The organism is Flavobacterium sp. (assembly GCF_027484945.1).
In the GTDB taxonomy this organism is placed as follows: domain Bacteria; phylum Bacteroidota; class Bacteroidia; order Flavobacteriales; family Flavobacteriaceae; genus Flavobacterium.
The window spans coordinates 1-44,656 of the sequence record NZ_JAIXRZ010000009.1; the positions used below are offsets into that span (position 1 = coordinate 1).

Sequence of the window (44,656 nt, forward strand, 5' to 3'; positions counted from 1 at the left end):
TAAATCAATGTCTTTTAATTGCAAGCCCGCTTGATGAAGGGCTTTTGGAATCGCTTTTACGGGTCCGATTCCCATTATACGCGGCTCTACACCTGCAGCTGCATAACTAACCATACGCGCTATTGGTTGAAGGTTAAGTTCTTTAACCATAGCTTCGCTCATAATCATGACAAACGCAGCGCCATCACTCATTTGTGAAGCATTACCCGCAGTTACACTTCCATCTGCAGCAAAAACCGGACGAAGTTGGGCTAAAGCTTCAAGATTCGTATCTGAGCGCGGACCTTCATCTTGGTTCACGGTATACTTTTTTGTTTCTTTTTTACCTTCGGCATTAACAAAAGTGTGTGCAACGATTATGGGTGCAATTTGATTTGTAAATCGACCTTCTTGTTGCGCTTTAATTGCCTTTTGATGTGAAGCATAAGCGAAGGCATCTTGTTCTTCACGGCTTACCTTGAATTGTTTGGCTACGGCCTCAGCGGTGAGTCCCATTCCCCAATAGTAATCCTCATGACCAGCCGCTGCAACGTTATAATCAGGCGTAGGTTTGTATCCTCCCATCGGAATATAGCTCATACTTTCTGAACCCCCGGCAATAATACAATCGGCCATTCCACATTGAATTTTGGCCACGGCCATACTTATGGTTTCTAAGCCTGATGCACAATAACGGTTTACCGTTACACCGGGAACATCGGTTACTTTCAACCCCATTAGTGAAATTAAACGGGCCATATTGAGCCCTTGTTCTGCTTCGGGCATGGCATTGCCCACCATGACATCATCGATTCGTGAACGGTCAAAATCGGGTAATTGTTCCATTAAATAGGCAATAGTTTCTGCTGCCAATTCATCCGGACGTTTGAAACGGAATAATCCTTTGGGCGCTTTACCCACGGCAGTGCGGTATCCTTTAACGATGTAGGCTGTCTTCATTACTTATATTATATTTTGAATGATAAATTTTAAATGATTTATGAAAGATATTTATGATTTCTCATTCAACATTTAAATTATTAATTACGTAGTGGTTTTCCTTTGGTTAACATATATTGTATGCGTTCCAATGTTTTTCGTTCGGTACACAAACTCAAAAATGCTTCCCTCTCGATATCTAATAAATACTGTTCAGAAACCAAAGATGGTTCCGATAAATCGCCACCGGCCATTACATACGCTAATTTATTGGCAATTTTTCGATCGTGTTCTGAGATATAGTTCCCAGCTACCATTTGATCTGTTCCTACTAAAAACATACCCAATGCTTGTTTTCCTAATACTTTGACATCGTTTCGTTTAATCGGTTGTGTATAGCCCTGTTCCGCCATTTGTAATGCGACTTGTTTAGCGGTAGCTATCTGGCGATTACGATTAACCACAACGATATCTTTTCCTTTTTGAAAAATTCCCAAGTCAAAAGCTTCATAAGCAGAAGTTGCTACTTTTGCCATTCCGATAGTTAAGAAATACTCTTGCAAAACGTTCAATTCTACATCGTTTTTGTGAAATAAATCGGCTGCGCGTAAAGTCATTTCTTTGGATCCTCCACCTCCTGGAATAACCCCAACCCCAAACTCCACTAAACCGATATAGGTTTCGGCGGCTGCCACCACACGATCAGCATGAAGGGTCATTTCGCAACCGCCTCCCAAGGTCATTCCATGAGGGGCCACGACAACGGGTATCGAAGAATAGCGGCAACGCATCATCGTGTTTTGAAAAACCTGAATTGCGCGATTTAATTCTTCATATTCTTGTTCAACCGCCATCATAAAAATCATACCGATATTTGCACCTACCGTAAAATTCGCCCCTTGGTTAGCGATTACTAATCCGTGGTATTCTTTTTCGGCTAAGTCAATGGCTTTATTAATACCTGTTATGACTCCACCTCCTAGGGTATTCATTTTAGAATGGAATTCCAAATTTAAAATGCCATCGCCCAAGTGAAATACCGAACAATCACTATTACCCCATATTTTGTGGGTTTCTCGAATATTATCTAAAATTACAAAACTGTCTTGCCCTGGTTTTTGGGTATACGACTTTGAAACAAGATCATAATAATTCGTTTTTCCAGCGGTCACACTATAGAATGTTGTTTTTCCTGCAGAAAGCATCTCGGTAACCCAAGTTGCTGGAGTGTACCCCTCGTTTTTCATCATCTCGATGGCTGCTGCAACTCCAATGGAATCCCAAATTTCAAACGGGCCATTTTCCCATCCAAAACCGGCTTTCATGGCATCGTCAATTTTGTATATTTCATCAGCAATTTCGGGTATTCGATTGGATACATAGGCAAACATTGCTCCCAAATTCTTTCGATAAAAAGCACCGGCTTTGTCTTCGCCTTTAACCAAAATTTTAAAGCGATCAATGGGTTTGTCAATCGATTTGGTTTTTTCTAAAGTGGCAAAAGAAGCTTTTCTATTGGGTCGGTAGGTTAGCGTCTCAAGATCTAATGACATGATTTCCTTCTCTACTTTTTTGTAAAAGCCTTGTTTGGTTTTGCTACCCAACCAATTATTCTCCATCATTTTTTGAATGAAATCTGGAAGTTGAAACAAATCATGCGCTTCATCAGATTCACAATTGGCATAGATGCCGTTAGCTACATACACTAAAGTATCTAAGCCGACCACATCAACTGTTCGAAACGTAGCCGATTTAGGGCGACCAATTACCGGTCCGGTTAATTTGTCTACTTCTTCAATTGTTAATCCCAATTCTTTTACTTGATGAAACAAGCTCATAATTCCAAAAATCCCAATGCGGTTTCCGATGAAAGCTGGGGTGTCTTTGGCAATAACTGAGGTTTTTCCAAGAAATTTAGAACCGTAATCAAATAAAAAGTCAATGACTTCAGGATGGGTTTTCGGACCCGGAATTATTTCAAACAATTGTAAATAACGTGCAGGATTAAAAAAATGTGTGCCACAAAAATGGGCTTGGAAATCTTCGCTGCGCCCTTCACTCATGAAATGAATGGGAATTCCCGAAGTGTTGGAAGTTACAAGCGTGCCTGGTTTGCGGTAGGTTTCAATTTGTTCAAATACCAATTTTTTAACATCCAAGCGTTCGACGACAACCTCGATAATCCAATCGCACGTAGCAATTTTTGCCATATCGTCTGTTGTATTCCCGGTAGTAATACGCGAAGCAAATTTTTGATTGTAAATTGGTGAGGGATTCGACTTTAATGCGCTAGCTAAATGCTCGTTAACTATACGGTTGCGAACCGACTTGTCAGCTAAATTGAGCCCTTTACGCTCTTCCAACGGTGTCAACGCATGGGGTACAATATCCAATAACAAGACTTCGAGTCCAATGTTTGCAAAATGGCAAGCAATGCCCGATCCCATAATTCCAGAACCAACTACAGCTACTTTTTTTAGGTGTCGTTTCATAGTATATATCGCAATGTATTTTATTTTAAAATATTTTTTTTTCAGCAATCAAATCAAAAATAAGGTCGCTAACTTCCATAAAATGTTTTAACTGTTCTTCAGAGATTTGTCTGCGTATCACTTCATTAAAGCGCAATACGGTATTTTTTGATAATTCTCTTTTTTCACGCCCTTCATCCGTAAGAAAAATCAATACCCCACGTCCGTCATCCGGATTCTTTTCACGGTAGATTAACCCGCGATCTTCCATCGTTTTTAGCGTTCGTGTTAAACTCGTGGGTTCCATCCCCATACGATTACTAATATAAGTTGAAGGCGTGCCTTCTTCTTTGTCTATACTTAATAGTGCAAAGCCTACAGCCATAGAAGCATCATATTTTGAAGCTTCTTCATTATACATTCGGGCTACCGCTTGCCAAGTAGTACGAAGTGCGTAGTCAATTGTTTTGTCTTTCATAGAAAAAACGTTCGTATTGAATTCAAATGTACAAAAAAAATATTATGCACGCATAATAAATTTAAAAAAAATACAGCTTAGGTTCAAAGTTGCTTTTTCCTATTTTGAAAGTAATTATGCAGCAGGATAATAGTCAATTAAATGCCTTTGGGCGTGTCCCTTTGGGCCGCGTTTTTCGCTGTATCTTTAGGCTGTTACACACCACAAAAGGATGCCGCTTCAACCGCTCACGCTCATTTGGAGATGGAAAGGGGTGTGCGTTGTGTTTTCGTTTCCAAAAGAATGAAGTAGTTGAGGGAATTATCCCGGAAAAGCGATTAAGGGTACTTGATAAGGTAAAGCCAATTGCTGTGGTTCAAGGGTATGTTGCAGCCAACGTTTTTCGTCTTCTTGTTTTAAAAGTACGGGCATTCTTTTTTTAGAATTGTGCACATAGGCCATGGTTTCGTTGGCTTCGGTTGTTAAAATCGTAAATGTCGCATGTATTTCACCAGTCTGCGGATGCGTCCAATAGCTATACAAACCTGCAAAAGCAAATAGCTCCGTTGGACCATGTATAAGGTATCGTTGTTTGTTTTTTCCTTTTTCATCTAACCAATGCCAATCGTAAAATGCATTTGCTAGAATAATGCACCGATTTTGAAGTATATCACGATACGTTGGTTTTTCGGCAATAGTTTCTATTCGTGCGTTTAAGGTGTTTTTTCGAATGGTATCGTCTTTTGCCCAATAGGGAAGGAGTCCCCAACTAAAATCGCACTGAATTTCCTCTGGTTTTTCATCGGTGATCAACGCAATTTTTGGATGTTCAAATCCGTTGAAAATATCCGATTGCGGCAGTATTGCCTCATCAGATACCTTGGCTTTGAAACGCTCTTCCAATTTGACCTTGGGGTCTTTCATTTGCATGTAGAAACACATGGATAATGTATATAAAAATTGTGTTATTAAGATATAAAAAACACCCCGAAGGGTGTTTACTAATCGTTATCTCGGTAAATGGAATTGTATAAATGGATATACTTTTCTTTGATCATTTTTCGTTTCAATTTAAGTGTTGGTGTTAATTCACCTCCATCAATACTCCAAATCGTTGGTGTCAGTTCAAATTTTTTAATTTTTTCCCAACTACCAAATCGTTCATTGATTTTGTCTACTTCTTCTTGAATTCGGGCTATTACACGAGGATTGGCAACTATTTCTTCATACGAAGGTCCAAGGGGTTCTTGATGTCTTTTGGCCCATTCTTTAATAAAATCGAAGCTCGGTTGAATTAATGCTGCAGGCATTTTTTCCCCATCGCCAATCACCATAATTTGTTCAATGAAGAAGGATTGTTTCATTGCATTTTCAATAAGCTGTGGTGCAATGTATTTCCCCCCCGAAGTTTTAAACATTTCTTTTTTTCGATCGGTTATTTTTAAAAAGCCCTCTGTATCGATTTCACCGATATCTCCCGTGTGAAAGTAACCGTCTTTTAGGACTTCTTGGGTTAGCGTATCATCTTTATAATACCCCATCATTACGTTGGGACCTTTGCATAAAATCTCACCATCTTCCGCAATTTTAACCGTTACATTGTTGATTACTTTACCTACAGTTCCCACTTTAAAACCTCGATTTTTTTGATCATTTACAGTGATTACAGGTGAAGTTTCGGTTAAACCATAACCTTCCATTACCGGCATGCCAGCTGCTGCAAATACGCGAATGAGTCGCGGTTGTAAAGCGGCACTACCCGAAACCATTACTGTAAGTTCGCCACCTAAAGCTTCCTGCCACTTGCTAAAAATTAATTTTCGTGCAAGTTTCAATTGCATTTCATACCACCATCCATTGGCGCCGTAGGGTTCGTATTTCAATCCTAATTCCAATGCCCAAAAGAAAATTTTTCGTTTGAGTCCGGTAAGTTCGGCTCCTTTTTGATAAATCTTGTCGTACACTTTCTCTAACAAACGCGGTACAACAGAAAAAACGTTGGGTCGAACTTCCTTAATGTTATCCGATAATTGATCAATACTTTCAGCAAAATAAATGGAAACGGAGTAGAATTGGTAGATGTACAAAATTATACGTTCAAAAATATGGCACACGGGTAAAAAACTTAGCGCCTTCGATTTGCCTTCTTCAAATGGAATTCGTGGAGCACTATCCAAAACATTAGAAACAATATTTTGGTGCGATAGCATTACGCCTTTGGGTTTTCCTGTTGTTCCTGAGGTGTATATTATTGTGGCCAAATCGGTTGGTAAAACACCTTGTTTGCGCTCTTCAACGGCATCTTGATTGGAGGTGTCAGCACCCAATTCTAAAAGTGTTTTCCAATGGGTACAATCAGATAATGAATTGAAGCAATATACTTCTTTGAGTGTTGGGATTTGATTGCGAACCGAATTTAGCTTTGCAAAAACTTCTACATCAGATACAAAACAATAGCTCGATTCCGAGTGATTTAAAATATAAGCATAATCATCGGCAGCAATTGTTGGATAAATCGGTACTGTTTGCGCTCCGGTTTGTAAAATTCCAATATCACAGACATTCCATTCGGTTCGGTTTGTCGAAGTGATCAGCGCAATTTTGTCATTTTTTTGAACGCCTAAGCGCAAAAAAGCACGAGAAATGGCGTTAGCTTGGTTAAGATATTCTTGGGTAGACGTTTTCACCCATTCTTTTCCATATTTTGTTACCAAACAATCGGGTTTGTTATTTTTAGAAAGTTGGTAATACGGGAAGTCAAATAGCCTACTTATCGATTGCATAGTCAATTTTTTCTGCCAAATTAAAGAAAACAACGGGCTTTCACAATATTAATTTAAAAATTAGATGCATTAAAATCGTAATTTGTAGTTTTGCGCCTAAATCGAATGAATTAGAAATGCAAGGTTTCCCTCGACTAAATGAATATAAAACGTTAGCTTACAGAGTGTTTTTAGTATTTGTCTTTTACACTGCAGCTCGTTTTTTATTTTATTTTTATAACGCACAACTCATCAAGGTTGATTCGTGGACCGAATTAGTACCGTTGGCTTATCATGGATTAGCGTTTGATGCTACTGCAATTCTATATGTCAATGCGTTGTTTATTCTATTATCGGTATTGCCATTTACCATCAATACGCGCAAAGGATATCAGTTGTTTTTAAAAACCCTCTACTTCGTTACTAATCTTTTTGCATTTTCATTCAATTTTGTAGATTTTATTTATTACCGCTATTCGTTTAATCGAAGCACACGTGCATCAATGGATATTGTGGAGCATGAAACGAATAAAGGAGCCTTGTTGGCTAATTTTTTGGTGAATTATTGGCACGTTTTTGTTTTGTTTTTGGGAATGGCTATTTTATGGATTTATCTGTATGAAAAACAAAAAGTTAAGCATGGTCGGATAGCGCATAATTTAAAGTATTTCTTCAGTTCTACCATGATGCTTTTGTTGATTGCATTCCTCTGTATTGGAGGCATTCGTGGCGATTTTCGAAAAAGTACCCGCCCGATTAACATGGTTGATGCGAGCCGATTCGTGTCGGACGCTTCCCAGTCGGATTTTGTTTTAAATACGCCCTTTGCGGTGATTCGAACCTGGAATACCAATACGTTTCAAAAAGTACAATTGGTCGATAAAAAAGTAGTTGATTCTTTGATTATCCCAATCAAACACTATAAAAACTTTCCGAAGTCAAAACCCAATATCGTCATTTTTATTTTGGAAAGTTTTGCGCGCGAGTATGTAGGTTCGTTTAATCCGAATACAACCATAAAAAACTACCGGGGCTATGCTCCCTTTGTTGATTCGTTGGCCCAGCATAGTTTGATTTTTACCAATGGATATGCTAATGGGTACAAGTCGATTCATGGGATGTCGTCGGTGATTTCGGGCATACCTTCATTTAAAGATGCATTTACCTCTTCTCCTTATCCGAAACAAAAAATTGAATCCTTGGTTTCGGTTTTAAAAAACGAGGGTTACGATACTTCATTTTTTCATGGGGCACCCAACGGATCGATGGGATTTTTAGGGTTTAGTAATATTTTGGGTTACGATCATTATTATGGCAAAAACGAATACAACAATGATGCTGATTTTGATGGCGTTTGGGGAATTTGGGATGAACCATTTTTTCAATATTTCAACAAAACCATTACCGCCAAAAAACAACCCTTTATGGCAACTTTGTTCTCAGTTTCCTCGCATGAACCTTATATTGTTCCCGATCAATACAAAGGAAAGTTTCCCAAAGGGGATAATCCAATGCACCAATGTGTGGGCTATACCGATTTTGCATTAAAACAATTTTTTAAAGTGGCCCAAAAACAAGCATGGTTTCAAAACACAATTTTTGTTTTGGTTTCCGATCACGACAATTTGATTTATTATGACGCATACGGTAAAGATCAACTTCAGCATACCGTACCGATATTATTTTACAGTCCGAATGGGCAATTTAAAGGGGTAAATCACGATTGGGCGCAACAGATTGATATTTATCCAACGATACTGGATATGATGGGGTATGAAAAGCCTTTTCGTAGTTGGGGAAGAAGTTTGCTAAGTGAGAAAAAAGTACCCCCATTTGTAATGCGGTATTCTTCTGATCATTATCAAATGATGAGCGGTTCCTATATTTGTACTTTTGACGGTACAAAAGCGGTCGGATTTTATGCTAAAAACGATAAAGATCTCAAACACAATTTGATCAAAAATCGCAATGCAGAAATGAACTTATTAGAACAACGATGCAAAGCATTTTTACAAGACTATATGGAGCGGATAATTGATAAAAAATTAACTTCAAAACCCTAATGATACTATGAAAAAAAAAATACTAACTGCTGTAATTATTTTAGTTTTAGGAGCTGGAGGTAAGTATGTTTATGATCGACATATCAATCATAACTTTAAGACAATTACCGAAGGTAAAGTATATAAAAGTGGGGTAATACCACCCGATGAAATTGAAGCTTATGTAAAGAAATACCATATCAAATCGATTGTTGATTTGCGCTTTCCTGGAACAGGAGATGACGTGAATAATCCTGAAGTCCCTGCAGAATTGAAAGCCGAAAAATTAGCAGTGGCTAAAATTCCGGGGGTCAATTATTTCAACAACGGTTCAGACCAAGTCCCCAATCAAAAGAATCTGGATTATTTCTATACAATTATGGATAATCCAAAAAATTATCCCGTATTGATTCATTGTTACCACGGTATTGGTCGTGCGCAGTTATATGCAGCCCTTTATCGAATGGAATATGAAGGTTGGTCCAACGAGGAAGCCCGAGCGCAGACAGCTTTCCCAATCAGGTTTAGTTCTTTCGACGACGGTAAACCAAAAGGTGAATTTTTAAAAAATTATAAAACCCGAAAACAAAAAAGAGCTAAATAAGTTTTTTAATGTGACAATGAAACAATGAGTCGATGTGTCAATTAGCCAATTAGCCAATTAGCCAATTAGCCAATAACCCGATGAGTAAACCCGACCACCCAACCACAGGCAGGCCGACGAATCGATTCGAAAATTGGCTGATGTGGCAATGTGATGCTATCGTTTTATTGTGATTTGAAAAGAGATTATTGCCTTGCGATAGCCTCAATCTTTCTAAAAAGTTACTTGACCGATTTCTTCTTTTCTTCTTTGGTAGTAAACAATTTCATGCGTTCTCCGTTAATGAAAATTTTACAGGTATTTAAATGGACAGTCATTTCTACATGGGTCCAGGATTCTTCGGGCTCGTCTGAATTGGGTGTTGTATACTTGTAATACAAAATGTATTTTATATTGTCATACCCTTTGGTTTCTTTTAAAACCCCACTTTCAGAACATTCCAACCCCCAAATTATTGGCCGCTTAACGGCTTCATGTTGTTGGTAATATCCCGTTCCACCAGAGTTTAACTCAATTACGGGTTCGCCGCCTTTGAATTGGTACGTACCATAAATTGGGTATTCACATTTTGTGGTAATAAATAACTTTCGGTCTTCGGTTTCGATTTCACTTACTTTCTGGGCAAAACAAACGGAAGCCGTTAGAAAAAAAACACTATAAAAAAAGGTACGTAGTAGCATAGGGTTTAAATTTAGGGTACAAGTTACTAAAAAAAGGAAGCCTAACCTGAAATAAATTCATGTTAGGCTTTAGGCTATAATTATTTTTTTTCTATCCATTTACGGGCATTTACAAATGCTTCAATCCAGGGACTTACCGTATCTTTTTCACCTCGGTCGGGATAATAAGCCCAGTTCCAAGGAAAAATCGACCGTTCAATATGCGGCATCATTATCAAATGTCGTCCCGTTGCATCACATAGCATAGCCGTATTGTAATCGGAGCCGTTCGGATTGGCAGGGTAATTTTCATAGGCATATTTGGCAACAATGGGGTATTGATTTTCTGCTTCCGGCAAGTTAAATTTACCTTCCCCGTGCGAAATCCATACGCCCAATGTACAGCCTTCTAGGGTAGACAACATTACGGAGTTATTTTTTTGTATGGTAACCAAAGTAAAGCCACTTTCGTGTTTTTTACTGTCGTTATGGTGCATTTTTCCGTGTACAGCATGCTCTGGGTGAATCAATTCCAATTCCATAAACAACTGACAACCGTTGCATATCCCTACCGACAGGGTATCAGGCCGTGCAAAGAATTTTTTTAAAGCTGCATTTGCTTTTTCGTTGTATAGGAACGCACCGGCCCAGCCTTTTGCGCTTCCCAAGACATCCGAATTGGAAAATCCTCCAACTGCACCAATAAATTGTACGTCTTCTAAATTTTCACGACCGCTAATCAAATCGGTCATGTGAATGTCTTTGACGTCAAATCCAGCCAAATACATCGCATGAGCCATTTCGCGTTCCGAATTACTTCCTTTTTCACGAATAATCGCAGCTTTGGGACGAATTGCTGGTCGTGGCTCTACCTTTCCAGTAAAATGGGCAGGAAATTGATACCGAAGGGGTTGTTCAAAAATATGAGTAAAACGCTCTTGCGCTTTGTTGTTTTGGGTTTGTTTTTGATCGAGTAAATAGGATGTTTCAAACCAAATTTTACGCAAATGAGGAATGTCGAGTTCTAAACCATCAATCGTTAATGTTTCATTGGTTGTGATACTACCTAGACGAATGATTTCTACATTTTCTTTCGCAAAAGCAGCTTCAAATTCGGTATCATTTTGTGCTTGCAAAACCCAACCAATATTTTCTGCAAATAAGATTTTAATGGAATCTTTTTCTTTAAATTCCGCTAAAGTCAAAGAGGCGCCCAATTGATTATCGGCAAAGCACATTTCCAAAAGTGTCGTGATCAATCCGCCGCTCCCAATATCATGACCTGCAGCAATTTGACGGTTTTTAATTAAATTTTGAACAGTATTAAATGCTTTTTTGAAGTATAAAGCATCTTGAATCGTAGGAACTTCGTTGCCAATCGTATTTCGAATTTGGCCGAATGAACTTCCGCCCAACTTAAATTCGTCTTGCGAAAGTGAAATATAGTATAACGAGCCGGCATTTCGCTGCGCTACGGGTTCAACCACTTTTGTTATGTTGGAACATTGCCCAATCGCGGATATAATAACGGTACCCGGAGCAATTACTTCACCATTTGGGTATTTTTGTTTCATGGATAAGGAATCCTTTCCTGTAGGTATGTTGATACCCAATGCTATGGCAAATGCCGAACAAGCTTCAACTGCTTCGTAAAGGCGTGCGTCTTCTCCTTCATTTTTACAAGCCCACATCCAATTAGCCGACAAGGATACACTTTGTAAACCCTCTTTTAATGGAGCAAAAACGATATTGGATAAGGCTTCACCAATCGCATTGCGACTACCTGCTTTCGGATCAATTAAAGCTGCAACAGGGGCATGACCAATACTAGTCGCAACACCTTCTTTACCTTCAAAATCCAACGCCATTACCCCAACATTGTTTAAGGGTAATTGCAACGGACCCGCACATTGTTGTTTGGCTACTCGTCCACCTACACAACGGTCTACTTTGTTGGTTAACCAATCTTTACAAGCCACCGCTTCCAAGCGTAATACTTGTTCTAAATAAGATTGGAGTGCATCGCTTGTATAGGTTATTGCTTCATAATTTCGCGCAACGGTACGATCACTCATGATCGTTTTGGGTGAACTACCAAACATATCATTCAAGGCCAAATCCATTGGTTTTGCGCCTGATTTTAATCCTTCAATTGTAAATTTATGATCGTTTGTGATTGCACCCACCGTATACATTGGGGAGCGCTCACGTTCGGCAATACGTTCCAAGGTTTCAAGATCTTTAGAACCTATAACCAATCCCATGCGTTCTTGGGATTCATTGCCAATAATTTCTTTAGCAGAAAGCGTGGGATCACCCACAGGAAGTTGATCTAAGTCAATGGCACCACCGGTTGCTTCAACTAACTCGGAAAGACAATTTAAATGGCCGCCCGCACCGTGATCATGAATGGAAACAATTGGATTTTGATCACTTTCCACCAATCCACGAATCGCATTGGCTGCTCGTTTTTGCATTTCGGGGTTGGAACGTTGAATGGCATTGAGTTCGATACCCGAACCAAAAGCACCCGTATCGGCTGAGGAAACGGCAGCGCCTCCCATTCCGATGCGGTAGTTTTCACCGCCTAAAATTACAATTTGGTCCCCCAATTGCGGTTCATGTTTTTGGGCTTGCTCGGCTTTGCCGTAACCAATACCACCGGCTTGCATGATTACTTTGTCATAACCCAATTTGCGGTTGTTTTCTTCGTGTTCAAAGGTGAGAACCGAACCTGTAATTAAGGGTTGTCCAAACTTGTTTCCAAAATCAGAGGCACCATTGGATGCTTTGATTAAAATATCCATAGGGGTTTGGTAGAGCCAATCCCGTTCTTGCATGGATTTTTCCCAGGGCCGATCTTGGGTAAGCCGCGAATAAGCCGTCATGTAAACCGCTGTACCTGCGAGTGGGAGTGAACCCTGACCACCCGCTAGACGATCACGAATTTCTCCACCCGACCCTGTTGCCGCTCCATTAAAAGGTTCGACGGTAGTTGGAAAATTATGGGTTTCGGCCTTCAAGGAAAGTACCGAAGTAAACGGCTTTTTGGTATAGAAATCGGCTACATCGGCCCGTTGTGGTGCAAACTGTTCGACTACCGGACCTTCAATGAAGGCAACATTATCTTTATATGCCGATACAATTGTATTGGGATGCTCGGCCGCTGTTTTTTTAATTAATTTAAAAAGCGACGTTTCTTTTTCAATCCCGTCAATCACAAAAGTTCCATTGAAAATTTTATGGCGGCAGTGCTCAGAGTTGACTTGCGAAAATCCAAAGACTTCTGAATCGGTCAACTTACGGCCTAATTTTTCAGCCAATTGATTCAAATAGGATACTTCTTCCTCACTTAACGCTAAACCTTCTTGTTGGTTGTAAGCAGCAATGTCTTCTATTTCGAGAATCGGTTCGGGCTGAAGATGAATTGTAAATAATTCTTGATGCAATCGATCAAATTGCTGGGATAGCATGGGGTCAAAATCTATCGTGTCGGCCGCACTTGCATGAAATTCTTCAATACGGACAATGCCCGAAATACCCATGTTTTGTGTAATTTCAACCGCATTAGTACTCCATGGAGTTATCATAGTTGCCCGAGGACCAATAAAGGTGCCGTTGATTTCGAGTTGGTCTATTTTTTGGGTATTTCCAAACAACCAATTGAGTTTTTGGAGGGTTGTTTCAGAAAATGGAGTAGTGGATTGTACTGCATAAACAGTTCCGGTTTCGCATCCGAAAAAATGAATCATTGTTGTGTTGTTGTAATGTTGTGCCACAAAGGTAAGCGAATCTTGAAAGGCTAGCAAACCGATTGGGAATAGTTTTTCACAGGTTTTTGACAATAAAAAAACCTCCAAAAGGAGGCTATTCGCTTAATCTGAAATAAACTGGTAAGCACCAATGTTGGGATTCGGTGCCCGCAATTTGTTCAGTATATCTACCGTAACCGATGTATTTGCTGCAGGCATGGTTGTAAATAAATCAACCGTCGGCCACAGTTTGTTTTCGGTTACTTTTTTCAATTTCGGATTGAATACCTGTCCATTGTTTGCATTATAACAGTTGGTAAAATTGGTTGTATTGGTAGGTAAATACAACGGATTTGAATTGCTATTGTTTAATTTGATCAAACAATTTTGAAATTGGTAGGCAAACGTAACATTGGGTATACTGGAATTGGGCGGTGTGAATTTATCCAATTTTAACGTATTTTGATTACTACCATAAATAATACAATTGGTAAAATTAGCTTGCGTTAAATCACTTATGTAAGTAGCTTCTGAAGTCTCAATATAATTTCCAATAACTACAGCAAACTGTTTCGAACTGTTCCAATTGTTATTAAATGTACAATGGGTAAAATTGTAGGCTCCGCCAAGGGTTGCTGCTAATGAAGCTTGTCCGCAATAGTTGATTGCCATATTGGTAGCTGTAATTTGTGCGTCACGGCCCAATAGTCCCACATTGGCACAGTTGTAAATTTGTACATTCGACAAGTTCAACTTCGGTTGGTTGCTATCGGGTTCAATAAAAGGTAATCGTTTTTGAACCAACAAACCAACTGTTGCATTTTTTATGGTTAAGTGGTTGATCGTATTGGTGTTAAGTTCTGAAAGAATGATCACAGCACCCCATTGTCCGGGTACTTCACTGTAAAGTGGTTCCAATCGATCCCCTTCAAAAACAACTTCATTGGTCAAGTTGGCCGGATCGTTGTTCGGAGGATTACCACCGTTAATTTGAATGGAGGCATTCTGACTCACCAACAGGTTCGAATTGGCATGAAAATGGACGCGCGCTCCCGCATCAACGACTAGATTTTTTCCGTTGGGAACCATGGCGGTGCCATAAATAACATAGGGTTTTTGATTGGTCCAGTGTAACTCATCGCCATTTACAGGGTCATTTTCACTTAAATTACTTCCAATATAGGTTAAAGGATTTCCATCCGGATCCAATCCAAGGGAAATCGTCTCGTATACATTTTGATTATCCCGCTGGGGGTAAATAAAAATCGCATCTTGGATTAACGTAACTAAATCTACATCTTGAATCACATTGTTTGCATGACGGAATTCGATTTTATCGGTGTATAAATAATCGGTAGGATTAGCATCGGCCACGTCAGCGGTGACTTCGATAAAAATAAACATACTGTCTTTGGCTAATAATTCGACATTTCGGAAAATTTTTCCATCACCTGTACCGTTGTTGTCGGCATCTTCACCGGTCATACCATCAACCATAATACGGTAATTTGAGTTTACTCCTTTACCCAATTGTACCGTCGGGATGGCAATATCTTTGTCTGAATCATTGTATACTTTTAAACGGTAAGTGCTTGAACCGATATTAGTGAAAACCGTATCCAAATAGACGGTATCTTTTGAAAATCGAAGTGCGACCGTACTGGGTTCAAACTCAAAATCATCGCGACACGAAGTAAATAGAACACCCGAGAGTAAAGCGATTAAAAAAAGTAGTTTGCGCATGGTTATAAACTGAGAATTTTGGTAAAAATAACGATTTTGATTCATTCATTACCGCATTTATTCGAGTCATAACGTATTTTTTTTCATTTTATTCTCAATCAATTGCATTGTTGGTCTCACGGAAATGGGCTATTTTTGCGCAAAATTGGAACCATGACCTTTGATAAAGAAAAAATGCTTCAATTGTGTAATGCTTGGAGCAAAAATACCTTGATGGAAACCCTTGAAATTGAATATGTTGATGCTGGGGAAGATTTTTTGGTTGCCACAATGCCGGTTAATCCTCGAGTGCATCAACCTATGGGCTTGTTGCATGGTGGTGCTTCGGTTGCGCTTGCAGAAAGTGTAGGCAGTGCAGCATCAATTATGTTTGTCAATCCAGAAAAACAAGAGGTGCGGGGTATTGAGATTTCTGCCAATCACGTAAAAGCCAAGCGCGAGGGTAAGGTAACCGCTACTGCAAAAATCCTTCACAAAGGAGCAAGTATTCATTTGTGGGAAATCCGTATTGTTGACGAAGCCAATAATTTGGTCTCGCTATGCAAACTGACCAACATGATTCTACCGAAACGCTAATGGAGCACATCCGATTAAAAGCGAGTCAAAATTTAGCGCACAACATTCCGTTCGTTTGTTATGCCAAACCCGATTCCAATCAAGTAATCGGACTCTTTCAGCGCACTGCTGAAACGATTGCTTTTGACCCCGAGGCGGCTGGATTTTGTATGGTCTCGTTTGATGGAACCAACCAATATTTAATTCCCGATACGGCTGCTGATTGCTATTTTGAGCAATTTTCACCAACGGATTTCTTGTGGAACCCCGAAGTACCATCAATCGATCCGGAAATACAACAACAATTTGAAAATTTGGTTGCAAAAGCAATTCAGGCAATAGCAACGCATGATTTTCAAAAAGTGGTTCTTTCCCGTAAAGAAATACAATCGGCTACTCCCGAAAATCCCTTTACTGTTTTTGAGCGACTACTCGCATTGTATCCTTCGGCTTTTCGGTATCTATGGTATCATCCACAAACCGGAATTTGGTTGGGTGCTACCCCAGAACAATTGCTCCAAAAAACCGATCAATCCCTTACCACGGTTGCTTTGGCAGGAACCCAAGTAGCTGCTTCCGACGGTCCAGTTGTATGGGGTGAAAAAGAGCAACAAGAGCAACAGTTGGTTACCACTTATATTTGTGATACCCTGCAATCGTTTACCGAAAATTTACAGCTCTCAGCACCTTATACGCATCAAGCGGGTTCGTTGTGGCATATCAAAACCGATATCAAAGCAACCCTTAGTGGCGATTGGAAAGCACTCGTGAACGCATTGCATCCGACCCCTGCTGTTTGTGGTTTGCCTAAAGCGGCAGCGTATCAATTTATTTTGAATAATGAAGGCTACGACCGTAAGTTTTATGCGGGTTATTTGGGCGAATGGAACAAAAACTTTACTACTTTTAAGACCGGCGATTGCGATTTGTATGTTAATTTGCGTTGTATGCAATGGGAAAATGACCGCGTAGCCCTTTTTGTTGGTTGTGGAATCAATAAAGGCAGTAATCCGGAGTTGGAATTTTTGGAAACGGTAAATAAAGCTGCAACGGTCAAACGCGCTTTGTAAATAAGCTATATTTTTAAAAATAAATCATGATGAAATTAGCAATTTTGGCTTTTGGAGCCCATCCCGACGATGTAGAATTAGGATGTAGTGGTACTTTGGCCAAAGAGGTTTCTTTAGGCAAAAAGGTGGGAATAATCGATCTCACCCGTGGCGAACTCGGTACCCGAGGGTCGGTTGCTATTCGCAATAGTGAATCAGCAAATGCATCCCAAATTCTTGGAATTCACATTCGGGAAAATTTGGACATGCGCGACGGTTTTTTTGTTAATGACGAAGCACATCAGTTGAAAATAATTCAAAAAATTCGCCAATACCAGCCCGATATCGTGCTCTGCAATGCGATCGACGACCGGCATATTGACCATGGTAAAGGCAGTAAGTTGGTTTCGGATGCTTGTTTTTTATCGGGATTAAATAAAATAGAAACCGAGTGGGAGGGTCGCGCCCAAACCGCATGGCGTCCCAAAGCGGTATACCATTATATTCAGTGGAAAACCATCGAGCCCGATTTTGTAGTCGATATTACCGATTTTATGGAGTGCAAAATGAAGTCAATTTTGGCCTATAGTTCCCAATTTTACGACCCCAATTCATCAGAACCTGAAACACCTATAGCTTCCAAAAACTTTCTGGAAAGCGTGCACTACCGCGCTCAAGATCTCGGTCGACTCGTGGGCGTTGACTATGCCGAAGGCTTTACCGTAGAACGGTATGTAGCCGTTCGTGCATTGAGTGATTTGGTTTAATATGCCAATGAGTCAATAAGTCAATGAGTCGATTAAGCAATTAGGCAATTGTAGGTATTAACCCATTTAAAAATTTAAAGTTGAATAATTTGCAATACGATTTTTCGATTCGTTTAGCGCGGTTATTTTCTTTTAAAAAAGCTTTGCAAAAAAAAAGTTTTGCGCTATATTTGCCACCGCAAAAGAGGTTGTCCTCGGTTGTATTTTTACACGGTGATTGTAGCTCAGTTGGTTAGAGCGTCGGATTGTGGTTCCGAAGGTCGGGGGTTCGAGACCCCTCATTCACCCCAAAGCCCTGAAATTTCAGGGCTTTTTTATTTTGGTTTACTTTCTTTTTTATTTTTGATAAAAATTTCCACATGAACAACTGCATTTGGGTTCTACTTTTATTACCGGGATTACTGTTGGGGCAGGCCAAAAAGAAAGCACCGACCCAATCCAGTTCACCCACCCAATCTGCTCATGGAGGAATGCATGGGCTGCCTCCCGAGATCGAGCGTACCCTCAAAATCAAATTGGCCGTCATTCAACATTTTGTGTCCCAACCTGGCGATCAAGGCGAAACATTGTTTTGGCAAACCAAAGGCAAACTCACGTTCGGAATTGTGAATTACACCGAAGAACAAAATCCCCAATTTAAAGCGCTGTTTATTGCGCAATACAAAACGATGTATTCGGGCTATATCACTATGATTTCCCAAGGCGATGTTAAAGCTACTAATCAATTTATGCAGTTATTGGTGCGTCAAGAAAATGAATTTCGTGCGCTGCTAAGTCCAACCCAACTTAAAAAATACCGGGAAGCATTTGCAACCATGGAAACCTCCAATCGAGAAGCGTATGACTCCTATACCGGCTTGTTTTTCTCCGACCGCTTGATGGCCGAGTACCAAAAAGGATTTCGATAAAAAAAGAAATTTATTTTTTACTTTCCGGATCGGTTTTGTCTACCACAAGGCGCTGTGCACGATTGGCAATTTCCCAAACAATGTTGAAAGCATATTTCGTGCGCTTGGCGAGTACTTCAAATTCGATTTTATCCACGTCATCCGTAGGCTTGTGGTAATCTGCATGCACCCCACTAAATAAAAATACCGAGGGAATATTGTGTTTTGCAAAATTATAATGATCAGACCGGTAATAAAAACGGTTAGGATCTTTACGGTCATTGTATTTATAATCCAGTTCCAATTGGGTGTATTGGGAATTCACGGTTTCACATACGGTATACAAATCGGTCGATAAATAATCCGATCCAATCACATAAATATAATTGCTATTCCCTGCATGTTTGGCATCGCTTCGGCCAATCATATCGATATTTACATCGGCAACGGTATTTTGCAAAGGGAATAACGGGTTTTCAGTATAATAACGCGATCCGTGTAGGCCATGTTCCTCGGCAGTCACATGCAAAAACAGTATCGAGCGCTTTGGTCCATTGCCTTCTTTTTTTGCTTTTTGAAATGCTTGTGCAATTTCTAAAAGTGCTACAGTACCCGATCCGTCATCGTCGGCACCGTTATAAATTTCGCCATTGCGAATCCCCACATGATCGTAATGTGCAGAGACTACTACAATTTCTTCGGGTTTTTCGGTGCCTTCAATAAACGCCCATAGGTTGGCCGAATCGGGAAGCCCTTCGTTTCTTTTGGCATTTAAAAACGCAGCCGGAACAAATTGCTCATAATTTTGGGCGCCTTTTGGATAAGGTATTCCATTTTTTTTGTACTGCTCGATGAGGTAGTTTGCGGCTTTTTTTTGCCCAGCACTTCCGGTTTCACGTCCTTCCATTTCATCAGCGGCAATTACAGTTAACATCGTTTTTAACTCCCCTGCGGTTATGGTTTCCATGTACTGATTAACGGCAATGGGTTCGGCGATTGGTTTTTTTATGGTGGGTGGAGCTCCGCTACAGGAAAGTAATACAGTAGCAATTATAGCGGATAGAACGATTTTTTTCATAGGTATAGGTAGCCTTAAACGATTAAAATTATGCTTAGACCTAATGCAAAACAAGAGTAAAACACCTCAATTTTTATCATTGTATTCAATAAAATGGAATTGTATTAGGCGCTGTAAAACTAGAAAAAAAATACATTTATATTTGTATCGTAAACGAAAATAAACTTTTATGCAATCAGCAGCCCAATCACCCGAAGACTATATGAAGGAACTCCCCGAAGACCGTGTAGCAGCGATGCAACAACTGCGTTCAACGATCAAGGACAATTTGCCCAAAGGATTCAAAGAGGGGATGAGTTATGGGATGCTTACCTATGTTGTGCCTTTTGAATTGTATCCACCCGGTTACCATTGTGCAAAAGACCAAGAATTGCCCTTTATTTCTATCGCTTCTCAAAAAAATTCGATCAATATATACCATATGGGAATTTATGCTGATGAAAATCTTTTGAATTGGTTTGTCTCCGAATTTCCCAATCATAGTAAAACCAAGTTAGACATGGGTAAAAGCTGCATTCGTTTCAAAAAGCCCGAGTCGATACCATTTGAATTAATAGCCGACTTATGTAAAAAAATGACTCCCGAGCAGTGGATTGCACTTTATGAAAAAAATTACCGTCGATGATCGAACTTTTAAACCAACATTACGGTGCCGTTTTTGAGGAAAAATTACGGCTAGAAATTGCTCAGGTTGCAGTGCTTCGCGATTTTCATGAAGGCGATGTGTTGATCGATTTTGGCGATTCAATTCGAAAAATGCCCTTACTATTAAACGGTGCAATTAAAATCTTGCGCGAAGACTTTGATGAAGGTGAATTATTGCTTTATTTTATTGAAAAAGGAGATACTTGTGCGATGACGATGGCGTGTTGCCTTGGAACTGCCAAAAGTGAAATTCGTGCAGTTGCAGAAACCGACGGTTTGTTAGTTATGATTCCGGTCGAATTTATGGAGGAATGGTTGGGTAAATATAAATCGTGGCGAAACTATGTTTTTACAAGTTACAACAGCCGTCTTAAAGAAATGCTTTCTACCATCGATAGTTTGGCGTTTATGAATATGGACGAACGCATTATGAGTTATTTGATTGACAAGTCGAAAATAGCAAAATCGAAAGAAATATTGGCTACCCATCAAGAAATTGCATACGATTTACATACTTCGCGGGTGGTAGTGTCGCGATTATTAAAAGCAATGGAAAATAAAGGACGCATTCGCTTGCATCGCGCATCAATTGAATTGTTGTAGTGTAACCTAAGTAACCAATCGAAACAAATTTTAATGTCAAATTTGTCGCATGGAAAATGATCATTTAGTTGGATACAGTTTAGCCGTTTTAGTTGGCATCTCCTTAGGATTAATCGGTAGCGGTGGATCCATTTTGTCGGTGCCCATTTTTGTCTATATCATGGGGATGCATCCGGCACTAGCTGCGGCGTATTCATTGTTTGTTGTTGGGATTTCTGCTTTGGTCAGTGGTGTACAAAAAGCCAAAGATGGTTTGGTAGACTTCAAAAAAGTGCTTGCTTTTGGTGTTCCAACCTTAATTGCAGTTTTTATTACCCGAAAAATTATTGTTCCTTCTATCCCCGAAATGCTGGTGATTACCGATCAATTTACACTTTCCAAACGGTTGTTGCTAATGGTCGTTTTTGCTCTAGTGATGCTTGTGGCCTCCTGGAAAATGATTCGTCCCGGTAACGAAACAAAAGGGAATTCAAGTAGCAATCCGTTTACCATTAGTTTGGCCGGACTAGCGATTGGGTTCATTGCAGGTTTTGTAGGAGCAGGTGGTGGATTCTTGATTGTTCCTGCTTTATTGTTTTTAGCCAACACCCCAATAAAAAAAGCGATTGGAACCTCATTGTTTATTGTTGCGGTTCAATCGTTAATTGGATTTTTGGGTGATATTCCCAATCCAAATATCAATTACCCGATGTTGCTCGTATTTACTGGATGCGCATTATTCGGGGTATTGATTGGAAATCGATTGTCAAAAGTAATTGCTGGCGAAAAATTAAAAACGGTATTTGGATACGTTGTCTTAGGAATGGGGATTTATATTTTGGTAAAAGAAATTGGTTTTTCGGCTTCATAACTTAATTTACATCAAGTCTAAATTGGATTGCAATACACTAGAAAAGTTTCTTTTCTTTCCGTACTTTTGTTAGAGTAACTTTAGTTACAATTAATATCCAATATTCGTATTAATTTTACATAAAATTTAGGCGTCACATGAAGATTGAACAAATTTATACCGGATGTTTAGCGCAGGGCGCATATTATATCGAAAGTAATGGTGAAGCTGCCATTATTGATCCCTTACGTGAAGTACAACCCTATATTGATCGCGTTGCTCACGATGGGGCAACCATCAAATTTATTTTTGAAACCCATTTTCATGCCGATTTTGTGAGTGGTCATGTGACTCTTGCTGAAAAAACAGGAGCTACTATAGTATTCGGACCTAATGCTAATCCTACATATAAAGCACATATTGCAACTGACGGTGAAGTTTTTAAAATTGGAAACTGTACCCTAACCGTGTTGCATACACCAGGGCATACCATGGAGAGCAGTTGTTATTTGTTGCAAGACGAAAACGGTAAAGATCATGCCTTGTTTAGCGGCGACACTTTGTTTTTGGGTGATGTAGGTCGTCCCGACTTGGCTCAAAAAGCAGCGCATATGACGCAAGAGCAATTGGCTGGAATTCTTTTTGAAAGTCTTCGTGCAAAAGTAATGACGCTTGCCGACGATGTCATTGTTTATCCCGCTCATGGTGCTGGAAGTGCTTGTGGAAAAAATCTAAGTAAAGAGACAGTTGGTTCGATAGGCGAACAAAAAGCGACTAATTATGCTTTGCGTGCTGATATGACCAAAGAGGAGTTTGTAAAAGAAGTAACGGATGGACTTTTACCGCCGCCAGCCTATTTCCCGATGAATGTCAAATTAAACAAAGAAGGCTATGAAAATGTAGAAAAAATCATTGCAGCAGCTCAAGCTTTGGATGCCGTAGCTTTTGAAGCGGCGGCCAACGAGACAGATGCCTTAATTTTGGATGTACGTCATCAAGATGATTTTTCTGCGGGCCATATTCCGGGTTCGATATTTATCGGAATCGACGGTCAGTTTGCACCATGGGTGGGTGCGTTAATCATCGATTATAAACAGCCGATTTTATTGGTAACTCCTGTAGGTCGAGAACAAGAAACCATTACGCGTTTAGCACGTGTAGGTTATGATCAAACTATAGGTTATTTAAAGGATGGTTTTGCGACATGGAAAAATGCGGGTAAAGAATACGATACCCTCAATGCTGTGACTGCTGTTGCATTGGAAACGCTTTTGCCTGAAGGAGTACAAGTATTTGATGTGCGCAAACCAGGCGAGTATAGCGCTGAACATATCGAAAATGTGCCTTCAACTCCATTGGACTTTTTGAATGATCACTTAGCTGAATTTCCAAAAGATGCTCCATTTTATGTTCATTGTGCGGGAGGCTACCGTTCGGTAATTGCTGCTTCTATTTTAAAAGCGCGCGGGTATCACAATGTGATTGATGTTAAAGGAGGTTTTGCGGCAATTCGTCAAACCGCTATAAAAACAACGGCCTTTGTTTGCCCATCGACTGTAAAGTAATGAAAAAAAATAGTTTAAAGAACTGGTCAATACTCCGCTATGCACGCTTGGCATTAGCATTGGTTTTAATCGTTAATGCGTATGAAACCCGTCAGTGGATTTTTGCCGTATTTGGATTATTTTTCTTGGGGCAAGCCCTATTGAATTGGGGCTGTGGTGCCCAAGGGTGTTCAATTGAATTTAAAAAGAAAGCAGATGAACAGTAATTTTGCCGATATAATCAAGTCAGACAAACCCGTTTTAATTGATTTTTTTGCTACATGGTGCGGGCCTTGTCAGCAGCTTTCACCGATATTAAAAGAAGTGAAAGATGCGCTTGGGGATTCGGTTTCTATCTTAAAAGTAGATGTCGATAAAAACCAAGAGTTGGCAGCCATGCAACAAGTTCGCGGTGTTCCAACGCTGCTCTTGTACCAAAAAGGGCAATTGCTTTGGCGCCAGTCGGGAGTGATTTCAAAAGCACAAATTGTACAAACTATCGAAACGAAACGACTTTAGTAAAAAAAGTAGTATATTTAAAATTATTTATAACCAAAATTAACACACATGAAAAAAATTGTTTCCGTTTTTGCAGTTACTGCATTATTGATTTCTGTAAATAGTTTTGCACAAGAACAAGCTAAAAAAGAAAAGAAAAAAGCTAAAACTGAAAAATCATGTTCTTCAGAAGAGAAAAAATCTTGTGGAACAGGTGAGAAAAAAGGCGGGTGTTGCGCAAGCAAACGATAAGTCAAATAAAACCAATGATTTAATGGTATAAAAGCGTCTCTTCGGAGGCGTTTTTTATTATAAATAAAGCTTCGGTGCTATAGGGAAATTGGATAAGTGATTTCTAAAAGTGCTTTACCTTTAAAGTAATCGTCTTATAAAAAAACCTGCACGTAACGGTGCAGGTTTCAAATTGTAGGGATTCAATCCTAATGAATAGCTTTATATGCGGTTAGCGCAGCATCGAGCACTTCGATCGCACGCTGTAAATCGTCCTTTTTTAATACATAAGCAATACGGACTTCATCCAGACCAACGCCAGGAGTAGAATAAAATCCGGCTGCAGGTGCGACCATTACTGTGGCTCCTTGATAATCAAAAGATTCTAATAACCATTGGGCAAAATCATCCGCATTGGCTACAGGTAATTTTGCAATACAATAGAATGCCCCTTTTGGTGTCGCAACTTTTACACCCTCTATTTTTTCTAATCCCGCCACTAATAGATCCCGTCGTTCTTTGTATTCTTCGATAACTTCATCAAAATAGGATTGCGGGGTTTCTAAAGCGGCTTCACTTGCAATTTGCGCGTAAGTAGGCGGACTCAAGCGCGCTTGTGCAAACTTCATAGCAGTAGCCATCACTTCTTTGTTTTTGGAAACGATACAACCGATTCGTGCGCCACACATACTATATCGTTTGGATACCGAGTCGATCATAATGGCATTTTCTTCAAGACCCGCTTCTTGTAATACCGAATGGTGTTGAACCCCTTCATCATAAATAAATTCTCGGTATACTTCATCAGCAATTAAAAATAAATCGTACTTTTTAACGATAGCTGCCAATTGTTCAATTTCTTCTTTAGAATACAAATACCCTGTTGGATTCCCGGGATTGCAAATTAATATAGCTTTAGTTTTGGGTGTTATCAATTTTTCAAAAGCAGCAATAGGGGGTAGCGCAAATCCTTCCTCAAGTGTCGAAATTACCGGAACTACAGTCACTCCCGAAGCAATGGCAAATCCATTGTAGTTGGCATAAAAGGGTTCTGGAATGATAATTTCATCACCTACATCCATCGTACTTCCAATAGCAAACAATAAGGCTTCAGAACCTCCGGTTGTGATAATAATATCTTGCTTTTCTACTGGTAATCCATGATTACAATAATATTGAGCTAATTTTGTACGGTAGCTTTCAAACCCGGCCGAATGACTGTATTCCAATACCCGAATATCAGCATTTTTAACAGCGTTTAATGCAACTTCAGGTGTTTTTATATCGGGTTGACCAATGTTTAAATGGTATACTTTTACCCCTTTACTTTTGGCAATATCTGCATAAGGTACAAGTTTACGAATAGGGGATTCAGGCATGGTTTTGCCTTTATGAGATACATGTGGCATGGTTTGATTTATTTAATGCTGCAAATTTGCAAATTTTTAGCGTATTTTAACGAATGGTCACCCTAAAATATATTCGTAATTCGTTAATTTTATAGAAAAAACAAGCATGTTTTGCAGACTGTATTCGGTTTTATTACTTTTTGGTTCGTTATTAGCTTGGGGGCAGTCGGGTTTCGAACTAGATAATGACCGCAAAAAGTCAAAAATTCCCTTCCAATGGGTAAATAATTTAATCATACTCCCCGTTGAGTTAAATGGAATTCCACTCAATTTTCTTTTGGATACGGGTGTTGAAGAGACTATTCTTTTTAGTTTAGATGATCCTAATGAAGTTCAATTTTCAACGTTAGAAAAAGTAAAAATCAAAGGATTTGGTGCAAATGAACCAATTGATGCCTACCGAGCTGATCATAATTCCCTTCGCATTGGTAGCGCCTTAGACAACGATCATAAGGTTTATATATTACTAGATCAAGAAATTAACATTTCTTCTTCAGTAGGACTTCCCGTTAATGGAATAGTCGGTGCACACTTTTTTAAAAATTTTTTAGTGCGAATTGATTATGTGAACCAACGCCTAATCATTGGGAAATCCCTCCAAAAAGTAAAACGGCGAAAAGAGCAATTCACACCCTTACCACTTTATTTAGTACAAAATAAACCGTATGTAAAAATGAAGGGCCAACAAGGAATAAAAACAATCGATTTATTGCAATTATTGGATACCGGTAATACCGATGCTGCCTGGTTGTTTCCAGCGGTTATGCCGCAGTCGTTTCTTTCAAAAAATACAATACAAGATTACCTAGGAAAAGGCTTAAGTGGGACAATTTATGGGAATCGCAGCCGAATTGATGGGCTTAAATGGGATACATTTATGCTCCCGCGACCTATAGTTGCGATGCCCGATAGTTTATCTATGACGCATTTGGTTCAGGTGACAAACCGCACGGGATCAATTGGAAACGAATTCCTGCGCCGCTTTCATGTTATTTTTGATTATGCACAACAACAACTATATATTCGCCCTAATCGTGACTATGATGATCCTTTTCGTTACAATATGTCGGGAATAGAAGTAAAGCACCAAGGGCTGCAGTGGATTGCTAAATCGCAGCGAACAGATTCTCGACTAACCTATGGCGATATTACTTTTGAAGGGAGTTCAACGAGTATTAGAGATAAAATTAAATACCAGTTTGAACTCAAGCCAATTTATGTAGTTGCGAATGTTCGTCCCGATTCTCCCGGTGCTAAGGTTGGCATTCAAAAAGGAGATATACTTCTAACCATTGAAGAAAAAGAGGGCCATGAAATGTCTTTAGATCAAATCAATTCATATTTTAAACAACAAGACGGGAAAAGTATCGAAATGGAATTGGAACATTTGGGTAACCCCTACAAAGTAACCTTGGTATTAAAAGATGTGTTGCCATAAAAAAAGCCCGATTACTCGGGCTTCATTAGGATTTATTCATCAATAAATTTGTTTTCTTTTCAAGGGGGTTGGGCTCGTTTTTAACAATAACCTCACCTTTAATTTTTAAGGCTACCATGCCTCCTTCAACATTGACTGCATTGGTTTCTACTGTAATGGTTTTACGAATAGGCCCGGGATTCATATTGTATTTTACCTTGATTTCACCCGTTTTACCTGGCATGATTGGCTGTTCGGGTTTGCTCGGCACGGTACAGCCACAAGTCGATTGCACATTTTTAATAATCAAAGGCTGATCTCCTGTATTGGTAAATTCAAAAATACGCTCACCATTATCAGTTTCTTTGGTTACCGTTCCATAGTCAAGGGTATTGTCTTTATCTTTAAAAACAATTTTGGGTCCGTTTTGTGCGCTCAGCATGCTCGATATAAAAAGCATTGCAGCAAATAGTATAGGTTTCATAAGTGGCATTTTGTGTAAAGTTACTACTTTCATTTTTCGTACAAAATTTTAAATCTTAAATTTTTCGTAACATACTATTTTCAGTACTTTTGTAGGCACTAAATCAAAAAGCGTACCAATTTTGGTGGTTCGAATTAAGCATGTTAAAATGCTTGTTTAGTGCCAAAACGCCTTTGCCTTTTAACTGCGATTTGCTTCGAGTTTACGGGCTTTAATTAGGCTTATATTCGTCGATTTTTGGTTCAATTTATAGTAAAAACAATAATTAACTCATGATTCCAGCACAGTACAATGCCAAAGATGTAGAACAAAAATGGTACAGCTATTGGATGAAGAACGATTACTTCACTTCTAAGCCCGACCACCGAAAGCCCTATACTATTGTTATTCCTCCACCCAATGTAACCGGTATTTTACACATGGGTCATATGTTGAACAATACGATTCAAGATGTGTTGATTCGTCGTGCTCGGCTTAAAGGTTTCAATGCCTGCTGGGTTCCGGGTACCGATCACGCATCGATTGCTACCGAGGCTAAAGTAGTGGCAAAGTTGAAAAGCGAAGGTATAGATAAAAAAGATTTGAGTCGTGAAGAATTTTTAAAGCACGCTTGGGATTGGACGGAAGAATATGGGGGTACCATTTTAGAACAATTGAAAAAATTGGGTTGTTCGTGTGATTGGAGTCGCACCAAATTCACGATGGACAGCGATATGACGGCTTCGGTTATTCATTCGTTTGTCGATTTATACAACAAGGGGTTAATTTACCGCGGCTTCCGAATGGTGAATTGGGATCCTCAGGCGAAAACCACTCTTTCAGATGAAGAAGTTATTTATGAAGAGCGCAATGGTAAATTATACTATGTCAATTATAAAATCGAGGGAAGTGATCAATGGGTAACGATTGCGACAACGCGCCCTGAAACGATATTGGGGGATACCGCTATCTGCATCCATCCTGAGGATGAACGATACCAACATTTGAAAGGTAAAAAAGCAATTGTTCCAATTTGCAACCGCAGTATTCCTATCATTTTTGACGATTATGTAGATCTCGAATTTGGAACCGGTTGTTTGAAAGTAACACCCGCGCATGATGTCAATGATAAGGAATTAGGTGAACGACATCATTTAGATATCATTGATATTTTTAATGAAGACGCTACCTTAAATCAATTTGGATTGCATTATGCCGGAAAAGATCGTTTTGAGGTGCGAGAGGCCATTGCTGTTGAATTAGAATCCATTGGGGCTTTGGTAAAAACAGAAAACTATTTGAATAAAGTAGGAACTTCTGAACGCACCAAAGCAGTAATTGAACCGCGTCTGTCAGATCAATGGTTTTTGCGTATGGATATGTTGGTGAAACCAGCAATAAAAGCGGTTTTAGAAACCGAAGATGTAAAATTGTATCCAAGTCGTTTTAATAATACCTACCGCCATTGGTTAGAAAATATACGCGATTGGAATATTTCCCGTCAGTTATGGTGGGGTCAACAGATACCTGCTTATTATTTTGGTCCCGGAAATGAAGATTTTGTAGTGGCAGCTACGCCATCGGATGCCTTGGAATTGGCAAAAAATAAATCCGGTAATTTTAATTTAACCGCAGCAGATTTACGCCAGGATGATGATGTTTTGGATACTTGGTTTTCAGCTTGGTTATGGCCAATTACTGTATTTGGGGGAATTTTAGATCCCAAAAATGAAGACTATAATTACTATTATCCAACGAATGATTTAGTAACCGGTCCGGATATTTTGTTTTTCTGGGTGGCCCGAATGATCATTGCCGGATATGAATATACAGATGCCAAACCCTTTTCAAATGTATATTTAACAGGGTTAGTGCGCGACAAGTTAGGTCGAAAAATGTCTAAATCGCTTGGGAACTCTCCCGATCCCTTAGATTTGATCGATCGTTTTGGTGCCGATGGTGTTCGTGTTGGATTATTGTTAAGTGGTTCAGCAGGTAATGATATTTTATTTGATGAAGAATTATGCCAACAAGGAAAAGCTTTTGCAAATAAAATTTGGAATGCATTTCGACTAATCAAAGGTTGGGAAGTAGCCGATTGTGCGCAGCCTGAAGCATCAAAAACAGCTATAGCGTGGTACGAAGCCAAGTTGCAACAAACGTTGATTGAGGTAGAAGCCAGTTTTGAAAAATACCGAATTTCCGATGCTTTAATGGCGATTTACAAATTGTTTTGGGATGATTTCTGCTCGTGGTATTTAGAAATGATTAAACCGGGTTACCAACAGCCAATCGATCGCTTGACGTTTACAAAAACGATTGCTATTTTGGAATCCAATTTGAAATTATTGCATCCGTTTATGCCATTTTTAACCGAAGAGATTTGGCAGCATATCCAAGAGCGTTCTTCAGATGACGCATTAATCATAGCGGAATGGCCAAAAACAGCAGCTTATGATGCACATTTGGTAACCGATTTTGAATTTGCTACCGAAGTAATTTCGGGGATTCGAACCATTCGCAAAGAAAAAAATATCCCGTTTAAAGATCCGATTGATTTAAAAATAGTGAACAATGAAAATGCATCACCTTTTTTTGATGCAATTATAGCTAAATTAGGAAATGTTGTTTCTATAGCGTATGTTTCTGATAAAGTGGACGGAGCTTTATCCTACAGGGTAAAATCCAATGAGTATTTTATTCCAATTACTGGAGCTATAGATGTAGCCGCTGAAATTGAAAAATTAACCGCTGAATTAGATTATATGAAAGGATTTTTAAAGTCGGTTCAAGCCAAACTTTCCAATGAAAAATTTGTTGCCGGTGCTCCCGAAAAAGTAATCGAAATGGAACGCAAGAAAGAGGCCGATGCCTTGGCCAAAATTGCAACAATAGTTCACAGTTTAGATGGATTAAAATAAAATTCGTCAAATAATTACCAAAAAGGAGTCGAATTAACGACTCCTTTTTTTATTCAAATTTCACCTTTACGGTTTGTGAAGTACCATTTCGTGTAAACACAACTTCAATTTCATCACCGGGATTAATTTTTGATAATGCTTCCATGTAGCCGTATACGTCTTTAATTGCTAAAGTTCCCATCTTGGTTATAACATCGCCTTCTTGAATTCCTGCTTTTTGTGCTGGACGGTTATCGGTTACTCCATCAACATGTAACCCATCGGGATGCTCGGTATAATCGGGCATTATTCCCATGGTAACTTTGTATTTCGGACGTGTTTTACCCGCATTTATTTTGGTTTTTGTAAAAACAACCGAATCCAAATCGGCGATTGCAAGTGCACATCGTCCAACGTATTCAATGATGTTTTTTACCCCATAATAATTAATTTTTGCTTCATCATCAGTGGGTTTGTGGTAATCGTTATGCGTTCCAGTAAAGAAATTTAAAACGGCAATATCCTGCAAATAAAACGATGTATGATCGGTCGGTCCCGTTCCACTTGCATCCATAGTGATATGGAATCCGGCGGGCTTATTGCGTTCTACCATTTCTGGAAAATCAGGGCAAGTTCCTGTTCCTCCAACGACCAAATCTTTGGATGTATTTAAGCGACCAATCATATCCATATTCAACATGGCTACAACGTTTGGAGTATTGGTTTTTATCATTTCGGCCAGTGCTTTAGAACCAATTAATCCATCTTCCTCTGCAGAGAAAAGGGCAAAAATATAATTTGCTTTTTCCAACGATTTATTTTGCGAAAATTGGCGTGCCAATTCGAGTACACCGGCTACACCCGAAGCATTATCATCGGCGCCATTATGAATTTCGCCTTTGGAATTCATTGATGTCGAATTTCCATGTTCATTTAGCCCTAAATGATCATAATGAGCTCCAATAACAATAGTTTTTGATGCCTTATTATCAAGATAAGCAACCACATTCTGCGCTTTTATTTTTACTTCTTGTGGATTTATTGAATCGTTTGGGTTCAATTTGTAATTGTATTCAAATGGAATAGCGAATGATTTCCCTTGATACGGTTTTAATCCCATTTTTTTAAATTGCTCCCCTAAATAATTTGCCGCTTTTTGTTCTTCTTTTGAACCGGCAAGTCGACCTTTTAAATCATCTGAAGCTAAAAACGATAGATGTTTTTTTAATTCGGGTTCATTTACATACGCTGCGGGATCTATATCGACCCAATCGGCAATAAATACATTAGTTTCACGCGCGGCCTGTTGTTGGCGATTACTCGAGAATACCAATTTCTTTCCATTCGGCGAAAACATAGGAAAAGCATTGAATTCACTTTCAAATGTGATTTGTTTCAAATAAGTACCATCAACATCAATCATATACAATTGGAAGTCGTAACCTCGTGTTGCATGGTGATTGGATGAGAAGATAATTTTCTTGTCGGATGGGTGGAAGAAGGGTGCCCAATTGGCTTTACCTAAATTTGTAATTTGTTTCAAATCGGATCCGTCAACATTGCAAGTGTAAATTTCCATTTCGGTTGGCGCCACCACATGGTCTAGTAGTAAGGATTTGTAATCATTAATTTCAGCTTCAGTTTTCGGTCGGGAAGCCCGAAAAACTAATTTTTTGCTGTCATGTGAGAAGAAACTTCCGCCATCATAACCTAATCCGAAGGTAACTTGCTTTAGGTTGGACCCATCAATATCCATGGTCCATAACTCTAAGTCGCCAGAGCGGGTGGAAGTAAATGCTATTTTTTTGCCATCGGGAGAGACTACGGCTTCGGCGTCATATCCGGGGGTGTTGGTTAATTGCTTGATAATAGTGCCGTTAAGATCGGCGATATATAAATCAAATTCAGGGTAAATTGCCCATAAATATTTTCCATCCCGTGGTTTTGGTGGTGGAGGGCATTCATTTTGTGATCCATGGGTTGATGCAAAAATAATGTGTTTTCCATCGGGCATAAAATAGGAGCAAGTCGTACGTCCTTTTCCATTGGAAATTCGTTTCAAACTTTGGGGAGAAAATTTCTTTGCATTAAGATTTAGGGAATAAATTTGATCACATGCAGCTCCGAGATTCGGATTGGTTACTTGAAGTGTGAGCATTGATCCATCGGGACTGAAATATGCCTCGGCATTATCGCCACCAAAGGTTAGCTTTTGGATATTTTTTAATTGGGATTCCTGAGCGAATAAGCCCAACGAAAAGAAAAGGGCTATCCAAAATAAGCGTGTTACTTTCATTGTATATTTTTTTCAAATATACTCGGTTTTTAGCGAACCTATAATTTCAATTTTTCCAAAATAAATGTTAATTGATCTCGATTTAATGGTTTCTCTAAATATCCTTTTAAGTCAGGATATTGCGCAGCTCTTTGCCTATCTTTTTCGTTTAATGAGGATGTTAGAATATAGATAGGATGTTCAATCAAAAAATTCGGCAATCGTTTTAATAGTCGGTCTAAAAATTCAAACCCATTGTATTCCGGCATATTGATATCTAAAAGCAGACAAAACGAACCTCCTTTTTTTTCGGAATAGTGATCAATAACATGTTCCAAGGCTTCCCGACTTGATACAAATGATAGTACAGAACATTCTGGACAACTATTACGTATTGTCTTTTCATGGATATAATTGAAAATCGGATCATCATCTATTAAAATAAAAAGCATACGTTTTTGTTTAGAGCAATCTAAATTAAAAAATCTAACTTAAAATTATTAATACTACCGGGAAGACTATAAAAAAATCGGTTATAAGTTGTTTTTGCCGTTAAAACTACCTTGTTTTCGAATCAAAGTGTTATTTAACAATAGCTTCTTCGAATTTTTCAGCTACTTTTTCCCAATTGATGCATTTAAAGAAATTTTCGATGTATTTTTTTCGCTTATATTGGTATTCTACAAAATAAGCGTGTTCCCATACATCAATACCTAAAATAGGGGTCCCAGCAATAGTAACTCCTGGCATTAAGGGATTGTCATGATTTGGAGTTGAAGTGATTTGCAATGTTCCCGATCGGTCAACAATCAACCAAGTCCAACCTGAGCCCGTTTGCTTGTTGGCTGCGTCAATAAATTGCGATTTAAAATTGTCAAATGATCCAAAATCTTTGGTAATTGCAGTCGCCAATGTATCACTAGGTTTACCTTGCGATTTTGGGGTAAGTAATTCAAAATATAAACTATGGTTGTAATATCCGCCTAATGCATTTCGAAGCTCTTCATTGGTACGATCTTGTTTTTTTAAAAGGTCGGTTATAGGTAAGGATTCTAAATCAGTCCCAGCGAGCAACTCGTTTAATTTATTGGTGTAGCTTAGGTAATGATTGGAATAATGGAGTTCCATTGTAAAGGCATCGATGTGAGGTTGTAACGCATCATATTTAAAGGGTAGTTGAACAACTTCAAAAGCGCCTTCAGTAGCTTTTACATCGTCGGGTTCGCCCAGAGTTACCTTTTGTTCTTTTGAAGGCAAAGGAACTTCAACCACTTCGGTATATTTTTTTTGCTTACAAGACACGCTAACCCAAAGTGCAATAACGGTAATTGCTAGTCCAATCTTTTTCATATCGATTTTACTTCTTTTGCGTCAAACTTAAAATAGCTGCAATATATTGTTCTTTAGCTTCGTCTTGGGATAAATGATTAATTTGAAACCAAGCATTCATTTTGAATGCATTACGCAAATCTTGAGGGAAGACAAAGCGATGGTTTGCCCTTCCAAAAGTAGCTTGTTTGTACAAAGCATAAAGGCGTAATTGTACATCTTGAGGCAAATCGTTTTGCGACATCGCATTTGCCAAATCTACGGCTTCATCAAAACGTTCTTCTAAAGTGCGATTATCCATTGTTTTTTACAGCAATGATCGTTTTATTTCCAACGGCTTTTTGACCTAATTTTACATTAACTTCGGTTCCCAAAGGTAGATAAAGATCTACGCGTGAACCAAATTTGATAAACCCAGCATCTGCGCCTTGTCGAACAACCATTCCCTCTTCGGCATAATTAACAATTCGCTTAGCGAGTGCACCTGCAATTTGTCTGTAAAGAATTTCTCCAAAAATACGATTTTCGATTACGACTGTAGTCCGTTCATTCTCGGTACTCGATTTTGGATCCCATGCTACTAAATATTTTCCAGGATGGTATTTGCTAAATTTTATTTTACCGCTGGTACAATAGCGTGTTACATGCACATTGATAGGAGACATAAAAATAGACACTTGTAAACGTTTATCTTTAAAATACTCCGCTTCGTAAACTTCTTCAATTACAACAACTTTGCCATCAACAGGGGCAGTGATATGATAATCATTTACTTCTAAATGACGTTTTGGGTTTCTAAAAAATTGAAGAACCATTACCAACAGGAATAGTAATGTAATTTGAATTCCTTTTAAAATCCAAATATTCGAAAATAAATAGGGCGTGGCCAATAAGGCAACTGTAAAGCTAAATGTAGAAATCAGGATGATTTTGCCTCCTTCTTTATGAAACATAATATAAAATTTGATAAAACAAAAATACAAATGGTGCTACAAATATAACACTATCTAAGCGATCCAAAATACCTCCATGCCCAGGCATGATTTTGCCACTATCTTTAACTCCCGCAATTCGCTTGAATTTAGATTCAATTAAATCGCCTATGGTGCCCATAATCCCTACGATTAAGGCAATAGAGCACCAAATGAGAATTGACTTTTGACTGAATTTTGGATTAGCTTGTATTAAAAATTTCGAAATTAAAAATCCAGCAAAAATTGCAAAAACAATACCACCAATAAATCCTTCGATTGTTTTTTTGGGAGAAATTCGTTCGAATAGTTTGTGCTTACCGATCGATTTACCAACGATATAAGCAAATGTATCATTGGTCCAAATCAAAATAAAAAGTCCGATAATAATTTTCGGATTGTATTCTTTTACCCCGAAAGAAATTTTTGTAATGAATATAAAAGGTAAAATGATGTAACCTAGTAAATACAAATACTTCGAAGATATGCTTACGGATTGTATGGAATCGTAAAATAAAAATAAAATACATTTTATTGCAACCACTATGGTTATAGCTAATAAAACGAGATTAAGCGTCTGCAAATCAAAAGTAAGTGAAAATTCCCGTTGAAAAGTTTCAGTTAAGAACGCTTCGCTTTCACTACGATAGTTGCTTAAAAGGATAATCCCTGTATAAATTAATAGCCCAAAAATTAATGGAAATGGTTTCTTTACGTGAATTAAATTACAAAATTCATAAAGTGTAATCACTAAAAACACACCGAATAAAATCAAAAAGCTTTCTGTGGAATACAGGATTGATGCTAATAAAAGCACAATGTAAACTGTACCCGATAGGGCCCGTTTTACAGTTTCATTCATTCTACAAATCTTCTAAAAGAAGGAGGTAAAGGTTTTTATAGCAGCTGCCATACGTTAAGAAATCCTCTTCTTTTGCTTTTTCAAAGTATTTGATTGTCGTAATGTTTGTTGGGAAATCTTTCACGTATTTCTTTTTAATGGTACGTAAACCATCACTTTTAGATTCTAGAATCTGACTTGTAGTTGCCAATATTACAATATTATCAGGTAAGTTTTCTGCTCGATTTTGACGAATTTGATTGGATGAAAACAATACCGATCCATCGTCTGCAATTAAATTTTCACAACTTGCAAATAAAAATACCGGTTCAGAACAATTTTGATAAGGCAGTCGATTTTCATCTAAGAGCGGAAATAAATTGGGTTCAAAACACAAAACTTCACGTTCAAACCAATCGTTTTCTTCTAGTATATTTTCAAACTGTTCTTTGACTTCATTTAAATTTTCACAATAAATAAATTTACCTCCATTTTTTTTAAAATTGAAAGTAAATTGCTCATCTACAGGGAGGTTAGAGTTTTTTTGAGAATTATATTCACTTTGACTTTCCTCGTCGGAACCTTCTTGACCGGAACCAAATATTTTTTTGAAAATACTCATATATATTGGGTATAATTCTTTAAAAATTGTATACTCCCAAAGATAAAAAAATCTTAATTCAAAAAACATTTCGAATTAAGATTTTTAAAATTTTGTTAAATAGCTATTATTCAGCTATGGGATGATTTTCTTCTGCTGTCAATCCAAAAGGTCGCTTGCCAAAAATAGCTTCTAAATCGTCTTTAAAAATCACCTCTTTTTCTATAAGAATATCAGCCAATTGAATTAATTTATCTTTATTATCATTTAATAATTGAATGGCACGTTGGTATTGCCCTTCCACTAAAGCAGAAATTTCTTTATCAATCAATACGGCAGTTGCCTCAGAATAGGGTTTGCTAAAACTATATTCCGATTGACCACTAGAATCGTAATAGGTAATGTTTCCGATTGCTTCGTTTAATCCAAAAATCGTTACCATTGCGCGCGCTTGACGAGTTACCTTTTCTAGATCTGATAGTGCACCTGTAGATATGGTATCAAAGATTACTTTTTCAGCGGCACGACCACCCATTGTTGCACACATTTCGTCCAACATTTGATCGGGTCGCACGATTAATCGTTCTTCAGGTAAATACCATGCAGCTCCTAGACTTTGACCTCGAGGAACAATAGTAACTTTTATTAAAGGTGCTGCATGTTCAAGCATCCAACTTACAGTAGCGTGTCCAGCTTCATGAACTGCAATTGCACGCTTTTCCTCAGCCGTTACGATTTTATTTTTCTTTTCTAAACCACCAACAATTCGGTCAACCGCATCTAAGAAATCTTGTTTATCAACTGCAGTTTTGTTATGACGTGCTGCAATTAATGCCGCTTCATTACATACATTGGCTATATCTGCTCCCGAAAAACCGGGCGTTTGTTTTGCTAAAAATTCAGTATCTAAATCGGCTGCTTTTTTTAACGGAGTTAAATGCACTTCAAAAATTTCTTTTCGTTCCCGTATGTCCGGAAGGTCGACATAAATTTGACGGTCAAATCGTCCAGCACGCATTAATGCCTTATCCAAAATATCCGCACGGTTTGTCGCCGCCAAAACAATCACATGGGTATTAGTGCCAAAACCATCCATTTCGGTAAGTAATTGGTTTAACGTATTTTCGCGTTCGTCGTTTGAACCAGAAAAATTATTTTTTCCACGCGCTCGACCCACGGCATCTATTTCATCAATAAAAATTATCGAAGGTGATTTGTCTTTGGCTTGTTTAAACAAATCACGCACACGTGAAGCACCTACACCAACAAACATTTCAACAAAATCGGAACCCGATAAGGAAAAGAATGGAACTTGTGCTTCGCCTGCAACTGCTTTTGCCAATAAGGTTTTACCGGTACCCGGAGGCCCAACCAATAGTGCTCCTTTTGGAATTTTACCCCCTAATGCAGTGTATTTTTCTGGGTTTTTTAAAAATTCTACAATTTCTTGTACTTCTTCTTTAGCACCCTCAAGACCTGCAACGTCTTTAAAAGTTACTTTAACATCATTTTTTTCGTCAAATAAGCGCGCACGTGATTTCCCAATATTGAAAATTTGACCACCGCCAGCACCACCGCCACCAGAAGACATTCGGCGCATAAAGTACAACCAAACCCCAATTAGAATAATGATCGGTAGGAAGTTGAAGAAATAACCCGACCAATCACTCTTTTGATCAAACTTATAGCTTACTAATTTTTTATCGGCTACAGCTTGGGCTAATTCTTTTTGAAAAATTTCATCATTACCAATATCAAAAATATAATGGGGTCCCTTATTTGTGGCACCAAACATATCTTTAACTACCGCTTCATGGGCTTTGCTTTTTTGTGCTTTTTCGGTTAGATAAGCTTCTGCCTTCGTTTTGTTGTAAACGATAACTTTTTGAATTTCCCCTTTGTTTAATAAGGCATCAAATTGAGAAACACTGATGGAAGAGTGGTCTTCAATTGCGCTACCTCCCATAAAATTGAGGGCAACCAACATAAATAAAACGGCTCCAGTAATCCACCAAGGACTAAATTTTAAACCGCTGTTTGGTTTTTTATCTTCTGACATAATTTTGTACTGCTATTAATAATTGGTTTCAATTCGTGTAATTTTGGCATCACCCCACAATCCTTCTATGTTGTAGTATTCCCGGGGTTCTTTTTGAAAAACATGCACAACGATGCTCACATAATCCATTAAAACCCACTCGCCGTTATCGGTTCCTTCTACATGCCAAGGTTTTTCTTTAAATTCTTTTGAGACTACTTTTTGAATGGAGTTAACAATCGCGTTAACTTGGGTATTGGAAGTACCAGTGCAAATCACAAAATAATCACACACTGCAGTATCGATTTCTCTTAAATCCAGGATGTCAAGTTCATTTCCTTTTAGGTCTTCAATTCCTTTTATGATGCCCGTCAACAGGACATCGGTACTAACTTCTTTTTTCGTCATTTAAAATTGCGTCTTATTTTGCAAAGGTATTATTTTTTGTCATTATTTTTGAGGCTTAACATAAGTTTAAAAACGAATTTTTAATCTATTGCGCAATGCCTATAATCAAACTCGATGCCATTGATTCAACCAACGATTATCTCAAAGAATTATCTCGGCAAAAAGTACTAGAAAATTTCACCACTGTTACAGCGCAAGTGCAAACAAACGGACGCGGACAAAGAGGTGCGGTTTGGCAGTCGGAATCAGGTAAAAATTTGACTATGAGTGTCTTAGTTAAAGATGTAATTCATGCGCCTGCTCAGGTTTTTGACTTGAATGTGGCTGTTGCTTGTAGTGTGTTTACTGTTTTTAAGAACTATAATATTCCCAACATTAGAATTAAGTGGCCCAATGACATGCTGTCAGGTCATTATAAATTAGGCGGTATTTTAATTGAAAATTTGATTAAGGCGGAATCACAAATTGAAGCAATCGTTGGAATTGGTATTAATGTAAATCAAAGCAATTTTGAATCGTTGCCTCAAGCCTCCTCAATTTATAATGTATTAAGACAAGTTGTAGATACCGATTTGCTTTGTCAAGCTATACTAACGCAAATCATTCAAAATTGTCAGTTAATCGCTAGTGGTAAAAAAGAAATTTTATGGAATTTATATCATACCCATCTTTTTAAAAAAGGAGTGCCAATGCCTTTCAAAACTTCAGGAGGTAATCAATTTATGGGTATTATTCAATCGGTTTCCGCAAACGGTCGTCTACTTATTTTACGCGATGATGCTTCTACCGCAGATTTTGATGTTAAAGAAATTCAATTACTGTATTAATCGTGAACGTATGGACTATAATTTATCCAAATTTGAAGCTAACGTATCTAAAAATTTACTGATAGGACCTTTAACCATCATGGCCATCATGGGATTAAATTCTCCTTCAAAATGCAACTGAACCAAAGCACTTTCACCGCCTGTATTTTCAATATTTGCGATTAATGTAAAAGGGATTTTATCACTGGCTGCACCCAATTTAATGTAGGTATTGGGAGTTTGTTCTTTTAAACGCAGTTTAATTTCGGGCATCCCGCTAAGACCAAATAAGAAGGTGTTTTCATCAGTCACCTCAAATTTTGCAATCGTATCAGGCATTAATTTTTCAAAATTTTTAACGTCGGTTAATGCGTTAAATACATACGCTGCCGACTTGGCAACAGTTACTTTTGGACTTTCGAGTTGCATAACGGTTTATTTTAGAGTGGTATTCCAAGTATCGGGTTGTTTACGCCAATCTTGTAATGTACTTAGTTCATTTTCGTTAATATATTGTTTAGCAACAGCGAGCGGTAATACATGTTCGTAATCACAAAGTGTATTCAAATTCACATTTGCATTTTCAAAGTTTGTTTTTGCGGTTTCAAAACCATAGGAAAAAATGGCAGCCATTCCTTTAACATGAGCGCCTGCTTCTCGAAGTGCTTCCACAGCCAATAAACTGCTTTTTCCTGTACTAATTAAATCTTCAACCACAATAACGTTTTGACCCTTTTGTAAAAATCCTTCGACTTGATTTTTTCGACCATGTTTTTTGGGTTCGGGTCGCACATATACAAACGGCAATCCCATTACTTCAGCGACCAATACACCGATGCCAATGGCACCTGTAGCTACACCCGCAATCACATCCGGTTTTCCATACGTTGCTTCAATATTTTTAGCAAATTCATCGCGTAAAAAATTCCGTATCGCAGGAAAAGAAAGCGTTAAACGATTGTCACAGTAAATAGGGGAGTGCCATCCGGAAGCCCATAAAAAAGGATTTGACGGATTTAATTTAATTGCGTTTATTTGTAAGAGCAATTCGGCAGTTTTCTCGGCAGTTGTGTTATTAAAAATCATAGTACAAATGTATAAAGTTTTTGTTAACGATAAACCACTTTTTTTGACAAACCAGGTTGTTAAAGAAACCGATTTTCAGTTGTTTTTGTTAGAAACTGTTGATATCGAGCAGCTTATTGTTAAGATGTTTAATAATAAGATTAAGAAGGCCTATTTGTACTATCCCGATGAAAAAGAAATCCTAAAGAAAGTTAAAGAGAAAATCCCCGTAAAAAAAGCAGGAGGCGGTTTAGTATACAATGATTTAGGTCAAGTATTGTTTATTTACCGCAATGGCAAATGGGATTTGCCTAAAGGTGGTATTGAAAAAGAGGAATCTATTGAAACAACGGCCATCCGTGAAGTAGAGGAAGAAACTGGTGTAAAACAACTAAAAATAACACAAAAACTTCAAAAAACCTACCATGTTTTCAAGCGAGGTGGTAAATACCGTTTGAAAATTACCCAATGGTATGAAATGAAAACCAAGTTTAAAGGCAATCCAATTCCACAAGAGAATGAAGGAATTGAAAAGGTAGTATGGTTAAATCCCGAAGAAGTAAAAATAGCTTTGGGTAACTCGTATGAAAATATCAAACTTCTTTTTGAGGAGGAAAATATCGTGAAGTAATTATCGTTTAACTTTTACAGCATCGGGAACCAGCACTGTATAATCGCCACCATTTCGGATCACATCGCGAACAATACTTGAGGAGATGAATGAGGTTTTGGCTGCAGTCAATAAGAATACGGTTTCAATTTTCGATAATTTTCGATTGGTATGTGCAATGGCTTTTTCAAATTCAAAATCGGCCGGGTTGCGCAATCCCCGTAAGATAAAATCGGCTTTTTCTTTTTTGCATAAATCAATGGTCAAACCTTCGTACGTAATCACCCGAACTTTCGGTTCATCTTTAAAAGCCTCTTCAATAAACTGTTTGCGCTCCTCAAGCGTAAACATGTATTTTTTATCCGAATTGACTCCAATGGCTACAATTACTTCATCAAAAAGGGAAACTCCACGCTGGATGATGTCAAAATGTCCCAACGTAATTGGATCAAAGGAACCGGGAAAAATCGCTTGTTTCATGCGGTAAAGTTAATTTATAATTATAAAGATTCTTAGAGGCTCTTACAATTTAGCCCAAATTGTTTTTCGCTCCATGGCCAGCTGAATTTCATTTTCTAATAAATCGCTAAAAGCCATTTTTGCATGTGCTGCTTGTTGTGGAAAAATACTTTGTGGCGAAAGTCCGGGATTCGTATTCATTTCGATAAAATACGGAATTCCATCCATTACAATGAAATCGGTCCGCGAAAATCCAGTCATCCCCAATGCTTCATAGGCTTTTTTTGCAGTTGATTTTACTAATGCTTCCGTTGCAACATCTAATCGCGCAGGTGTAATTTCTTCTGATTTTCCTTGGTATTTGGCCTCATAATCAAAAAAAGCATTTTGAGAAACGATTTCGGTTATTCCCAATACAAGAATTTCCCCTTTGTAACGTAAAACGCCAACAGAAACTTCAGTCCCTTTTAGGTACGACTCAATTAAAATATCATGGTCTTCTGCAAAAGCAAACGCTAAAGCTTGATCTAATTCATCTAAATTATTAACCATGGAAACGCCCAATGAACTTCCCGATTGATTGGGTTTTACAAAAAAGGGAAGCCCTAAGGTATCCGCTAGTAGTTGTCCATTAATTGCATCTCCAAAACGTAAATAGACCGATTTTGCTTTTGGGATATCAAACTTTGAAATCACGGATAGTGTATCGCGTTTATTGAATGTAAGTGCCGATTGGTAAAAATTACATCCGGTATAGGGTAAATCGATTAATTCCCAATAGGCTTGCAAATGACCGTCTTCACCAGGGGTTCCGTGAACAGTATTGATAGCGACATCAAATTGTATTTTTTTTCCATGGTGTTGAAATGAAAAATCGCTTTTATCGAGTGCGATTTTTTCTCCCCCAACCAGTACATACCAACCTTCTTTTAGAATATGAACTTCAAAAGGGGTATGTTTTTTTGTGTCCAATTCGTTTAAAATCAATTGGCCACTACGTAACGAAATTACCGATTCATCGGAATATCCGCCCATAACTACTGCAATATTCATCGGGGATAAATTTTAGATGTACGATACAAAAATAGCATAATTGTTGCAACTAAAATCCTATCTTTGCTAGAAATTGAACACGATGCGTTTACGGAATTATTTGACCACTAAAGTCTTTTTTGCCCAAATGGCAGCGGCACTACTAATTGTCGGTGTTTTGGGTTTTTTGTTTTTCCATTGGATCACTTTTGTAACCAATCATGGTGAAGAAATTACCGTTCCCAATTTGAGCAAAATGACGCCCGAGCAGGCTGAAACCGTGTTGGATGAATTGGACTTGGACTATGAAATTATCGACACCGTTGATTATATTGCTGACTTTCCAAAATTGACTATTGTACAGCAGGAACCTACGGCGGGAAGTAAGGTTAAAGGAGGACGTACGCTTTATTTAAAAATCAATGCGGCAACATTTACGATGGTTGCTTTGCCTGATCTGATTGAAAAAACGCACCGACAAGCCGTGCCGACATTAAAAGCAGTTGGTTTGCTAGAAGGTGAAATTACCTACAAACCCTATGTTGGTAAAGACATGGTCTTAGAAATGTGGATGAACGGTAAAAAGATAAAACCAGGAACCAAAGTGTTAAAGTCCTCAAAAATCGATTTAGTCTTGGGTGATGGAAAAGTGGTTTTTGAAGAAACAGCATCCGATTCAATTCCCGATACGGAACCCCAAGATAGTATCTCCGATGGATTCTAATGCAATTGGGTTAGAACCCGAGGACGAACTTTTTGAACACTTTCGGTTCGAAGTATCGAAAGGACAGGGTTTGTTGCGAATCGATAAGTACCTCCAATTACAAATTCCTAATATTTCTCGAAATAAAATACAAAATGCCGCCGACAGCGGTACGATACTCGTTAATGAACTCAGCGTAAAGTCGAATTATAAAGTAAAACCGGGTGATTGTATACGAATTGTATTGTCCCACCCACCGTTTGAGCATAAGATTATCCCAGAACCAATTCCCATCGATATTGTGTATGAAGATGATGCTTTAGTTGTGATTAATAAGCCGCCGGGTTTGGTCGTTCATCCGGGTCATGGAAATTATACAGGAACCTTAGTTAATGCTTTGGCTTATCACTATGGAAATCGGTTGCCTTTAAATAGTTCCGAGCGTCCGGGTTTGGTTCATCGCATAGATAAAGATACTTCGGGTTTATTGGTTGTGGCTAAGACTGAACAAGCAATGACGCATTTGGCAAAACAATTTGAAGAAAAAACTTCGGAGCGCGAGTATATTGCTCTTGTTTGGGGAAATGTTGAGAACGCTGAGGGGACAATTGAAGGCAATATTGCACGTCATCTTCGCGATCGTATGCAAATGGCGGTTTTTGACGATCCTGAGATTGGTAAGTATGCGGTTACCCATTATAAAGTCCTTGAACGATTAGGATATGTGACCTTGGTTTCTTGTAAGTTGGAAACAGGGAGAACACATCAAATCCGTGTGCACATGAAACATATCGGTCACACCTTATTTAACGATGAACGTTATGGAGGCAATACAATTTTAAAAGGCACGACTTTTACCAAATACAAGCAATTTGTGGAAAATTGTTTTACCGTATTACCACGTCAGGCGCTACATGCTAAAACGCTAGGTTTTGTTCATCCAACAACAGGTGAAATGATGCGGTTTGATTCTGAAATCCCCAACGACTTAGTAGAATGTATTTCAAAATGGCGCACCTATTCCAAATCACATACTTTAGAAGAAGATTAATAATTTTTTAAATCATAAAAAATGCCTCAAATAGTGTCTAACTTTTTGGGGCATGTTTATTAGTTGGAGGCTTTTTTTATTTGATGATTACTTTTTGGGTTACCGATTCGTTTCCAACTTCCATTTTGAAAAAATAGAAACCACTTGGAATGTCTTTTATTTCCAAGGTATTGTTGGAAAACGA

General features: G+C 38.4%; 44 protein-coding genes and 1 tRNA gene. 20 read left to right on the plus strand and 25 right to left on the minus strand.

The features are described from left to right. From Q0039_RS01090 to Q0039_RS01110, 5 genes are all read right to left on the minus strand, one after another. A partial coding sequence (locus Q0039_RS01090) for an acetyl-CoA C-acyltransferase (protein ID WP_297507732.1) occupies positions 1–939 on the minus strand: 939 nt, incomplete at its 3' end. Between the two features lie 80 nt (positions 940–1,019). After that, the gene (locus tag Q0039_RS01095) at positions 1,020–3,410 is read right to left on the minus strand and encodes a 3-hydroxyacyl-CoA dehydrogenase/enoyl-CoA hydratase family protein (RefSeq protein ID WP_297507735.1); all 2,391 of its coding nucleotides are present in this window, start codon (positions 3,408–3,410) and stop codon (positions 1,020–1,022) included. 25 nt (positions 3,411–3,435) lie between these two features. Further along, positions 3,436–3,867: a MarR family transcriptional regulator gene (locus Q0039_RS01100; RefSeq protein WP_297507738.1), complete on the minus strand. Its 432-nt coding sequence runs from the start codon at positions 3,865–3,867 to the stop codon at positions 3,436–3,438. A gap of 300 nt (positions 3,868–4,167) precedes the next feature. After that, a complete protein-coding gene (locus Q0039_RS01105; RefSeq protein ID WP_297507741.1) occupies positions 4,168–4,788 on the minus strand; it encodes an SOS response-associated peptidase in 621 nt (206 codons plus the stop codon). A 59-nt stretch (positions 4,789–4,847) separates the two neighbouring features. Next, positions 4,848–6,629, minus strand: a complete 1,782-nt coding sequence (locus tag Q0039_RS01110; RefSeq protein ID WP_297507744.1) for an AMP-dependent synthetase/ligase — start codon at positions 6,627–6,629, stop codon at positions 4,848–4,850. A gap of 116 nt (positions 6,630–6,745) precedes the next feature. Between Q0039_RS01110 and Q0039_RS01115 the strand changes: the two genes are divergently transcribed. Further along, complete coding sequence (locus Q0039_RS01115; protein ID WP_297507747.1) at positions 6,746–8,671, plus strand: alkaline phosphatase family protein; 1,926 nt, start codon at positions 6,746–6,748, stop codon at positions 8,669–8,671. 7 nt (positions 8,672–8,678) lie between these two features. Continuing rightward, entirely contained in the window at positions 8,679–9,254 is a 576-nt protein-coding gene (locus Q0039_RS01120) for a dual specificity protein phosphatase family protein (protein WP_297507750.1), read from the plus strand. Between the two features lie 221 nt (positions 9,255–9,475). On the opposite strand, the gene Q0039_RS01125 is transcribed toward Q0039_RS01120, so the two are convergent. From Q0039_RS01125 to Q0039_RS01135, 3 genes are all read right to left on the minus strand, one after another. Further along, positions 9,476–9,934: a hypothetical protein gene (locus tag Q0039_RS01125; protein ID WP_297507752.1), complete on the minus strand. Its 459-nt coding sequence runs from the start codon at positions 9,932–9,934 to the stop codon at positions 9,476–9,478. An 80-nt stretch (positions 9,935–10,014) separates the two neighbouring features. Further along, positions 10,015–13,665: a phosphoribosylformylglycinamidine synthase gene (purL, locus tag Q0039_RS01130; protein ID WP_297507755.1), complete on the minus strand. Its 3,651-nt coding sequence runs from the start codon at positions 13,663–13,665 to the stop codon at positions 10,015–10,017. 123 nt (positions 13,666–13,788) lie between these two features. Continuing rightward, a complete protein-coding gene (locus tag Q0039_RS01135; protein ID WP_297507757.1) occupies positions 13,789–15,408 on the minus strand; it encodes a hypothetical protein in 1,620 nt (539 codons plus the stop codon). A gap of 153 nt (positions 15,409–15,561) precedes the next feature. Here Q0039_RS01135 and Q0039_RS01140 point away from each other — a divergent pair, with 153 nt between their 5' ends. The 5 genes from Q0039_RS01140 (at position 15,562) to Q0039_RS01160 (ending at position 18,687) form a co-directional block, all read left to right on the plus strand. Next, entirely contained in the window at positions 15,562–15,984 is a 423-nt protein-coding gene (locus tag Q0039_RS01140) for a hotdog fold thioesterase (RefSeq protein WP_297507759.1), read from the plus strand. Next, a complete protein-coding gene (locus tag Q0039_RS01145; protein WP_297507762.1) occupies positions 15,948–17,033 on the plus strand; it encodes an isochorismate synthase in 1,086 nt (361 codons plus the stop codon). The genes Q0039_RS01140 and Q0039_RS01145 overlap by 37 nt, the downstream gene beginning before the upstream one ends. Positions 17,034–17,062: 29 nt before the next feature. Continuing rightward, complete coding sequence (gene bshB1, locus Q0039_RS01150) at positions 17,063–17,779, plus strand: bacillithiol biosynthesis deacetylase BshB1 (protein WP_297507765.1); 717 nt, start codon at positions 17,063–17,065, stop codon at positions 17,777–17,779. A 213-nt stretch (positions 17,780–17,992) separates the two neighbouring features. Next, a tRNA-His gene (locus Q0039_RS01155) sits at positions 17,993–18,069 on the plus strand. A 69-nt stretch (positions 18,070–18,138) separates the two neighbouring features. Next, positions 18,139–18,687, plus strand: a complete 549-nt coding sequence (locus Q0039_RS01160; RefSeq protein WP_297507768.1) for a hypothetical protein — start codon at positions 18,139–18,141, stop codon at positions 18,685–18,687. Between the two features lie 10 nt (positions 18,688–18,697). On the opposite strand, the gene Q0039_RS01165 is transcribed toward Q0039_RS01160, so the two are convergent. Further along, positions 18,698–19,744 carry a M28 family metallopeptidase gene (locus tag Q0039_RS01165; RefSeq protein ID WP_297507772.1) on the minus strand — a complete coding sequence of 349 codons (1,047 nt, stop codon included), beginning with the start codon at positions 19,742–19,744 and terminating at the stop codon, positions 18,698–18,700. 169 nt (positions 19,745–19,913) lie between these two features. Between Q0039_RS01165 and Q0039_RS01170 the strand changes: the two genes are divergently transcribed. From Q0039_RS01170 to Q0039_RS01200, 7 genes are all read left to right on the plus strand, one after another. Then, positions 19,914–20,369 (plus strand): DUF1801 domain-containing protein, encoded by a 456-nt coding sequence (locus Q0039_RS01170; RefSeq protein WP_297507775.1) that lies wholly within the window; start codon positions 19,914–19,916, stop codon positions 20,367–20,369. Then, positions 20,366–20,992, plus strand: a complete 627-nt coding sequence (locus Q0039_RS01175; RefSeq protein ID WP_297507778.1) for a Crp/Fnr family transcriptional regulator — start codon at positions 20,366–20,368, stop codon at positions 20,990–20,992. The genes Q0039_RS01170 and Q0039_RS01175 overlap by 4 nt, the downstream gene beginning before the upstream one ends. Before the next feature lie 49 nt (positions 20,993–21,041). Then, entirely contained in the window at positions 21,042–21,842 is an 801-nt protein-coding gene (locus tag Q0039_RS01180; protein WP_297507782.1) for a sulfite exporter TauE/SafE family protein, read from the plus strand. A 137-nt stretch (positions 21,843–21,979) separates the two neighbouring features. Continuing rightward, positions 21,980–23,386 (plus strand): MBL fold metallo-hydrolase, encoded by a 1,407-nt coding sequence (locus Q0039_RS01185; RefSeq protein WP_297507786.1) that lies wholly within the window; start codon positions 21,980–21,982, stop codon positions 23,384–23,386. After that, positions 23,386–23,592: a hypothetical protein gene (locus Q0039_RS01190; RefSeq protein WP_297507789.1), complete on the plus strand. Its 207-nt coding sequence runs from the start codon at positions 23,386–23,388 to the stop codon at positions 23,590–23,592. Before Q0039_RS01185 ends, Q0039_RS01190 begins: the two co-directional genes overlap by 1 nt. After that, positions 23,582–23,884: a thioredoxin gene (gene trxA, locus Q0039_RS01195; RefSeq protein WP_297507793.1), complete on the plus strand. Its 303-nt coding sequence runs from the start codon at positions 23,582–23,584 to the stop codon at positions 23,882–23,884. The genes Q0039_RS01190 and trxA overlap by 11 nt, the downstream gene beginning before the upstream one ends. Before the next feature lie 48 nt (positions 23,885–23,932). Beyond that, positions 23,933–24,115, plus strand: coding sequence for a hypothetical protein (locus tag Q0039_RS01200; RefSeq protein ID WP_297507797.1), 183 nt, complete (start codon positions 23,933–23,935; stop codon positions 24,113–24,115). A 188-nt stretch (positions 24,116–24,303) separates the two neighbouring features. Here the strand turns inward: Q0039_RS01200 and Q0039_RS01205 are convergent, their stop codons facing one another. Further along, positions 24,304–25,503 (minus strand): pyridoxal phosphate-dependent aminotransferase, encoded by a 1,200-nt coding sequence (locus Q0039_RS01205; protein WP_297507800.1) that lies wholly within the window; start codon positions 25,501–25,503, stop codon positions 24,304–24,306. A gap of 106 nt (positions 25,504–25,609) precedes the next feature. Between Q0039_RS01205 and Q0039_RS01210 the strand changes: the two genes are divergently transcribed. Then, positions 25,610–26,941: an aspartyl protease family protein gene (locus Q0039_RS01210; protein ID WP_297507803.1), complete on the plus strand. Its 1,332-nt coding sequence runs from the start codon at positions 25,610–25,612 to the stop codon at positions 26,939–26,941. A 25-nt stretch (positions 26,942–26,966) separates the two neighbouring features. Here Q0039_RS01210 and Q0039_RS01215 read toward each other — a convergent pair whose 3' ends face one another. Beyond that, positions 26,967–27,404, minus strand: a complete 438-nt coding sequence (locus tag Q0039_RS01215; RefSeq protein WP_297507806.1) for a DUF1573 domain-containing protein — start codon at positions 27,402–27,404, stop codon at positions 26,967–26,969. Between the two features lie 272 nt (positions 27,405–27,676). Here Q0039_RS01215 and Q0039_RS01220 point away from each other — a divergent pair, with 272 nt between their 5' ends. Beyond that, positions 27,677–30,304 (plus strand): valine--tRNA ligase, encoded by a 2,628-nt coding sequence (locus Q0039_RS01220; RefSeq protein ID WP_297507809.1) that lies wholly within the window; start codon positions 27,677–27,679, stop codon positions 30,302–30,304. Between the two features lie 49 nt (positions 30,305–30,353). Here the strand turns inward: Q0039_RS01220 and Q0039_RS01225 are convergent, their stop codons facing one another. The 9 genes from Q0039_RS01225 to rsfS form a co-directional block, all read right to left on the minus strand. Continuing rightward, a complete protein-coding gene (locus Q0039_RS01225) occupies positions 30,354–32,579 on the minus strand; it encodes a M20/M25/M40 family metallo-hydrolase (RefSeq protein WP_297507812.1) in 2,226 nt (741 codons plus the stop codon). Between the two features lie 38 nt (positions 32,580–32,617). After that, positions 32,618–33,010, minus strand: a complete 393-nt coding sequence (locus Q0039_RS01230) for a response regulator (protein WP_297507815.1) — start codon at positions 33,008–33,010, stop codon at positions 32,618–32,620. Between the two features lie 130 nt (positions 33,011–33,140). Continuing rightward, on the minus strand, positions 33,141–33,908 hold the full coding sequence (locus Q0039_RS01235) for a superoxide dismutase (protein ID WP_297507818.1): 768 nt from the start codon (positions 33,906–33,908) through the stop codon (positions 33,141–33,143). Between the two features lie 7 nt (positions 33,909–33,915). Continuing rightward, positions 33,916–34,188, minus strand: a complete 273-nt coding sequence (locus tag Q0039_RS01240; RefSeq protein ID WP_297507821.1) for an acyl-CoA-binding protein — start codon at positions 34,186–34,188, stop codon at positions 33,916–33,918. Next, complete coding sequence (locus Q0039_RS01245; RefSeq protein ID WP_297507824.1) at positions 34,181–34,840, minus strand: phosphatidylserine decarboxylase family protein; 660 nt, start codon at positions 34,838–34,840, stop codon at positions 34,181–34,183. The genes Q0039_RS01240 and Q0039_RS01245 overlap by 8 nt, the downstream gene beginning before the upstream one ends. Further along, positions 34,830–35,720, minus strand: a complete 891-nt coding sequence (locus Q0039_RS01250) for a phosphatidate cytidylyltransferase (RefSeq protein ID WP_297507827.1) — start codon at positions 35,718–35,720, stop codon at positions 34,830–34,832. The genes Q0039_RS01245 and Q0039_RS01250 overlap by 11 nt, the downstream gene beginning before the upstream one ends. Position 35,721: 1 nt before the next feature. Further along, the gene (locus Q0039_RS01255) at positions 35,722–36,321 is read right to left on the minus strand and encodes a lactate utilization protein B/C (RefSeq protein ID WP_297507830.1); all 600 of its coding nucleotides are present in this window, start codon (positions 36,319–36,321) and stop codon (positions 35,722–35,724) included. A 106-nt stretch (positions 36,322–36,427) separates the two neighbouring features. After that, on the minus strand, positions 36,428–38,359 hold the full coding sequence (gene ftsH / locus Q0039_RS01260) for an ATP-dependent zinc metalloprotease FtsH (protein WP_297507833.1): 1,932 nt from the start codon (positions 38,357–38,359) through the stop codon (positions 36,428–36,430). 15 nt (positions 38,360–38,374) lie between these two features. Continuing rightward, positions 38,375–38,746, minus strand: a complete 372-nt coding sequence (gene rsfS / locus Q0039_RS01265; protein WP_297507836.1) for a ribosome silencing factor — start codon at positions 38,744–38,746, stop codon at positions 38,375–38,377. 95 nt (positions 38,747–38,841) lie between these two features. On the opposite strand from rsfS, the gene Q0039_RS01270 reads away from it, so the two are divergent. Next, the gene (locus Q0039_RS01270; RefSeq protein ID WP_297507839.1) at positions 38,842–39,573 is read left to right on the plus strand and encodes a biotin--[acetyl-CoA-carboxylase] ligase; all 732 of its coding nucleotides are present in this window, start codon (positions 38,842–38,844) and stop codon (positions 39,571–39,573) included. A 15-nt stretch (positions 39,574–39,588) separates the two neighbouring features. Here Q0039_RS01270 and Q0039_RS01275 read toward each other — a convergent pair whose 3' ends face one another. Next, on the minus strand, positions 39,589–39,981 hold the full coding sequence (locus Q0039_RS01275) for an SRPBCC family protein (protein WP_297507842.1): 393 nt from the start codon (positions 39,979–39,981) through the stop codon (positions 39,589–39,591). Positions 39,982–39,987: 6 nt separating this feature from the next. Further along, a complete protein-coding gene (pyrE, locus tag Q0039_RS01280) occupies positions 39,988–40,638 on the minus strand; it encodes an orotate phosphoribosyltransferase (protein WP_297507845.1) in 651 nt (216 codons plus the stop codon). Positions 40,639–40,645: 7 nt separating this feature from the next. Between pyrE and Q0039_RS01285 the strand changes: the two genes are divergently transcribed. Then, positions 40,646–41,248: an NUDIX domain-containing protein gene (locus Q0039_RS01285; RefSeq protein WP_297507848.1), complete on the plus strand. Its 603-nt coding sequence runs from the start codon at positions 40,646–40,648 to the stop codon at positions 41,246–41,248. Here the strand turns inward: Q0039_RS01285 and coaD are convergent, their stop codons facing one another. Together coaD and Q0039_RS01295 are read right to left on the minus strand one after the other, a co-directional pair. After that, the gene (coaD, locus tag Q0039_RS01290; RefSeq protein ID WP_297507851.1) at positions 41,249–41,707 is read right to left on the minus strand and encodes a pantetheine-phosphate adenylyltransferase; all 459 of its coding nucleotides are present in this window, start codon (positions 41,705–41,707) and stop codon (positions 41,249–41,251) included. A 42-nt stretch (positions 41,708–41,749) separates the two neighbouring features. After that, on the minus strand, positions 41,750–42,739 hold the full coding sequence (locus Q0039_RS01295) for a D-alanine--D-alanine ligase (RefSeq protein WP_297507854.1): 990 nt from the start codon (positions 42,737–42,739) through the stop codon (positions 41,750–41,752). 82 nt (positions 42,740–42,821) lie between these two features. Between Q0039_RS01295 and Q0039_RS01300 the strand changes: the two genes are divergently transcribed. Continuing rightward, positions 42,822–43,442 carry a PASTA domain-containing protein gene (locus Q0039_RS01300; protein WP_297507856.1) on the plus strand — a complete coding sequence of 207 codons (621 nt, stop codon included), beginning with the start codon at positions 42,822–42,824 and terminating at the stop codon, positions 43,440–43,442. Further along, a complete protein-coding gene (locus Q0039_RS01305) occupies positions 43,432–44,472 on the plus strand; it encodes an RluA family pseudouridine synthase (protein WP_297507859.1) in 1,041 nt (346 codons plus the stop codon). Before Q0039_RS01300 ends, Q0039_RS01305 begins: the two co-directional genes overlap by 11 nt. 76 nt (positions 44,473–44,548) lie before the next feature. Here Q0039_RS01305 and Q0039_RS10265 read toward each other — a convergent pair whose 3' ends face one another. Continuing rightward, a complete protein-coding gene (locus tag Q0039_RS10265; RefSeq protein WP_366520858.1) occupies positions 44,549–44,638 on the minus strand; it encodes a T9SS type A sorting domain-containing protein in 90 nt (29 codons plus the stop codon). Positions 44,639–44,656: the final 18 nt, after the last annotated feature.

What these genes read in the sequence shown, in the direction of transcription:
- Q0039_RS01095 (WP_297507735.1), bottom strand. Translation starts at nt 3,410, where the DNA reads ATGAAACGACACCTAAAAAAAGTAGCTGTAGTTGGTTCTGGAATTATG.
- Q0039_RS01100 (WP_297507738.1), bottom strand. Translation starts at nt 3,867, where the DNA reads ATGAAAGACAAAACAATTGACTACGCACTTCGTACTACTTGGCAAGCG.
- Q0039_RS01105 (WP_297507741.1), bottom strand. Translation starts at nt 4,788, where the DNA reads ATGTGTTTCTACATGCAAATGAAAGACCCCAAGGTCAAATTGGAAGAG.
- Q0039_RS01110 (WP_297507744.1), bottom strand. Translation starts at nt 6,629, where the DNA reads ATGCAATCGATAAGTAGGCTATTTGACTTCCCGTATTACCAACTTTCT.
- Q0039_RS01115 (WP_297507747.1), top strand. Translation starts at nt 6,746, where the DNA reads ATGCAAGGTTTCCCTCGACTAAATGAATATAAAACGTTAGCTTACAGA.
- Q0039_RS01120 (WP_297507750.1), top strand. Translation starts at nt 8,679, where the DNA reads ATGAAAAAAAAAATACTAACTGCTGTAATTATTTTAGTTTTAGGAGCT.
- Q0039_RS01125 (WP_297507752.1), bottom strand. Translation starts at nt 9,934, where the DNA reads ATGCTACTACGTACCTTTTTTTATAGTGTTTTTTTTCTAACGGCTTCC.
- purL (WP_297507755.1), bottom strand. Translation starts at nt 13,665, where the DNA reads ATGATTCATTTTTTCGGATGCGAAACCGGAACTGTTTATGCAGTACAA.
- Q0039_RS01135 (WP_297507757.1), bottom strand. Translation starts at nt 15,408, where the DNA reads ATGCGCAAACTACTTTTTTTAATCGCTTTACTCTCGGGTGTTCTATTT.
- Q0039_RS01140 (WP_297507759.1), top strand. Translation starts at nt 15,562, where the DNA reads ATGACCTTTGATAAAGAAAAAATGCTTCAATTGTGTAATGCTTGGAGC.
- Q0039_RS01145 (WP_297507762.1), top strand. Translation starts at nt 15,948, where the DNA reads ATGCAAACTGACCAACATGATTCTACCGAAACGCTAATGGAGCACATC.
- bshB1 (WP_297507765.1), top strand. Translation starts at nt 17,063, where the DNA reads ATGAAATTAGCAATTTTGGCTTTTGGAGCCCATCCCGACGATGTAGAA.
- Q0039_RS01160 (WP_297507768.1), top strand. Translation starts at nt 18,139, where the DNA reads ATGAACAACTGCATTTGGGTTCTACTTTTATTACCGGGATTACTGTTG.
- Q0039_RS01165 (WP_297507772.1), bottom strand. Translation starts at nt 19,744, where the DNA reads ATGAAAAAAATCGTTCTATCCGCTATAATTGCTACTGTATTACTTTCC.
- Q0039_RS01170 (WP_297507775.1), top strand. Translation starts at nt 19,914, where the DNA reads ATGCAATCAGCAGCCCAATCACCCGAAGACTATATGAAGGAACTCCCC.
- Q0039_RS01175 (WP_297507778.1), top strand. Translation starts at nt 20,366, where the DNA reads ATGATCGAACTTTTAAACCAACATTACGGTGCCGTTTTTGAGGAAAAA.
- Q0039_RS01180 (WP_297507782.1), top strand. Translation starts at nt 21,042, where the DNA reads ATGGAAAATGATCATTTAGTTGGATACAGTTTAGCCGTTTTAGTTGGC.
- Q0039_RS01185 (WP_297507786.1), top strand. Translation starts at nt 21,980, where the DNA reads ATGAAGATTGAACAAATTTATACCGGATGTTTAGCGCAGGGCGCATAT.
- Q0039_RS01190 (WP_297507789.1), top strand. Translation starts at nt 23,386, where the DNA reads ATGAAAAAAAATAGTTTAAAGAACTGGTCAATACTCCGCTATGCACGC.
- trxA (WP_297507793.1), top strand. Translation starts at nt 23,582, where the DNA reads ATGAACAGTAATTTTGCCGATATAATCAAGTCAGACAAACCCGTTTTA.
- Q0039_RS01200 (WP_297507797.1), top strand. Translation starts at nt 23,933, where the DNA reads ATGAAAAAAATTGTTTCCGTTTTTGCAGTTACTGCATTATTGATTTCT.
- Q0039_RS01205 (WP_297507800.1), bottom strand. Translation starts at nt 25,503, where the DNA reads ATGCCACATGTATCTCATAAAGGCAAAACCATGCCTGAATCCCCTATT.
- Q0039_RS01210 (WP_297507803.1), top strand. Translation starts at nt 25,610, where the DNA reads ATGTTTTGCAGACTGTATTCGGTTTTATTACTTTTTGGTTCGTTATTA.
- Q0039_RS01215 (WP_297507806.1), bottom strand. Translation starts at nt 27,404, where the DNA reads ATGAAACCTATACTATTTGCTGCAATGCTTTTTATATCGAGCATGCTG.
- Q0039_RS01220 (WP_297507809.1), top strand. Translation starts at nt 27,677, where the DNA reads ATGATTCCAGCACAGTACAATGCCAAAGATGTAGAACAAAAATGGTAC.
- Q0039_RS01225 (WP_297507812.1), bottom strand. Translation starts at nt 32,579, where the DNA reads ATGAAAGTAACACGCTTATTTTGGATAGCCCTTTTCTTTTCGTTGGGC.
- Q0039_RS01230 (WP_297507815.1), bottom strand. Translation starts at nt 33,010, where the DNA reads ATGCTTTTTATTTTAATAGATGATGATCCGATTTTCAATTATATCCAT.
- Q0039_RS01235 (WP_297507818.1), bottom strand. Translation starts at nt 33,908, where the DNA reads ATGAAAAAGATTGGACTAGCAATTACCGTTATTGCACTTTGGGTTAGC.
- Q0039_RS01240 (WP_297507821.1), bottom strand. Translation starts at nt 34,188, where the DNA reads ATGGATAATCGCACTTTAGAAGAACGTTTTGATGAAGCCGTAGATTTG.
- Q0039_RS01245 (WP_297507824.1), bottom strand. Translation starts at nt 34,840, where the DNA reads ATGTTTCATAAAGAAGGAGGCAAAATCATCCTGATTTCTACATTTAGC.
- Q0039_RS01250 (WP_297507827.1), bottom strand. Translation starts at nt 35,720, where the DNA reads ATGAATGAAACTGTAAAACGGGCCCTATCGGGTACAGTTTACATTGTG.
- Q0039_RS01255 (WP_297507830.1), bottom strand. Translation starts at nt 36,321, where the DNA reads ATGAGTATTTTCAAAAAAATATTTGGTTCCGGTCAAGAAGGTTCCGAC.
- ftsH (WP_297507833.1), bottom strand. Translation starts at nt 38,359, where the DNA reads ATGTCAGAAGATAAAAAACCAAACAGCGGTTTAAAATTTAGTCCTTGG.
- rsfS (WP_297507836.1), bottom strand. Translation starts at nt 38,746, where the DNA reads ATGACGAAAAAAGAAGTTAGTACCGATGTCCTGTTGACGGGCATCATA.
- Q0039_RS01270 (WP_297507839.1), top strand. Translation starts at nt 38,842, where the DNA reads ATGCCTATAATCAAACTCGATGCCATTGATTCAACCAACGATTATCTC.
- Q0039_RS01275 (WP_297507842.1), bottom strand. Translation starts at nt 39,981, where the DNA reads ATGCAACTCGAAAGTCCAAAAGTAACTGTTGCCAAGTCGGCAGCGTAT.
- pyrE (WP_297507845.1), bottom strand. Translation starts at nt 40,638, where the DNA reads ATGATTTTTAATAACACAACTGCCGAGAAAACTGCCGAATTGCTCTTA.
- Q0039_RS01285 (WP_297507848.1), top strand. Translation starts at nt 40,646, where the DNA reads ATGTATAAAGTTTTTGTTAACGATAAACCACTTTTTTTGACAAACCAG.
- coaD (WP_297507851.1), bottom strand. Translation starts at nt 41,707, where the DNA reads ATGAAACAAGCGATTTTTCCCGGTTCCTTTGATCCAATTACGTTGGGA.
- Q0039_RS01295 (WP_297507854.1), bottom strand. Translation starts at nt 42,739, where the DNA reads ATGAATATTGCAGTAGTTATGGGCGGATATTCCGATGAATCGGTAATT.
- Q0039_RS01300 (WP_297507856.1), top strand. Translation starts at nt 42,822, where the DNA reads ATGCGTTTACGGAATTATTTGACCACTAAAGTCTTTTTTGCCCAAATG.
- Q0039_RS01305 (WP_297507859.1), top strand. Translation starts at nt 43,432, where the DNA reads ATGGATTCTAATGCAATTGGGTTAGAACCCGAGGACGAACTTTTTGAA.